Source organism: Cyanobium sp. LEGE 06113, from assembly GCF_015207615.1.
The window spans coordinates 1-52,730 of sequence record NZ_JADEWM010000005.1 but is presented as its reverse complement, the minus strand read 5'-3'; the positions used below and the strand labels follow the sequence as shown (position 1 = coordinate 52,730).

Below are 52,730 nucleotides of genomic sequence, written 5' to 3'. Positions count from 1 at the left end.
CCATGCCCCAGCAGCGCAAGCCCTAAAGCGTCGTCAGCCATGACGGCTGGGGGAGCATCAGCGTGGCTGAGTTCGAGAACCTGGAGGAGACTCAGGAGCTGTTTCGTCTTTGGAATGCGCGTTGTCACGGCATGTCGTGTCTGAACTGGATCAATGGAGCTGTCATCCAATGCCTCATGGAACCAGCTCATTCCCTGCGGATCTGATCTGAACCTTCCCCTGAATTCCCGATGACCAATTCCGCAGAGCGCGCCAGCAAGATCTGCCCCGTGTGTGGGCGACCGTTTCAATGGCGTAAGAAATGGAAGGACGTGTGGGAGGAGGTGCGGTACTGCTCGGAGCGCTGCCGGCGCCGGCGCCACACTATGAGCAGCGATTCATCGTTGCTCCTACACTCGTTCTTCTGAACCCTTCATCGATAGACAAGAAATCGAGGGAACCCCATCTCTATCCGAGGTGAGACTCGTTCAATCGGCAGCATTCCTCCGCGTCGTTGGCCTTGCACACCTCATTGCAGAGCTAACGCTGCCCCTGAGTGGCAGGCATGAAGCCTGGCGTGGGGCACCATAGAGTTGGTGGTGCCCTGTCCACTCGAGGGGTGTGTTCGAAGTGTCGCTTCTCTATAGACAACCTCCGCAGACCTTCGCATCTACTGCAGGATCCAGAGTTATCGCGGGCTGACCAAAGGAATCGTTTGCCTTCCATGGCGGCGGTAGATATGGAAGTCGTTATCGGTAGTGAGAAGCAATGGTGAGTCGTTCATCTCCGACAGTCGAATCAAAGCAGTATCAGCTAGAGATGCAGGAACATTCTCATACCGCTTGAAGAGTGAACTCACAGAGCCGATCTGCTCCTGGAGAACGAAAGGCAATTGAACGACCCCTCGCTCAATGAACTGCAACGCCAGGGAAGGATCAAAACCGGAGCGCTTCAGCAGAAAACAAGTCTCCGCAACGACAGCCTCACAGCTCAGCAACGGAGGCTGAAAACACCGAAACTGTTCAATAGCCCATCTATGGTGGGTGTCGTTGCGACTCAACACGGCAACCCAAGGGCCTGTATCCAGCAGCACCGCCATAATCAGTTTGTACCGAAGTCAGACATGTAAGCAGGGTTAGATGACAGATCTACTGGTCCATCTTCACAACAACCAACCAAATCGGCTAACAGATCAGCGGCGGATTGTGGTGCTGAGTCTTCCACACCCTGCTCTGAGGACTGGAGAAACGCTGTCAATGCTCGTCGAACCAACTCAGACTTGCTCAGCCGACGACGATGAGCCTGCTCCGTGAGCTGCGCATCAAGGGCTCCGGTCAACTTGAGTGAGATCACAGCCATGGCAAGCACCCCGCTTCTACTCCATCATCATACCAGCTGCCAAACGGTATTACGGCCATCGTTGGCGGGCTTTTCGCGGAACTGGTTGCAGGGTCTACTTATGCCAGCAGCAGCGGCCTCCTCCACGGGGCATTTCTGCTCGCTCTTACCGATCCTTCGAACGCTGTCCCTGAGTGGCAGGCAAGAAGCTATCGCAATCCATCGAGAATTGACTAAGGCCTGTCCACTCAAGGGGCTTGTTCGAAGGTGTCGCTTCTCAACAGGCAGCGATTGCAGACCGTCGCTTCGCCAGCAGAGCTCAAGCCACCTCAGCTTCACTTCTCACAGTGGCACTCAACTTAAGCCCCAAGGCCGACACGACCTTGAGGATCGTGTCAAAGCTCGGACTGCGGTCCCCCGAGAGTGCCTTATAGAGACTTTCTCTGGATAGCCCTGAATCCTTGGCCACTTTGGTCATCCCTTGGGCGCGTGCGATGTCACCAAGGGCCTTGGCAATGAAAGCCACATCTCCATCCGCCTCCTCGATGCAGGCTTCCAGATAGGCCGCCATCTCCTCTTGGGTTCGTAGATGCTTGGCAACGTCGTAGGGGCTGGTCGTGACTTTCATCAGATCTCCTCACTCAGGTTGTCTGCCAGCAGAAGCGCCTCATCAATGTCCTTGGCCTGTGAGGACTTGTCTCCTCCAGCCAACAGGATGATCAATGCGGAGCCCCTCTGCAGGTAATAGACCCTGTATCCAGGGCCATAGTTGATGCGCAGCTCAGACACGCCGGCCCCGACGGGTTTGACGTCACCAGGATTGCCGCCGATGAGGCGTTCGATCCTGGCCTGAACCTTCGCTCTGGCCCTCAGATCACGCAGACCCGCAAGCCACTGGACGAAACGCTCTGTCTGGCGGACTTCAACCATAACCCAACTGTAGCCTCTTGGCTACGGCCACGCAATGCTGCCTTGCTGGCTCCCATCAAAGACGACACATCCTTCGAACGCTTGCCATCACCTGGCCGCTGTGAGTGAGGCATAAAGGAAATGGCCTTGCGGTGGCGGCTCAGGTGAATGGCGATGTTAGGTGGTATGAGTCAGATTGTGCAAATTACTCTTTCCCAAATTGCATTTCGAGCAAAGCGTCTGCAAGTTGTCGAGTTCTGTTTCGCCACCTTTTGACCATGGAACAATATGATCTACATGGAGCTCGGTCTCAGGGTTTTTGGCAGGAGACGCACCACAAGCGCGACACTTAAATGCATCCAGCTGTAAGGTTCGAAATCTCAACCTAAGATTTATATTCCTCGGCGTTCTCTTCTTTCTATTTTCTCCTGCAGCGTCCACTTCCGTATATGGGATGACTGACTCTTCGCTTGCTACATTGTCAAGGTCGTCCTGATTCGGAGAGCTACCGTCGCTTACATATTCCAAGAATGCTACCAGCGTATTTCTCCATCCACCAAACCGACGGCTAAGCGCTTCCAAGGATATTCTTGAGATTCCTCGTTTAAGATCAGTAGTCGTAGGCTGCCTGCCAAGGACTGTCCATATTCTTTCTATCTCTGTGAATACTTCAATGTCGGAGTATTTCGCAATAAAGCCGGTTACAGAAAGACCGGCATTCTCAAGTAAGTTCTTCCAAATTCCAAACTTCTCTATTACCGTTGGGAATGCATAAGCTCCAAGGGCTTCATACTGCTTTGACGTAACAATGCATGAGTTCAGCTCAGCCGCGATACGCTTGACGTCAGAAATGATGTTATCAGGATCAACCTTCTTCATTTCGGAACGAGGCTTGACCTGCTCTAGCCCAGACACCGCTAGAACTTTTGTCCAAGATCCAAATCGTCTCCTGAACGTATGATCCCCGTAGCGACCACCGGCTTTTCTATATCGCTGATATGAAAGATACTTATTGCCAACAAGCTTTGCAATTTTCCTGACATCTTCTGTCAACTCATCTCCGGTGACTCCTTGGCGGTATTCACTGAGCTGAAATTCCATCTCGCTACACCTTGGAGAAAGACTTTTGAAACAACTATACTAATGGCGATAGCACCTAACGATTAGCTGAGCCGCACCGCCGTTCTTGACGAACGTCGTTCGGCTAGCAGGCGGTGTCGGCTCGAGCTTGCTGTTGCTTAGCCGTGCAGATATCCTAGGCACCGAGAAAAACCGTAAAAACACGGTCGAAGCAACGCTGAATGGGCGGGTCCGGTATCTACCTCAACCCACGCGCCCCTGTCAGCCTATCTCTTCTCGGTGCACTCGGCCATGGGCGCCAACTTGACTCCAGCGCATTGGTTTCTGATGGCCAGGCCAGTTGGATGAGGGGTTTTATGCGGATCCGATAACCGTATGGCACACCTGATACACAGTCAGAGTTCATCGGCAGGGCTGGTGACGCCTATTGGGCCCCGATTCAGTACATGGGTGTAGATCATCGTGGTTTTCAAATCGCTGTGCCCCAGTAGCTCCTGAATGGTGCGGATGTCCTGGCTGCGTTCCAGAAGGTGGGTGGCGAACGAATGGCGCAGGCTGTGGCAGGTGGCCGGCTTGCTGATCCCAGCTGCCAGCACCGCCTTGCGCACCGCTTTCTGGATCAGGCTGGGATCAAGGTGGTGGCGGCCCTCTTCACCGGTGGCCGGATTGAACCAGCGGCTGTGTTGTGGGAACACCCACTGCCAACACCATTCGACAGAGGCATTCGGATACTTCCGGGCGAGGGCATGGGGCAGCTGCACCCGCCCCCAGCCTGACGTGGACCCCGGAAACCGGTCCAGGGTGAATGAGAGTCTTCAGCCGGCCAAACTGGGCCGGGGACTCGACCATGAAACGCACCAGGCACACAGCCGAGCAGATCATCCGCAAGCTCAAGACGGCCGAGCAGTTGATCGCCCAGGGAAAAACCGTCGCCGACGTCTGCCGCGTCATCGAGGTGACGCAACCGACCTACCACCGCTGGAGGCAGCAGTACGGGGGCATGCAGGCCGAGGAGGCCAGACGGCTGACCCAGCTGGAGAAGGAGAACGCCCGGCTCAAGAAGCTTCTGGCAGAAGCAGAGTTGGAGAAGGCCATGCTCTAGCCGCAGGCTTCTGCGCAGCAGTGGGACCTCGCCGAGGGAAACTTCTGAGCCCGGAGCGTCGCCGCAGGGCCGTCACGGTCCTGCAGGAGCGTTACCGGGCCTCTGAACGCCTGGCCTGCCGGGTGGTGGGCCAGCACCGCAGCACCCAGCGCCATGGCGGCAAGGTCGTCTCGATCGAGGAGGCCAAGCTCCGGCTGCGTCTCCGCGAGATCGCCGCGGACCACATCCGTTGGGGCCGCCGGATGGCCTACCGCCTGCTGCGGCGGGAGGGCTGGACCGTGAATCACAAGCGGGTGCAAAGGCTCTGGCGGGAGGAGGGTCTGCAGCGCCCCACTCCCAGGAAGCGGAAGCGGGCACGGCCGGCGGACGGCTCGGTGAGGCGTCACCGGGCTGAGCATCCCCACCAGGTGTGGGCCATGGATTTCCAGTTCGACGCCACCGCCGATGGCCGCAGACTCAAGTTCCTGAACGTGATCGATGAGCACAGCCGCCTCTGCCTGGCGATCCGGGTCGCAGGCGGTGCAAGGCCAAGGATGTGGTGGCCGTGCTGGAGGAACTCACCAGCCTCTACCCAGCACCGGCGTACATCCGATCGGACAACGGGCCGGAGTTCATTGCGCAGGCTCTACGCGACTGGTGTGAGGCCAGCACCACCACCAGAACGGCCTACATCGCGCCTGGATCTCCCTGGGAGAACGGATTCGCGGAATCGTTCAATGGCCGCTTCTGGGATGAGTTCCTCAACACCGAGCTGTTCACCACCGCTCCGGAGGCGCAAATCCTGGCCGATCGTTGGCGCTGGGAGTACAACTCACGCAGGCCGCACTCGGCCCTCCAGGGGCTGACGCCCCTGGAGGCAGCTCAACAGGGAGCTGCAGCATGACTACACCCACCCACTCTCATAAGGCCTGGACCGACGAAGGGGGTCACGTCAAGCCCTTGGCCAGATCCCGTTGGTGGATCACCCGCACGTCCACCAGATGGGAGCGCAGCTGCTCCGCTACGCGAAGGGGCAGCAGGGTGCGTCGGTCCTTCCCGCCCTTTCCGTCGCGCACCGTGAGTTCCTGCCGGCCGAAGTCCAGATCATGCACTCGCAGCCGCAACGCCTCCATTAACCGCAGGCCGCTGCCGTAGAGCAGCCCCGCCACCAGCGCCTCGGCACCCACCAGCCGCTGCAGCACAGCCCGCACCTCTTGCACCGTCAGCACCACCGGCAGCCTGCGGCGCGTGCGCGCCCGCACCACACCCTCCAGCTCCAGGTCCCGTTCCAGCAGTTCGCGGTACAGGAACAGCAGCGCCGACAGTGCCTGGTTCTGGGTAGAGGGGCTCACCTGCCGATTCACGGCCAAATGGCTGAGGAAGGCATTCACCTCGCGCTGCCCATCTCTCTGGGGTGTCGCAGGTTGTGGAAGCGCAGAAACCTTCTGAGCCACTGCTCATAGGTCTTCACCGTGCGACGGGCGTAGTGGCGGGTCTGCAGTTCCTCCCGGTAGCGCTGGATCAGCCCTGCAGCTTTGGGTTGCTCTGGCATGGGGGCCTGCGCCATGGCGTTGACTCAGAGTTGCCACGGCTGCCCAGGCATCTCAGCAATCCAGTGATGTGCACCGTTCGGCGTCGCTGATGTCGCCCCGTTCCCGCTGCCACTGGCGGCGGCGCAGCTTGCCGTAGGCCTGGCAGAACTCCTCTCCGAGGGCCTGGCGCAGGCCGGTGTCGGCGTCGAAGGCATCGAGGGCCTCGCCCAGATCGGCCGGCAGCCTTGGGCAGATCTCCGGTCCCAGCGGGGCGGCGTAGTTGTCGTTGTCATGGCGAGGTCCTGGCTCGAGCCCTCGCTCGATGCCGTCCAGGCCCGCCGCCAGGATGGCGGCCTGCAGCAGATAGGGATGGGCTGAGCCATCGGGCAGCCGCAGCTCCAGGCGCTGGTCGTCGGGGATGCGCAGCAGGTGGGTGCGGTTGTTGCCGCTGTAGCTGATCCCCGCCGGACTCCAGGTGGCCCCCGAGGTGGTGGGCGGCGCCGCCAGCCGCCGGTAGCTGTTCACCGTGGGGTTGGTGAGGGCGCACAGGGCTGGTGCGTGCTCCAGCAGACCCGCCAGAAACTGATAGGCCAGGGGCGACAGGCCCAGCTCACCGGCGGGGTCATGGAAGAGATTGACGCCAGCGGCGCTGTAGCCGGGTGCACCCCAGAGTGAGAGGTGGGTGTGGCAGCCGTTGCCGGTGCGCTCGGCGAAGGGTTTGGCCATGAAGCTGGCCTTGAAGCCCTGCTGCTCCGCCAGCGTCTTCACCATCACCTTGAAGAAGGCGTGGCGGTCGGCGGTGGTGAGGGCGTCGGCGAAGGTCCAGTTCAGCTCGAACTGGCCGTTGGCATCCTCGTGATCGGCCTGGTAGGGCCCCCAGCCCAGCTGCTCCATGGCCTCCAGCAGCGGTCCGATCAGCCCGTAGCGGCGCATCAGGGCCAGCTGGTCGTAGCAGGGTTTCTCCTGGTGGTCGGCGGCATCGGCGATGCTGCTTCCATCGGCGCCCAGCAGGAAGAACTCGGCCTCCACGCCACTGCGCAGCTCGAAGCCCAGCTGCAGCGCCCGCTCCTGCTGAAGCCGCAGCAGGCGGCGCGGGCACTGGGCCATCGGCTCACCGGCCAGCACCAGCTCCGCCGCCACCCAGCCCACGCCCGGCTGCCAGGGCAGGGGGGTGAGGCTGGCGGGATCGGGGATTGCCATCACGTCCCCGTCGGCGGGGGAGAGATCCAGCCAGGCCGCGAAGCCGGCGAAGCCGGCGCCGTCCCGGCCCATCGCCTCGGCGGCGGAGGCGGGCACCAGCTTGGCCCTTTGGATGCCGAACAGGTCGGTGAAGGAGATCAGCAGGAAGGAGAGCTCGAGCTCCTGGAGCCGTTGGGCGAGGGGGGTCATCGGCTGGCGAGATGGGGGGTGGGGAGCTGCAGCAGCTCCCTGGTGATGTGGCGCAGCTGCAGCTGCTCCGCCGTGCTGCTGTGGGGATTGCCGGCGCGGTGGCCGAGTTCGGAGTGGATCGTGTGCAGGCAGGCGCCGGGGATGGCGCATGCGTCTGCGGCCAGGTCGGCGGGGGGGAAGTAGAGGTCGTGGCTGCAGGCCACCAGGGCGGTTCGGGCCGTGATGCGGCCGAGGGCAGCGGCCAGATCGCCGCCGCCCGCCACGTCATGGGCGAGCCAGGTGTCGAGCATGGCGATCAGGTCGCGGGGGTCATGGCGGCGGTAGTGGGGCAGCCACTGCTGCTCCACATGGGCCTCGATCGAGCCGTTCACCGTGCGGAAGAAGGGCTGGCTGGCGGCCCAGCTGGCGTAGATCAGGGCAAAGGTGCGCAGCCCCTGCTCGGGCATGGCATCAAAACCGCTGCCATTCCAGTGGCGGTCGGCGGTGAGGGCCTGCCGCAGGCTGAGGCAGAACAGACGGTTGTGGGGGGAAGTGCGCGCCGTGCCGGCGATGCAGCAGATCCGCTCTACCTGTTCGGGATGCTGCACCGCCCATTGGTAAGCCTGTTGAGCCCCCATCGACCAGCCGTAGATCAGGGCCGGCCGCTCCACGGCGAACACCTCGGCCAGCAGCCGGCGCTGGGCGGCGACGTTGTCGCTGTGATGCACCACCCAGCCCGTTTCGGCCAGGCCCATGGCGCCGTGGCTGGGACTGCTGGAGCCGCCGTTGCCGAACTGGCCGGCGATCACGATGCACCACTGCTCGGGGGCGAGCACCGGCCCCGCCAGCCAGGCCAGATCCTCCACCCGGGCGCCGTAGGCGCTGGGCACCAGGATCAGGTTGGAGCGGGCGCTGTTCAGCTCGCCCAGCTGCAGGTAGCTGATCCGGGCCTCGGGGATCACCCGGCCGCAGGCCAGGGGCCAGGCGCCCAGCTGGTGATGCCGGCTCGGCGGCGTCACGCTCGCCCAGGTGCGGGGATGGCCAGGGAGGGCAGGTCGGCCAGCAGTTGGCGATGCACCCGCAGGTAGCCGTGGTCGAGGTGGCGCAGCTGGGGGGCGATCAGGGCGTGGGCCTGGGGCAGAGCGTGAAAGGGCAGGGAGGGGTAGAGGTGGTGTTCGGCGTGAAACGGCATGTTCCACATCAGCCAGCGCAGCGGCGCCAGGGTCAAGGTGGTGCGGGTGTTCGCGGTGCCGTCGTCGCTGAAGCTGCAGCCGCTGTGCTCGGCCAGCAGCACAAAGCGCAGGAAGGGTTGCCCCACCGCCAGGGGCAGCAGCCAGCTCCAGAACAGAAAGCCGTTCGCGCCTACGCAGGAGACGGCCAGCACCAGGGCATAGACGAGGGCCTGCAGCCGGGCTGAACGACGCACCTGGGGGATCACCTCAGGATTCAGGTAGGGCAGGGCGCTGAGGTCGCCCCAGAGCAGACGGGCATGGCCGCGCAGCTTGCCGCTCCACCAGGTCCAGCCGCTCAGTTCCTTCAGGTAGCCGGGCCAGGAGGTGGGCGCCGGATCCTCGAGTTCCGGGTCGCGGCCGGGTTGGTGGGTAAAGCGATGGTGCCACTGGTGGTAGCGCCGGTAGAAGGTGGCGTTGTAGAAGCTCAGCACCCCTGCCAGCCAGGCCACGGCATCGTTGGTGGCCCGGCTCCGGAAGGCGGTGCGGTGGCAGCACTCGTGCAGGGGGGCAAAACAGGTGGCCAGGGCGATGCCGCTCAGCAGCAGAGCGGTGGCCCGCCAGGGCAGGGCCAGATCGGGCTGGCGCCAGAGCCATCCCGCTATCACCACGAGGAGCAGGTGGGTGCTGAGCCTCAGCCAGGCCGGCCCCCGCCGCAGGGTGTTCAGCTCACTGAGGGCCTGGCGGTCAATCAGAGCGGCGGACGGGGATGCCATAGGAGGTAGTCCAGCAGTTGGCCTACTGCCACTGCGGTAGGCAATGCGACGGCAGCGACGTCCACAGCCCTAAAGTCAGGCAAGGAAATGTCGTGGTCGTTACCGTCATGGCCAGCCCAGACCAAGCCCTCCAGTCTCAGGAACGGCGGCGTCAGACCCTCGTGGAGTCGCTGCGCCACCGCTACGCCGCTGCCCAGAGTCGGCAGGATCCGCTCGCCAAGCAGGGACTGTTCAAGGAAGCCGTTTACCTGAACATCCTTCCGGGGGAGTTCACTGACCCCGCCTGAGGCGAGGGCTCAGGCCAGGGCAGGCTCCATCCCGCGCAGACAGGTGGCCAACTCCTCCCGCAGGGCCAGGAAGGGTGGCGACACTCGCAGGTGGGCCATGTTGCCGTGGTCCAGATCCACCTGGACACTGCGCACGATCCGCCCCGGCCTGGGCGCCATGATGTGGACCCGCTGGGCCAGCAGCAGCGCTTCCTCAAGGTCGTGGGTGATCAGCAGCGCCGAGAGGCCCGTGCGTTGCCACAGCCCGTGCAGAAACTCCTGCATCGACTCCCGGATCTGCAGGTCGAGGGCGCCGAAGGGCTCATCCAGCAGCAGGATCTTGGGCTGGGCGGCCAGGGCGCGGGCGATGGCGACGCGCTGCTGCATGCCCCCCGAGATCTCCCGGGGTCGCCGCCGGGCCGCATCGGCCAGGCCCACCACCTCCAGGAAATAGCCCGTGCGCTCGCGGATCTCGGGCCTGCTGAGCCCCTGCAGTTCCATGCCGAAGGCCACGTTCTGGGCGGCCGTGAGCCAGGGGTAGAGGCTGTACTTCTGGAACACCATGCCGCGGTCGGAACCAGGGCCGCGCACGGGTTGGCCGTCCACCGTGACCACCCCAGCGCTGGGGTGGTCCAGGCCAGCCACCAGGCGCATCAGGGTGGATTTCCCGCAGCCTGAGCTGCCCACCAGGGCCACGAATTCACCGCTGTTGACGCTGAAGCTGATGTCCTCGAGCACACAACTGGCGCTGCGGCCCACCCCGAACACCTTGGACACCTGATCGACAACGAGCTGCATCGGTTCGGTGGTCAGTTGGCCCAGGAGCAGGCTCGCCGCATCGTGAAGCGGAAGCCCAGATCGATCAGCAGCCCGATCAGCCCGATCACAATCAGGCCGAGAAAGATCTGATCGGTGCGCAGAAAGCGCTGGGCCAGGCTGATGCGTTTGCCCAGGCCTTCGTTGGCGGCCACGAGTTCCGCCACGATCACCAGGTTCCAGGCGGCCGCCATGTTGATCCGGTAGGCATCCAGCACCTGGGGGGCGATGCAGGGGGTGATCACCCGCAGCAGCACCTGGGAGGGGCGGCCCCCCAGGGTGCGGGCTGTTTCGATCAGCTCGTTGGGAACGAACTTCACCGCATCCATGATCATCAGGGTGTTGAAAAAGAGGGTGCCGATGAAGATCAGCAGAATCTTGGGCAGTTCACCCAGCCCGAAGTAGATGATCAACAGGGGGATGAAGGCCGGAGCCGGCATGTAGCGGATCAGGCCCATCAGCGGCTCCAGCAGCCGGTTGATCAAGGTGCTGGTGCCCATGGCGATCCCCAGGGGCAGGGCGACCAGCGCCGACAGGCCGAAACCGGCGAACACCCGTCCCACACTGGCCAGCAGGTCGGCCCAGAGCAACCCCTCCCGGGCCTGGCTGCTGCCGGCGGCCAGCACGGCCGAGGGGCTGGGCAGAAACAGGGGATCCACCACAGCAGCCGCTGTCACGGCGCTCCAGATGGCCACCACGGCCAGGATCCCCACCAGCCCCAGCACCCAGGGGTGCAGGGCCAGTCGCCGCAGACGAGCCCGGTTCACGGGGTCTTCGCCGCTTCCACGAACTGCGCCGCGAACAGGCCATCCAGGTCGGGAGGACTGGTGGCCAGCCCCACGTCCTGCAGGAACGTGCTGATCTGCTCCGCCGCGAAGGGCAGGGAGGCCATGGTGGTGCCCGGTTGCAGCGCCTTGAGGTTGTCCTCCAGGCTGAAGATCGTGGTGCCGGCGTCGTACTCCTTGTACTCCGCCTCACTCACGCCTGCCCGGGCACTGAGGATGGCCAGGGAGGGCCCGGGGTTGGCCTTGATTTCAGCCAGGGTGGCGAACCAGGCATCCACCACCTTCTGCACCTTTTCAGGGTTGTTGGCCACAAACTCGGTGCGGCACACCAGGTGGTCGCTGATGGCGCCGGGGAAGTCGGCCGAGGAGAACAACGTGGTGCTGCCGGCGCGCTTCAGGGCCTGGGTGGTGAAGGGAGCAAACACGCCGACCGCATCCACCTGGCCGGCCACGAAGGCGGCCGCCGCCGCGCCGGTTTCCAGTGGCACGAAGGTGATGTCATCGGCGCTGAGGCCGGCCTGCTCCAGGCCCAGCAGCAGCAGGTAGTGATCCACCGTGCCCTCTTCGGCGGCCACCTTCTTGCCCTTCAGATCGGCAAGGCTGGTGATCCCTTCCGCCACGATGATCTGGTCGTTGCCGGTGGAGTTGTCGTTGGTGAGCACCACCTGCAGCTCGGCGCCGCCGGCGATCGAGCTGATCGTGTCGCCGAGGGTCTGGCTGTTGCAGTCGAGCTGGCCGGCGTTGAGGGCGTTGATCGAATCGAGGTAGCCGTCAAACCACTGCAGCGTCACCGGCAGCCCGAACAGGCCCTTTTCCTCGGTGACTTTCCAGGGGATCCAGCCGGGCCAGGCGCTGTAGCCGATCCGCACCGGCGCATCGGAGCCGCCGCCGCCCTGGCCACCGCAGGCGGTGAGGGCACCGGCGCCTAGGCCGAGCAGGAGCAGGGTGGCCAGCAACCGGGTGCGGGAGCGGCGGAAGCGGCGCGGGGGGTTGGGGGTGGTCATCGGGGTGGAAGCGGAATGGGTGCTGGAGGCGGGGCAAGGGGCCCTGGACGTTGACGAAGGCGTAGATCACCGAGGCGACGCCCTAGGTGGGGCGGGCTGGGCCCAGGACTGGGAAGTTCGGGAGCTCATGGACTCACCAGCGCCGGCACTTCGGCCATAGCCGGGGCAGCGGCCTTGGCAGCGTCTGCCCTGCGTGCCGCAGCCAGCTGTTGCCGCTGCTGCTCCAGCCAGGCGTGCCAGGCATCCAGGCCCTCTCCATTGGTGGCCGACACCCGGATCACGGCGCAGCGGGGGTTCACCTGGCGGATGTGGGCTTCGATCCGCTCCACCGACACCGGTAGGTGGGGCAGCAGGTCGGTCTTGGTGATCAGCACGCAGTCGGCCTCCCGGAACATCACCGGGTACTTGAGCGGCTTGTCCTCCCCTTCGGTGACGCTGAGCAGCGCCACCTTGCGGTGCTCGCCGATGGCGAATTCGGCGGGGCACACCAGGTTGCCCACGTTCTCCACCCAGAGCAGATCGAGGCCGGCGGGATCGAGGCGCTGGCCCAGCAGCCGGAGGCCGCCACGCACCATCGCCGCATCCAGATGGCAGGCGCGGCCGGTGGTGATCGGCACCACCGGCACCCCCACGGCCTGCAGCCGCTCGGCATCGAGCTGGGTGGTCATGTCGCCCTCCAGCACCGCCATGGCGTAGGTGCCGGCCAGCTGGGCCAGGGAGCGCTCCAGCAGGGAGGTCTTGCCGGCGCCGGGGCTGCTCATCACGTTGAGGCAGAGCAGCTGCCAGGCGTCGAAGTGCTCGCGGTTGTGGGCGGCCTGATGGTCATTGGCGGCCAGCAGGTTGAGGCCGAGGGTGTCTTCCAGGGGCATGTGCATGGCGATCAGCGGCAGGGGGCGAGGTGGGACGAGGATTGGCCAGAGAGGCTGTAATCAATCGAGCGGATCTTCAGCTCCCGGCCCTGCACGATCTCCTCCATCGGGTGCTGGCAGCAGGGGGAGCGGTAGCCCTGCTCGGAACTGGGCGCGTAGGTGCCGTTGCAGAGCACACAACGGCCCAGCAGGGGCACCGATTCGATCGCCAGCCGGGCTCCGGCCAGCCAGCTGGACTGCACGGCCACCTGCCAGGTGGTCACCAGCTGCTCGGGCTCCACGCAGGTGAAGCTGCCCACCAGCAGGTGCACGGTGGTCACCTTCGGCGTGGCCGGAGCGTGGCCCCGCTTCCACTCCTCCATCGAGAGCAGCAGGCAGCGGGTCATGTCGACTTCATGCATGACTCACCTCCACGTCTGATCGACCTGCATGTTGCAGGCCTCATGCAGCCAGGCCGGCTTCTGTTGGCGCGGCAGCTGGCCGCTCACCACCAGGTGGGCCATGGTGTCGCAGATCACCCGGGTGGCCATCAGGGAGGTCATGTCGCTGATGTCGTAGGGGGGCGACACCTCCACCAGCTCCAGGCCGCAGACCGGCACGTTGCGCACGATCAGCTCCAGCAGCTTGAGCGCTTCGCGGGGCAGCAGGCCGCCGGGTTCGGGCCAGCCGGTGCCGGGCACGAAACCGGCGTCGATGCAGTCGATGTCGAAGGAGATGTAGACGCAGTCGGTGCCATCGGTGGCGCGCTCGATCGCGTACTGGGCGGCCGCCTCCAGGCCCATGTCGCAGATATCGGTGACGGTGAGCACGTTGGTGCCCCGCTCGCGGCACACCTTCACCCCTTCGCGCGGCACCTGCCAGCCGCCGATGCCCAGCTGCACCAGGTTTTCGGCGGGGGCGTTGGCCATGTTCGTGGCGTGGAACCACGGACAGGTGTGCATGCGTTCGTCGAGGTCGATCTCCTGGGTGTCGACGTGGCGATCGAAGTGGATGATGCCCACCTTCTTGTCGCCCAGGTGGCGGCACACCCCCCGCACGGTGGGAAAGCCGATCGAGTGATCGCCGCCGAGGATGATCGGGAAGGCGCCGCTGGCGAACACGTGCGCCACGCCCTTGGAGATCTGATCGAAGCTCTTCTCGTTGTTGGCAGGAATCGTGAAGATGTCGCCCACATCGCAGAGCCGGATCGACTCACGCAGGTCGACCCCCATCTCGTAGTTGTAGGGCGTGTAGAGGGCCGAGATGCGGCGGATGCCCTGGGGGCCGAAGCGGGTGCCGGGCCGGTAGGTGGTGCCGGAATCGTGGGGCACCCCCAGGATCGCCACATCGAATTCGCCGACGCGGTTGACGTCTTCGATGTAGGGCGCCTTCATGAAGGTGTTGATGCCGGCGTAGTGGGGCAGCTCGCCGCGAGAAAAGGTGGAGATGCGCCGGTCAACGATGCTCTCAGCCGCCTCCAGCCCGTAGCGCAGGCCCTGGTCCACCTCCTGCTGCCAGCCGGTGAGCGGCAGGCGGGCTTCCTTCTCCAGGGCTTCGGCGCCCTGGCGGCCAGTAGCCGCTGTGGTGCGGCGGTCAAAGGCCCCTTCAGGGCCTGGCGATGCGGTCATGGCAGAACACGGAGGTGGGGGTTGCGGTCTCCCGGGCTTTTATCCCTCCGTGCAACCGGGTGACCCCGGTGAGCTTCTCTCGGACCAGACGTCTCTCCAGCAGGACCATGGGGCCATCGCTGAACGAGACCGGAACCCTAGAAACTGCTTCCGCCCCAATACCCTCTCCCAGGTGTTGGCTGAGCGTTGTGGTGATTGTTACCGGGGCTCGAAGCCGGCGCCAGCTCAGCCCTGCGCTGCCGATCCCAGCATCTGATTGGGCTGCACCCAGCGATCGAAGTCTTCCCCGCTCAGCTCTCCCAGCACCAGGGCCGCTTCCTTCAGGCTGAGGCCCTGCCGGTGGGCGTGGCTGGCAATGGCGCTGGCACGGTCGTAGCCGATCACGGGGGTGAGGGCCGTGACCAGCATCAGGCTCTGGTCGAGCAGGGTGGCGATGCGTGCCTCATCGGCCCGGAGGCCCTCCAGACAATGCTGGCGGAAGGCGGTGCAGCTTCCCTGCAGCAGGGCGATGCTCTCCAGCACGTTATGGGCGATCAGGGGCTTGAACACGTTCAGCTCGAAGTTGCCCTGGCTGGCGGCCATCTGCACGGCGGTGTTGTTGCCCATCACCTGCACCGCCACCATGGTGAGGCTCTCGCACTGGGTGGGATTCACCTTGCCGGGCATGATCGAGCTGCCCGGTTCGTTCTCAGGCAATACCAGCTCACCAAGGCCGCAGCGGGGTCCACTGGCCAGCCAGCGGATGTCGTTGGCGATCTTCAGCAGGGATCCGGCCAGCACGGTGAGGGCTCCGTGCAGGGCAGCCAGGGGCTCATGGCCCGCCAGCGCCTGGAACTTGTTGGGGGCACTGGTGAACGGCAGCGCCAGCCGGGCCGAGAGCCGGGCGGCCACGGCCTCACCAAAGCCCGCCGGAGCGTTGAGACCCGTGCCCACGGCGGTGGCGCCGATGGCCAGTTGCCTCACCTGGGGCAAGGTGGCGGCCAGGCTCTCAAGCCCCAGCTGCAACTGGGCCGCATAGCCGCTGAACTCCTGGCCGAGGCTGAGCGGCACCGCATCCTGGAGGTGGGTGCGGCCGATCTTGACGATGCCGCTGAAGGCTGCCGCCTTCTGTGCCAGCTCCTGCTGCAGAGCCTTCAGCACCGGGATCAGCCCCCGCTCCAGCTGCAGCGCCACCGCCACATGAAGGGCAGCCGGGAAGGTGTCGTTGCTCGACTGGCTGAGGTTCACATGGTCGTTGGGGTGTACCGGTGCCTTGCTGCCCAGCACCCCGCCACAGGCTTTGATCGCCCGGTTGGCGATCACCTCGTTGACGTTCATGTTGGTCTGGGTGCCGGAGCCGGTCTGCCACACCTTCAGGGGGAATTCGGCATCGAGCTCGCCCCGGGCCACCTGCTCGGCCGCCGCCACGATCAGGTCGGCAAGGTGAGGCGTGAGCTTGCCCTCGGCGGCGTTCACCTCGGCGCAGGCGGCCTTGAGCTGGCCGAAGGCGTGCACCACGGCCAGGGGCATGGCCTGCCCGAAGGGGAAGAAGTGGATCGAGCGCTGGGTCTGGGCGCCCCAGTAGTGCTCGGCCGGCACGGCGAGGCTGCCGAGGCTGTCGCTCTCCAGCCGCGTGGCGGGGCCATCGATGCTCATCGCCCGCTCAGCACCTCGGTGTTGAGCTCGTTGAAGCTCATGCTGCCGCTGCTCTTGAAGCTATCGGGCAGCTCCAGGCCGGTGGCAAGGCTCACCGCTGGATTGATCCGATCCAGGCCCACCTGCCCCTCCTCATCGAGCAGCACCTGGCCATCGCCATCGAGCACCACCACCTGGGGGGTGTGGCCATGCCAGTAGTAGGCCGGATCCGAAGGCCCCGTGGTGGGACGGTTCTGCAGGGGATCGGTGACCAGGGGGATCAGCTCGATGCTGGTGCCCCAGAGCCGCTGCAGCTCAGACACCACCGGCGCGAAGGCCTTGCTGGCGCTGTCGTCATCGAGGTAATAGACCACCAGGGCCGGCCTGTGCTCCTCCAGGGTCTTGGCCAGGCTGGTGCGCGGCGGCACCAGGGAACCGTTGCCGGCATAGAGGGCGTAGATGTTGCCGTCGTAGCTGTTGGTGGTGAGGGCCGCCTGGGCGGGAGCACCGCTGAGGCCAAGACCCAGCCCCAGGGCCAGGACCAGGCTCAGGGCAGGGCCCAGCAGTGTCCTGAGCAGGGAGCACCGCTCGCCGCTCAGGTGCCATGCGCCTGGCCGGGCCGCTCGCGGGCGGGCATCCCGGCCTGTGACTGTGCGTTGCATCGTTGACATCGGGGCCCCGGCGATGGGCCCATTGTGAAGGGCCGATGGTGCCGGCCTGCGCGCGGGCTAGGGGTTGCTGGGCCGCCGGCCCATCCCCTGCAGGATGCCCCTGCCGATCAGCCCGATCGCCCGGCCCACCACCTGGGTGAGCAGCACCACCACCAGGTTGCCGAGCCCCTGGATCAGCTGGCGCAGCTGAGGGGCCACGGCGTCGCGGCTTTCCAGGGCCAGCGTCACCAGTTGCTGCAGGGGACCGAGCCGGCGCAGCTCCCCGTCGCGGGGTTCCACCAGGTGGAGGGTGGCGATGCGACCGGCTTCCACGCAGAGCAGCTGGCGGCGGCTTTCGTAGATGGCGATCGGGCGCTCGAACCACTCTCTCCAGCGCTGCTGGGCATTGAGCTGGTTGCGCAGCCGCTCCAGGTTGCGGGTGGAGAGCAGCTCGGGTCTGAGTAGGTAGCGGCGCAGCTCCGGCCAGGCGCCGCAGCAGCTGAGCACCTCCGCCGCCAGCAGTTCGGCGGTACGCATCAGCCAGTTGGCCACCAGGCGTTCCAGGTGCAACAGGGCCTGGAGCTCATCGGCGGCCACCAGTTGGCCCTCCACCAGCAGCGGCTGGGCCAGCACCAGGGTGGCCAGCATCGCCTGGGCGTCCGGCAGCTCGGGGTCGCTGGCCGCCAGATCACTGGTCTGCACCAGGGCCGTGGCCACCGGTTCGAGCGTGCCCAGGCGGGGGAGCTGCACGTAGGGGCTGGCCATGCTGCGCAGGGCCTGCTCGCGCAGCTGGGGCTGCAGTTCGAGCCAGCGCTGCAGCAGCGTGTTCGCCGCGCCGGGCTCGTCGGCAAGCTGGCTGCGCAGACTCTCGAGCTGGTCCAGCAGGGCCAGGAGCAGGTCGCGGCAGCGCTGTGGACTAAGCCCCTCGATGGCCAGCAGCTGACCGCTGCGGTTGTCGAGTCCAGGGCCGATGGCCGTCTCCAGCCGCAGGCGCACGGCCTGCCAGATGCCGGCGGCGTTGCGCTGCTGCAGGGTGAGACTCGTGCCCCGGCCGGGGTTGGTGGTGGACGTGGGGGGCGGTGTCTGCTGCTCCGGCAGGCCCCAGGCCAGGCTCACCGGGCCCCAGATCAGCAGCAGCAGCTGGCGGGCACAGGCCAGTTCCCGCACTCTTCCCTCCAGGATCCAGCGCTGCAGGGGTGCCTGGGGAGGCGGATCCAGCAGCCGCAGGCAGAGGGCGCTGGCGGCATCGATCTGCTCGAGGCCGTCGAGCAGGAGGCGCTGGCCCAGGCCCGTGCCCCAGCCGCTGCCCATGGCTGCTGCACCGCCGGCGGCCTGGTTCGAGCGGGCGGGGTTGGCGGCGTCGCCCGGGAGCGTGGGGGCCTGCAGCTGCAGCACCCGGCCGCCGGCCCGCAGGGTGCGGATCGCCTCCAGCAGCTCGTCGCTGCCTGGGGCCTCCAGCAGCCCGTGGACCCCCAATTGCAGCAGTGATGAGGCGGCGATGCCATGGCCCGCAGCCAGCAGCAGCAGCAGGGGCGCAGGCCGCCATCGCTCCCGCAGCAGCAGCGACTCGCGGCTCAGGTCGGCTGCCGTGGTGGCAGCCGCGGGGCGCCAGATCACCAGCTGGGGGGCCCCCACCAGTTCGGAGGGGTTCGTGACCACCACCAGGTCATCGCCATGGTCCTGGATGAGGCGGATCAGTCCGCCGGCCACCAGGGGTTCAGCGAACAGCAGTAGCTGCGGAGTCACGCACCCAGGCCCTGGTGATGGCCCAAGGTAACGGCCTCAGCCACGGAGATCCACAGGCTGATCGGGGCTGCTGCCGCTGGGGCGACGACCGGTGAGGTTGAGGGTGTACGACTCGATGCGGTAGCCGGTGGACCGCTCGATCTGCTCCAGCAGTTCGGCGGGCAGGGCCACATCGAGATCCTCGATGGCCCCGGAATCGAGGCAGGTGATGTGGCTGTGGGGATCACTGCGGTAGCCGTAGAGGCGGCCACTGGCGCGGTCGAGGCACTCGATCACTCCTGCCGATTGCAGCGCTTCCAGATTCTGATAGACGGACGTGTGGCCGATGTTGCGGCCCAGGTCGTTGAGCTTTTCGAAGATGTCGCGGGCGCTCAGATGGCTTTTCTCGGCCCAGAGCAGATCCAGCACCATGCGCCGTTGGCGGCTCAGCCGCATGCCCAGATCCCTGCAGCGTCTGTACACCGCTTCGGCGCAGTCAGGCACGGCCTTGGTCTCAGGCTCGGCCAACGTGCCTGTCAGAGCTGTCTGGGCCGCCGTGCTCAAGCGAACCACCTGGAAGGGAGCATCTCTGTTATAGGCCAACCCACAAGTGGTCCGTGTACGCCCAGGCCAAGGCGCCATGGCTGAGTCAGCCAGGCTCAGGCGATCGACGCGCTTTCCGGTGGGGTCGTCACGTCCTGAAGCCTGCCATCGGCCACGGCGGCCATCGCCTCAGCCAGGTCGACACGGCCGTCGTAGAGGGCGCGGCCCAGGATCACCCCCTCCACCCCCAGGGGCACCAGGCTCAGCAGTGAGAGCAGGTGCTCCAGGCAGCCGACGCCCCCGGAGGCGATCACCGGAACCGCACTGGCCTCGGCCATGGCCCGCAGGGCCTCCAGATTCGGGCCGGCCAGGGTGCCGTCGGTGGCGATGTCGGTGCTGATGATCGCCGCGATGCCGATGCCGTTGAAGCGCCTGGCCAATGCTGTGGCTTCCAGACTGCTGCCATCCAGCCAGCCGCGGGTGGCCACCTTGCCGTCACGGGCATCGATTCCCACCACGATCCGCCCCGGATGACGGCGGGCCAGCTCATCCACCAGCTGCGGCTGTTCGGCGGCCACCGTGCCCAGGATCACCCGGTCGAGCCCACAGGCCAGCAGCTCCTCGGCCCGCTCCGCCGTGCGCACACCGCCCCCCAGCTGCACCGGGATCGTCAGGGCGGCGGTGATCGCCTTCACCACGGCGTCGTTGAGTGGGGTGCCGGTGCGTGCCCCATCCAGATCCACCAGATGCAGCCGCTGGGCGCCCTGGGCCTGCCAGCTCAGGGCCTGGGCCACCGGATCGCCTGAAAAGCGTGTCACCTGGTCGTAATCCCCCTGGTGCAGACGCACGCAGTGCCCGTCCAGCAGGTCGATGGCGGGAATGATCTGCATGGGGCGCCGCAGCTGTTGCCAGCCAGGCTGCCAGAGCCGCCTGTCCCGCAGCTGCTGCAGCGGCACCAGCAGCCGCAGGCTCGGATCCAGCACGGCGGCCAGCTCCACGGCGCGGCCGGCGGCCCTGCCCCGCTGGCCCACCAGGGCGAAGTGGCGATAGCCCCGGGTGTCCTGCGGCGCAGCGGGCTGGGCGGTGTAGGCCTGGCTCAGGCGCATCGGTTCCACGGCATCGGAGCGGGGGGGGGCTGGAGGGGTGAGCCTGGAGAATGGCGCTCCAGTTGCGCAGCAGTGCCATGCAGATCCTCGTCATGGGCGGAACCCGTTTTGTGGGCAAGCCCCTGGTGGAGCAGCTGCTGGCCTGCGGCCATGAGCTCACCCTGTTCACCCGTGGCCGCAACCCGGTGCCGGCCGGCCCCCGTCACCTGGTGGGGGATCGCAGCGACCCGGCGGCCCTGGAGCTGCTGGCCGGCGAGCGCTTCGATGTGATCGTGGACAGCTCCGGCCGCAGCCTGGAGGATTCCCGCGCCGTGCTGGAGCGCACCGGCCCCCCCAGCCATCGCTTCGTCTATGTGAGCTCGGCGGGGGTCTATGCCGATTCCGAGCTCTGGCCCCTTGATGAGGATGCCCCCACCGATCCGGCCAGCCGCCACGCCGGCAAGGCGGAGACCGAAACCTGGCTGCGCCAGCAGGGGATTCCCTTCACCAGCTTCCGGCCCACCTACATCGTGGGTCCGGGCAACTACAACCCTGTGGAGAGCTGGTTTTTCGATCGGATCCTGCATGGCCGGCCCCTGCCCCTGCCGGGCGACGGCAGCACCATCACCCAGCTGGGCCATGTGAAGGACCTGGCGGCCGCGATGGCGCGCTGCATCGAGGTGGAGACCGCCACCAACCGCATCTACAACTGCACCGGCAGCAAGGGCGTGACCTTCCGGGGGCTGGTGGATGCCGCAGCCCGGGCCTGCGGCCAGGATCCCGCCAGCGTGGACGTGCGCAGCTTCGATCCCGCCGGCCTCGACAAGAAGGCCCGCAAGGCCTTCCCGCTGCGGCTGGCTCACTTCCTCACCGACACCACCCGGGTGCGGCGCGAACTGGCCTGGGAGCCCGTCTTCGACCTGGAGGCCACCCTCAACGACAGCTACAGCCACGACTACGCCCTGCGGGCGCCCGGCACCCCGGACTTCTCCGCCGACGAGGCCCTGCTCAGCGGTTCAGCCGCGGCGCAGGTAGCCCCAGGCTGAGCTCAGGGCCAGCAGCAGGGAGGGCCAGAAGAGCCACCAGCCCAGCGGCACCAGCAGCGCCTGGCCCGGCCAGGGCCAGAGCAGCAGCAGCAGGCTGCTGAACTGCAGCACGGTCTTGAGCTTGCCGGCCAGGGAGGCGGGGCCGCCGCCGCCCTGGCCGGCCCGCCAGCCGGAAATCAGCAGCTCGCGGGCCAGCAACAGCCACACGGCCGCCAGGGGCAGCACCCCCTGGGCCCCGAGCCACAGCAGCGGCGCGCTGATCAGGATCTTGTCGGTGAGGGGATCGAGGCGGGCACCCCACACCGAGCCGCCGCCGGCGCGTCGGGCCAGCGCTCCATCGGCCCAGTCGCTCAGCCCCCCCAGCAGCAGCAGCAGCCAGGCCAGCACGGGCTGGCCCGCCAGCAGGGCCAGCAGCAGGGGGAGCCCCAGCACGGCCCGCAGCACGGTGAGGCCATCGGCCAGGCGTCGCATCCTGTTGCCCTTCATCCCGGCTCCCGGCCACAGGCTCAGAATGGCCGACACGCCGCTCCAGCAGCCCATGGTCCAACAGTCGGTCTCCGCCGTGATGAGTAGCCCGGTTCTGAGCGTGGCGGTGGACACGCCCCTGCAGGAGGCGGTGAAGCTGATGAGCGAGCACCACATCGGAGGGCTGCCGGTGGTGGATGGGGGCGGCGCCCTGGTGGGCGAGCTCACCGAACAGGACCTGATGGTGCGCGAGAGCGGCTTCGATGCCGGCCCCTACGTGATGCTGCTCGATGCCGTGATCTACCTGCGCAATCCCCTGCAGTGGGACAAGCAGGTGCACCAGGTGCTGGGCAGCACCGTGGGCGAAGTGATGCGCCCCAGCCCCCACACCTGCCCGGCCGAGCTGCCCCTGCCGGCGGCGGCCCGCCAGCTGCACGAGAGCAGCACCCAGCGGCTGTTTGTGGTGGATGGCGGGCACCGCCCCGTGGGCGTGCTCACCCGCGGGGATGTGGTGCGGGCCCTGGCCCAGGCCGGTGCCTGAGCGGTACGGCTTGGATCGAGGAGCTTATTGAGAGGGCATGAGAACCATTGCCGCTAAAGGCGTCAATGAAGGGCGTGGTGCCTCTCGCTAGTGCAGCCGCTAGTGGCACTGGTTCTCAACAAGGACGGCTTATTGCAGATTTCTACTCGTGGGAGTGTCACAACTGTTGACAATGCCCAGAGTTGACCTGATGACTGGGGCAGGGCAAACGGGGGTTCCCCTGATTGCAGAGAGGTAGTGCGTGACACCTGGGGCCAGCCCCAACTTTCTTCAGCGCCGCGTGGGGTGCGCCGAAGCTTGTGGACCACAGAGGTGTCTCACAGCCTGCTCAGCGCCGCATCCAGTCCCTCTGTGACGGCCGCCAGAAAGGGCAGATCCAGAGTCTCGATCGTGTCGCTCATCTGGTGGTAGTTGGGGTTGCGCATGAACGAGGTGTCGGTGACCATCACAGCGTCGTAACCCGCGTCCCAGAAGGGGCTGTGATCGCTGAGGCGTACATCAGGGATGGCACGGCCGCCATTGGGCACCGGCAGCACCTTGGTCTTCACGTGCTGGCCCATGCCCTGCGCCAGCTGGGGAAGGGTGAGGGCGGCCCCGGCGTTGCCCACCACGGCGATGAAGTCGCCCACATCGCCATAGATCCGCTGCATCGCCGGCAACGGGTAGTCCTGGCTGGGGCTGGTGTAGCCGAGCATCTCCAAGCTCACCATCAGCCGTAGTTTCTGGCCGCTCTGGTGGAGTTCTCGGGCCAGGGCCTTGCTGCCCAGCATCCCCCACTCCTCCTGATCGAAGCCCACGATCCAGACAGGCCTCCTGGGTGGATCAGCGGCCCAGCGCTGGGCAAGGACAAGCAGGGCAGCAACGCCGGTGGCGTTGTCGTCGGCGCCGATCGATTGCAGGGGCCCGTCGTAGTGGGCACCGATCAGCAGCGGATCAAGGCCGGGCTCCTGGCCAGGCAGGCGCAGGATCAGGTTGGTGCCGGCCTCGCTGCCCTCCTGGAAGCGGTGCTCCTCCACCTCCCCGATGGCAGCCAGCTGCTCGTGGATGTAGGCGCGTACGGTCATCAGCCCAAGCGGGTCCCACTTGCTGTGACGGGGCCGGGCGAGCTGATTGAGGTGAGCGCGGAGGCGCGAATGGAGAGGAGATGGCATCGTCAGCTGTGGCATTGATTCCCTCGCAGACCGAAGAAGAACACCGCCTCATCGTTCTGCTGTCTTTCGGCTGATTCAGCACCCATTGGGCAGGAGGTGCGCGCTCAGCAGCTGCTCACTGCTCGACGGCCACTGGCAGCAGGCTGAGCTGGGCGGCATCACCGAGGCGGTGGTAGTGGTGAAACAGGTTGGCGTAGCTCTGCTTGCCCACCCCGGCAATCGCCGCCAGCTGACGGAAACGCGCAGGAACAGCAGCCTCCAGCAGGGCGGTACGCACCTTGCCCTTGCAGAACGGCGGCAGCTCTCCGCTTTGGTGATCGCGCCCGTAGGCGTTGAGCATCACGGCCTCGGTGCCCTCGGCCGCTGCGGTGTCGCTGCAGAGGTAGACGGTGAGATCCACCAGCTCGCCCAGGTGGCGGTGGATCAGGGGCTCCACCTGCTGCCAGTCCAGTCCGCCCCGATCACATCCAAGGCGGGGCAGCGCCAGTGAGGTGATCGCGGGGCTGCCCTTGCGGTAGTTGGCGGCGAGATAGGCCAGGCCCTGCTCGATCCACTCCAGCCGGGAGGGAAAGCGCCAGTGCTGCTTGGTTGGGAAGTTGAGCACCCTGCTGTAGGAGCAGCCGCTGATGGCAAAGAGATAGGGCCGGCCGATCTGGACGCTGCCGGCCTTGCAGCGCAGCTGGTAATCGGCCGCCAGATCGGGGTGGCGCAGCCCAAACTCCAGCGCCAGACCCGCACCCATCACCCCGGTGCAGTTCACCGTGTTGGCGACCACCGCGGCGCTGGTGTTGAACACAGAGGCAGAGGTGTGGAGGATCATGAGAAGAACAGCTCCTGGTCGTCATCGACCTGGCAGTGGGCAAGGTCGGCCGGGTTGAGCTGCCTGGCGAGGGTTCGCAGCGCCGAGGGCTTCTGCAACCACACCTTGCGGATGTGTCGCGGTGCGAGGCTGCCGTTCACGAGCACTACGGCCATGGTGCGGCGGCGCTGATCGCGCGCGGCATCGTGCCAGGAAGAGCAGTGAATCGCCTGCCAGTCCAGGGCCTGGAATGCGGCGGGGTCATCGGCATTGAAGAGCCTGGTGTCGCTGCTGGAGGCGATGCCATCGGCCACCAGGCTGGCGTGCCACTGGGCCGGTTCACCGCTGATCTCCAGGATCGCCAGCTCACCGCTGTGCCCGTGCTCTCTGAGAGTGCAAAGAAGGCGGTAGAGCATCGGGTTGCGGGGATTGAGAAACAGCTGCACGTAGCGATGGAGGTCAACGTCCGAGGCATCCACGCGGCGGTGGGTGCGGCGTGCCTGGCAGCCAGGGTCAGAGAGATCGACATAGGGCAGTGCCTGGGCATCGATGCGCTTACGGCTGAGCAGACCGCGTCGGGCGATGCCGGGAACGTTGTCGAGGTGGGTGAGGTGAAAGAGTTTGCGGATGGTCATCGACAGGGCGGGAGACTCTGTCGACCTGTCGTTAGGGCGTGGCGGAGTTGATTCCGCAGCCCTGCTCGATCAGCTGCCGGCGCAGGCTGATGATCGCTGCGGGCGTCTTCTGCATCGGAGCAAAGAGCAGCTCGGACGCCAGGGCGCTGCGGCCCTGGAGGGCCTGGGCCTCGATGAGCTCCAGCCTTGGAGCTTGATCAGCCAGCAACTTCTCTGCCCGCTGCTGCTCGGCGGCGGCGGCAGCCTGCAACTCGACGGAGGCGAAGTCGGCTCCGGCTGCACCCTGGGGCCGCAGCCGCAGCGTGACGGTCTCGCCGGGCTGGAGTGGCGACAGAGGCCAGGGGATCGCTCCTGTGATCGGGTGGCTAGAGGAGGCGCGCCGCCCCCAGAGGATGCGCCCGTCCCGTTCCAGCCGAACCTCATTGAGGGGGCCTGCTGCCAGCAAGGCGGGGGTGGGGCTGCTGACGACGGCGGTGGCTACGCCATCAGCGCGCTGGCGGAAGCGGGGTGTGATCAGACAGAGCTGGCCCGCGCTGCCACTGCGGCTGCCGCCGACGGCCTGGCGCGGGTTGTAGCCGATCAGTTCGCGCAGCTTCTGCAGCAGGGTCGCCTGGTTCTGCGCAGGGGCCTCCGGCAATGGCAGGGGCCGCCGCATCGGTGGTGACCGGTGCTGGGACAGGTGATTGGCCCGAGCGGCTGCCGTGGTGAGGGTGAGGAGCAGGCAGAGCAGCATCCCGGTGGGACGGCCAATGGAGATGGCATGGGTAAGGCGTGGGGCGGTCATCTCAGTCACGTCTCAGCAGGGTGGTGGTGGAGAGGGCAGCGAGAGGAAGGACGATCGGGATCAGTAACCGCTGGCTGACCGCCACCTGAAGACTGATCGGAATCGTGAGTGCCGCAGTGCCGATCAACCAGAGCAGCCGCCGACGACGCTGGGGGTAGGCGGCTGCCAGCAGCACCCCCAGCCCTCCGGCCAGGGCGGTGGATGCGGGCAGGGAGAGGGGTGTGAGCCAGTGGCGCAGCGAGAGGCTCTGGGCCATCACCGCCTGCACCAGAGCCCCGGGGATGGCATCGCTGGAGCCCCCCCAGAGCGGCAGGAGATGGCGGATGGCACCGGGTGCCCCGAACAGGTCGTGCTGATCGGCATCAATCGTGCCGTCAGTTCCCACCAGCAGTGCCGCAGCCTGCAGATCCGCCAGGTCAGCGACGCTGACGATGCGGATCAGGGGGTGCCAGTCGATCGACCAATCGATCACTGAATCGGCAGGCATGCGCGGATCAGCGATCCCACTGAAGACAGCCGCGAAGTTCCGCTCGTTCACCTCCCACAGCAGCCGCAGGGGCAGTGGCTGGAGAGCGCCATTGCCTCCTGGGGTGCCGACACCCAGATCACGCGCCATGAGACCGGCCTCAAGCAGCTCGGGCTGGGGCATTGATTTCTTTCCTGCTCCACGGGCCTGTGCATCGGGGTTGAGCCAACCAGCCACCACCACCTGGCGGGACTGACGACGGAGCACATCTGCAAGCTCAGAGGCGCCAGGCGCCGGTTCATCGAGAACCACATCCAGAGCCACCATTGGCACGGCACCTACAGGAGTGCGACGCAACACCTCCGCCAGGGCGGAGCGTGCCACCCGGCCCGGTGTGGGCTGAACACCAAGGGCTGGGTAGGAGCGGCGCTCATCGAGGAGCAGCACGGCCAGGGGAGACCTTCTGGGTCCGGGCTGGCCTGTGACCTGCCGCCAGAGCCGCTGCACATACAGCCTGCGATCCAGCAGATAGGTGCTGAGCGGGTTGTCCGGCCTCAGTTCAGCGGCTGTCGCCAAACCGGCCAGCGCCAGGGCGGCAATGGCCTGGCGGGCCTGGCTTGTGGTGAGGCGCAGGCGGAACTGTCGGCGCCGGCTGAGCGGAAGGACCAGTTCGGTGGCACTCCCGGCGCACATGGCGCTGAGGAGAAGATCGCAGCCCGCAGGGCCACTGTCTGAGAGGCCCTGACGCACCCGCTCAAGGGCTGCCGAGAAGCTCAGGCCCTTCTCCATTGCCGCCAGCAGCTGAGAGAAGGCCAGCGACGCTGCACGGGTGGGCACGACCTCCCGGAAGCAGAGCGCCCAGGGGATGCCGGCATCGGTGCAGCAGCGGGCCAGATCCATGCCCGAGCAGCTGTTAAGCAGCACCAGGGCCAGCCCGTGTGCGCTGGACTGCCGCAGTTCCTGGGCAAGGGCATGGCCTCCTAGCCAGTGGCCATCACCAAGTTGCAGCCGCCCACCTCCCTGGGGATCGCCTGCGGAATGGCCAAGGAAGACGAGCACATCCCAGCCTTGCCTTCCCCCAAGAGCGGTGCGCAGACCGGCAAGCGTGGAGGCCTGGCCCCTGAGGATGTGGAGGTCAATCCTGCCCTGGCGATCAAGGCGCTCCAGCACTGTGATGTCAGGGTCCAGATCGAGTCCTTCCTCCTGTCCCACCAGCAACAGCAGCCGTGGACAGCGAACACTCCGGCGCCTGCCCACGCCGGCGGGGAGCGCTCCGGGGCCATCCAGCCGCCAGAGCGGCCGCTCCAGCTGCAGCAGCTCCCACGGCAGGCGCTCGATCAGCGGCATTGCCGGATCGCAGCGCAGCCGCAGGGGGACTCCCGGCAGGCGCTCCAGCACGCGCTGCAGGGGAATCCAGTCGCTTTGCTGTAGCCAGGCTTCCATGGCGGCACTCAGGCGGTAGCTGTAGCCGCGTACCACTGCTGACGGGACCTCCGGGCCTGCGGGGTCGTGATGGATCAGGAACCGCCGCAGCCAGGCCTGATGCAGGCCAGCCCAGGGCTGATTCAAAGTGTGTCACAGGCGGCCTGGTCGGGGCTGTCAGCATGGGTTGAGGTCAGCGGAATCGCGCTCTTCCTGTGCCCGAAACCGCTCTTCCCGCCACTGATCTCGACCTGATCAGCTTTCACGCACTTTCGCGGTTGGGCAGGTGGCGGCAGAAATATTCTATCTGGTCGGCGTAGATATTGGGCGTCGCCGCCTCGACCGTGGCCGGCAGGTTGAGGATGATCGGATGATCGGGCGTGGGCTGGAGCACCTCCATCACAGCGGCGCAGACTTCGATGCTGAAGTTCAGTTCGGCGGTGGAGAAGGTTTCAGGGCTGTACTGGAAATGCCAGTCGGTATCCGGACGCTTGCCCGCCTCGTCGCGCATCACCTTGGCCCCGGCAACGGCGATGGCCTTGACCTCGTCCTTGCTCATCCGGAACACGATGTCGCGCCACGCTGGGGACACGGCGTTGTAGAGGTGGACGATCGCCGCCCGCGCGCCATCGAGGCTTTCAAAGCTGGTGCGGATCAGGTCTTCGCGGCTTTGGGTGAGCACCTGCACGGTCACGTCGTCAGGGATATCGCCCGAGCGCACGAGGCCGGAGATGAAATCGAACTCGGTCGCGCCCGCGCTGGGGAAACCGACTTCGATTTCCTTCACGCCGACTTCGATCAACAGGTCGAAGAAGCGGCGCTTTTTCACCGCGTCCATCGGGTCGATGATCGACTGGTTGCCGTCGCGCAGATCGGTCGAGAGCCAGCGTGGGGCCTTTTCGATCAGGCGCGAAGGCCACTGGCGGTCGGGCAGGTTGATCTGGCCGAAGGGGCGATATTTTACGGAAGGATCCTTGAGCATGGACATGGAATGAGGCTCGTCGCGAAAGGGAAGGTCAGGCTGCGGCGTGTCACCCTTGGGAGCAGGGCCGCGCCAGTCTGCCGCGCGACGACCTACGCCCAAGGGCGCATAAGTCGAAGCAGTGCGAGTGCGTTCCGCGTCATGGCGATTGTCTTTGCCGATTATTGCGCGTGGTGCAAGCCGGTAATCATGCGGTGCCTAGCCGCAGCGCGCGTCGCGGATGATGTTCTGCTCGTCCAGCATCAGGCTGAGGCGCGGGTTGGTGGGATCGGGATTGACATAGCCGCCGCTGCCGAAGGCGACAAAGCGCAGGTTGTCGCTGCGGCCGAGCGCCGCGACAATCGCGGCGCGGGTGCTCTCGTCGGCGGGCTGGCCGATAAAGGGGCCCATCAGGTTCGCGCCGCAGGTCGCCGAGGCGGGATCGGTCTGCGTGCCGGGGACGAAGACACCGGGGGCAGCACCGGGCTTGGGTTCGGCCACGGTCGGCGCGACCGTGCCTTGCGCTGCGGGGGTCGCCGTGCCGTTCTGGTTGATCCTTGCGGCAAAGCTGTCGGCGCTGTTGGCGGCAGGCTCAGGCTCGCTTCCGCAGGCGGACAGCGCGAGTGCGAGGGGCAGGGCGAGGAAAGCAGGCGAAAGCTTGGTCATGGTACGGATCCGTCAGCAGGTTGAGCCTGCCTCAAGGCGCTTTTCGTTACCTGATTATGACACGGGCCTGTGTCGGAGCCTGTCGCGGGTCAGTTGATTGATCCGCGTCACCCCCATCAGCCGCATGCCCCTTTCGATCTCGTCTTTGAGAATGCCGAGCGCGCGTTCAACGCCCTCCTGCCCGGCGGCGGCCAGCGCATAGAGATAGAGCCGCCCGCCCGAAGCCGCCGTCGCGCCGCTGCACAGGGCCTTGAGCACATGGGTACCGCGCCGCACGCCGCCATCGCAGATGATCTCGATCTGCCCGCCCACCGCATCGACGATTTCGGGCAGCTGGTCGAAAGGCGCGCGGCTGCCATCCAGCTGCCGCCCGCCGTGGTTCGAAATCATGATCGCATCCGCGCCGATATCGACCGCGCGCCGCGCATCACCGGCGCTCATCACGCCCTTGAGGACGAAAGTGCCGCCCCATTGCTGCCGGATCGCTGCCGCCGTGTCCCAGTCCATCGCGGTGTCGAGCATGGTGTTGAAATATTCGGCGATGCTCACCGCCTTGTTGGTGCCTTCGCTGACATGGGTGTCGAGATTGGGCAGGCGGAATTTCTCGCGCAAGAGGTAATCCAGCGTCCAGCGCGGGCGGGTGGCATAGCTGAGCACGCTCGCCGGGGTGAAGCGCGGCGGGGTGGTGAAGCCGCTGCGCAGACAGCGTTCGCGCTTGCCCGAAACGATGGTGTCGACCGTCAGCGCCAGCGCATCGAACTTCGCGGCCTGACAGCGTTCGATCATGTGGGTGTTGAGCCCCTTGTCCTTGTGGACATAGAGCTGGAACAGCTTGGGGCCGGTTGTGAGCGCGGCGATCTCCTCGATGCTGCGCGTCGCAAGGCTGGAGATGCCGAACCACAGACCGAATTTCTCGGCGGCCTTCGCCACTGCGGTCTCGCCCTGCCAGTGGAAGGCGCGTTGGACGGCGGTGGGGGAGAGCATCAGCGGCAGCGCCGATCGCCGCCCGAGAATGGTGCAGGAGGTGTCGATCACCTCCACCCCCGCCAGCACGTCAGGCACCAGATCGACGCCCGCGAAGGCGGCGGTGTTCCGCGCTTGGTCAGCTCGTCATCCGCCGCCCCGTCGATATAGTCGAACACGGGGAAGGGCAGGCGGGCTTTTGCCAGCCGCCGGAAATCGTCGATATTGTGGCAATCGGACAGGCGCATGGGTGCAGCGCCTGCCCGATTGGACGCAGAGTGTCGAGAGCGAGTTACTGCTTCTCGAAAGCGACGCTGATGTCGAGTTCGACTTCATCGCTGACGAAGGGAATGCCGTAGTTCACGCCGAAGTCCGACCGCTTGATCTCGGTCTCGGCTTCGAAGCCCACGGTTTCCTTCTGGTTGAACGGATTGGTGCCCGCGCCGGTGAATTCGGCTTCGAAGGTGACGGGTTTGGTCACGCCGTTCAGCGTCAGGTTGCCGGTGATGGTCGCCGTGGTCTTGCTGGTCTGCTTGACGCCGGTCGAAACGAAGCGGGCCGCAGCAGGGGCGGGGCCAAAGAAATCGGGCGCCGCGCCATCCTTGCCGGGGCGCAGGAGGTGATCGGTCAGCCCCTTGCTGGCGGTGGTGACGCTGGCGACGGGGATGGTCACATCGACCTTTGCCGAGGCGATATTGGCCGGATCGAGCATCAGCGTGCCTGCAACATCGCCGAAGATGCCGTAATAATCGTTGAAGCCGAAGTGGTTGACTTCAAAGGCGATCAGCGAATGGGCAGGGTCGGCGGCATAGGTGCCGCCGGTTACCCGCGCGGGCTCCACGGCTCCGGGAATCTGGGCCGCACCTTGCGCAAACAGGGCAGGGGCGGCAGCGATGCCGCCTGCGGACAGGACAGCGGCGGCGGCAAGAGCAAGGGCAGTTCGGTTCATCGGATCAGGTCTCCATCAGGGGGCTTGCCCTGCAAATGAGCAAGCCCCCGGAGAGTTCCGACGCGTCAGTTCTTTGCCTTGTCGACCAGCTTGTTGGCGCTGATCCACGGCATCATGGCGCGCAGTTGGGCCCCGGTCTGCTCGATCGGGTGCGCCTCGGCCTGCTTGCGGGCGGCCTTCAATTCGGGCTGACCGGCGCGGTTGTCGAGCACGAAGTTCTTGACGAAGCGGCCCGACTGGATGTCGGCCAGCACGCGCTTCATTTCGGCCTTGGTTTCATCCGTGATGATGCGCGGGCCCGTGGTGATGTCGCCATATTCGGCGGTGTTCGAGATCGAATAGCGCATGTTGGCGATGCCGCCTTCATAGAGCAGATCGACGATCAGCTTGGTTTCGTGGAGGCACTCGAAATAGGCCATTTCGGGGGCGTAGCCGGCTTCGACCAGCGTCTCGAACCCGGCCTGAATGAGGTGGGTAATCCCGCCACACAGCACGGCCTGTTCGCCGAACAGGTCGGTTTCGCATTCTTCGCGGAAGTTGGTTTCGATGATGCCGCTGCGCCCGCCGCCGACGGCAGAGGCATAGGCGAGGGCGACATCATGGGCGCTGCCGGAAGCGTCCTGATGGATCGCGATGAGGCAGGGCACGCCGCCGCCCTTCACATATTCGCTGCGCACCGTGTGACCCGGCCCCTTGGGCGCAATCATGATGACGTCGATGTCGGAGGGCGCTTCGATCAGGCCGAAATGGATGTTGAGCCCGTGGGCGAAGGCGAGCGCGGAGCCGGGCTTCATGTGGCCCTTGAGGTCGTTCTCCCAGATCGCCGCCTGATGTTCATCGGGCGCGAGGATCATGATGATATCGGCCCATTGGGCGGCTTCGGTGTTGGAGAGCACCTTGAATCCCGCGGCTTCGGCCTTCTTCGCGGTGGCCGAGCCTTCGCGCAGGGCGATGGCGACTTCGGCGACGCCCGAATCGCGCAGGTTCTGGGCATGGGCATGGCCCTGCGAGCCATAGCCGACGATTGCGACCTTCTTGGGCTTGATCAGGTTGAGATCGGCGTCGGCGTCGTAATAGACTTTCATTTCTTCTTCTTTCCACGTCGTCCCAGCGAAAGCTGGGATCCAGGGCGGCTGAGTGCGGCCCTTGTTGCTTGAGGTGCCAGCTTTCGCTGGCATGACGAAAAACTGGTTAGGCCCCTTGCGCCCCGCGCATCATGCCCACGATCCCGGTGCGGCCGACCTCGACCAGCCCCAGCTCGCGCATCAGGGCGATGAAGCTGTCGACCTTGTCGGGCGGGCCGGTGATTTCGAAGATGAAGCTTTCGGTGGTGGTGTCGACGGGCCGCGCGCGGAAGATATCGGCGAGGCGCAGCGCCTCGACCCGCTTTTCGCCCGTGCCGGTGACCTTGATGAGCGCCAGTTCGCGTTCGACATGCGGCCCGGCGGTGGTGAGGTCGGTGACCTTGTGCACCGGCACCAGCCGTTCCAGCTGCGCCTCGATCTGGTCGATCACCGAAGGCGGCCCGTTGGTGACGATGGTGATGCGGCTGACCGCGTGATCCTCGGTGATGTCGGCCACGGTGAGGCTGTCGATATTGTAGCCGCGCGCGGTGAACAGGCCGGTGATCTTGGCGAGGATCCCGGGTTCGTTATCAACGGTGACAGCGAGCACATGGCGCTCGGAGGCCGCTTCGGCGATTTTCATGGGCATTGTTCGTGTCCTCAGACCAGCGCCTTGGCTTCGTCGTCCATCGTCCCGTCGACCTTGTCGCCGTAGAGGATCATATCGGTATGCGCCGCGCCGGATGGGATCATCGGCAGGCAGTTGGCATCCTGCGCGACGAGGCAATCGACCATCACCGGCCCATCATGGGCGAGCATCGCGGCGATGCCTTCGTCCAGCTCGCTTTCGTCATGGATGCGGATGCCCTTCCACCCGTACGCCTCGGCCAGCCGCACGAAATCGGGCAGGCTGTCGGAGTAGCTGTTCGAATAGCGGCTCTCATAGGTCAGTTCCTGCCACTGGCGGACCATGCCCATATATTCGTTGTTGAGGATGAACACCTTGACCGGCAGGCGGTACTGGCTCGCGGTGCCGAGTTCCTGAATGTTCATCTGGATGCTGGCTTCGCCCGCAATGTCGATCACCAGCGCATCCGGGTGGCCAAGCTGCGCACCGATCGCGGCGGGCAGGCCATAACCCATCGTGCCGAGCCCGCCGCTGGTCAGCCACTTGTTCGGATCATCAAAGCCGAAATATTGCGCCGCCCACATCTGATGCTGGCCGACTTCGGTGGAGATCACCGGCTTTTGCGCGTGGGTGAGCGCGTGCAGCCGCTCGATCGCCTTTTGCGGCATGATCATGTTCGGGTGCTTGGCCGAACGTTCGGGATAAGCAAGGCATTCGCGCGCACGCCAGCCGGCGATCCGCGCCTTCCATTCGCCCAGGTCCTTAGGCTGGCGCGCACCCCATGCTTCGACCAACTGGCCGAGCACCGCTGCGCAATCGCCGACAATGCCGAGGTCAACGGCCACGGTCTTGTTGATCGATGAGCGGTCGATATCGATGTGGATCTTTTTCGAATTGGGCGAGAAAGCATCGAGCTTGCCCGTCACCCGGTCATCGAAGCGCGCGCCGATGCACACCATCACGTCGCAGGTGTTCATCGCCATGTTGGCTTCATAGGTGCCATGCATGCCCAGCATCCCCAGCCAGTCGGGATGGGTCGAGGCAAAGGCGCCGAGGCCCATCAGGGTCGAGGTGACGGGTGCCCCGGTGATGTCCTGGAAGCGGCGCAGCAGCGCGCTTGCCTCTGGCCCGGCATTGATCACCCCGCCGCCGGTATAGAGGATCGGGCGCTCGGCAGAGGCGATCATCTCGACCGCCTCGATGATCTGCTCGGCCGGGGCTACCATCTGCGGGGCGTAGCGGTGCGATCCGGGGCGCACAAGCGCGCGGCGTTCGGAAGGCACGGCGATCTGCACGTCCTTGGGAATGTCGATCACCACCGGGCCGGGGCGGCCGGTGGTGGCAATGCGAAACGCCTCGGCAATGGTCGCGGCAAGGTCTGCCGGGTCCTTCACCAGATAATTGTGCTTGGTGCAGTGGCGGGTGATGCCGATGGTGTCGGCTTCCTGAAAGGCATCGGTGCCGATCAGGCTGGTCGGCACCTGTCCGGTGATGACCACCAGCGGGATCGAGTCCATCCACGCATCGGCAATCCCGGTGATCGCGTTGGTCGCGCCGGGGCCGGAGGTGACCAGCACCACGCCCGGCTTGCCGGTGGCGCGGGCATAGCCTTCTGCCGCGTGGGCCGCGCCCGCCTCGTGGCGGACGAGGATGTGGCGGATATGATCATTGCCGAAGAGTTCGTCATAGATCGGCAGCACCGCGCCGCCGGGATAGCCGAACACGAATTCCACGCCCTGCTCGATCAGGCACTGCACAAGGATCGCCGCACCGCTGCTGGCGGTGGGGGAAGGCTTGGCAGGATCCGGCTGAGCGGGCACGGGGAACTCCATCTTGAACGGTTGGCGCCCGTTGGTGGGCAAGGCTGCGGGCAGGCGGGGCTTAACAACAAAACCGGCCCGATGCAGGGGGGATTGCATCGGACCGAGTTCCATCGCCGCTATCGGTTACATTCTGATAGGTCAACCCCTAATTGTGAAATAATGATGCGAAATTCGCGTCAATGTCGATATTTTCATATCCGGGCCCGATGGCGATGCGCGGCCACTCAGCCGGTGGCTGACGCCGGAACCAGGTGAATTGCCGCTTGGCATAGTTGCGGGTCGCCTGCTGTCCGGACGCGATCAGCGTCGCCTCGTCGATCGTCCCGGCGATGGCGGCGGCAATTTCGGCCACGCCGATCGCGCGCATCACCGGCAGATCGGGGTCGAGTTCGCGCGCCAGCAGGGCGGCGACCTCCTCGATCGCGCCCGCCTCCAGCATCGCCGCAAAGCGCTGGTCGCAGCGTCCGTAGAGCCAGGTGCGCTCGGGCAGCAGGATCAGCGGGTGCAGCGTCACCTCCTCGCCGATGCCGCCCGCCTTGGCGATCTGCCAGTCGGCCAGCGTCACGCCGGTCGAGCGCTTGACCTCCAGCGCGCGGGCGATGCGCTGGCGGTCGCCGGGGTCGAGCTGGGCGGCGCGCAGCGGGTCTTCGACTGCGAGCAATTTATACGCTGCATCCTCATCCAGCGCGCGCACGGTGGCGCGCACATCGGGGTCGATCTCCGGGATCGGGGCGATGCCTTCAAGCAGCACCTTGATATACAGCCCGGTGCCGCCGACCAGGATCGGCACGTCGCCGCTGGCGTGAATATCGGCAATCTCGTCCTTCGCGCGCGCGGCCCAGGCGGCGGCCGAGCAGGCCTCGGCCCCGTCCCATGCGCCGAACAGGCGATGCTCGATGCCCTCCATCTCGTCCTCGGACGGGCGCGCGGAGAGCACGCGCAGATCGGCATAGACCTGCGCGCTGTCGGCATTGACGATCACCCCGCGCCGGCCGGTCTCGGCAAGCCGCTGGGCCAGCGCAATCGCAATCGCGCTCTTGCCGCTGGCGGTCGGCCCTGCAATGAGCGCAAGCGGATTTTCAGGTAGATGTTCTGGAGTAACGGACTTGCTCATTGCCCGGCTGATAGCAGACCCAGCGACAAGGGAAACACGCCTTGATGCGATGGCCGATGCGCTGAAAGGCGAAGGCGCTATGCTGGCCGCGGCGGCCCTGCTGCCGGGCGAGGACGTGCTGGAGCTGCGCTTTGCCCAAGGCGATCCGCAAGCGGTGCTGGGCGCGATCGACCGCTTCTTCGCCCCTGCCGATGCGCTGGTGAGCGAGGGCGAGATCGTTATCCCGCAAGTCTTCGTCTCTGACATGGATTCGACCATGATCGGGCAGGAATGCATCGACGAACTGGCCGATTACGCCGGGTTGAAGCCGCAGATCGCCGCGATCACCGAACGCGCGATGCAGGGCGAGCTCGATTTCGCCGAAGCCCTGTGCGAGCGGGTGGCGCTGCTCGAAGGGCTGGATGAAGGGGCGATCGGCACCTGTCTGGCAGAACGGATCACTCCGATGGCGGGCGCGCGCACGCTGGTGGCAACGCTGGCTGCGCTGGGGACGCGCACGGTGCTGGTGACCGGCGGCTTTCACCACTTCGCCGAACCGGTGGCGGGGATGCTGGGGTTTGAAAGGGTGGTCGGCAACCGGCTTGAGGTCGCAGGCGGAATGCTCACCGGCAGGCTGGTCGGCCCGATCACCGATAGCGCGGTGAAGGCGGCAGTCCTGCGCGAGGAGGCGGGGGAAGGGCAGGTCAGCCTCGCCACCGGGGACGGGGCCAATGACATTCCGATGATCGCGGCGGCGACCTATGGCTTTGCCTATCGCGCCAAGCCCAAGGCCCGCGCGGCGGCCAATGGGCGGGTTGATGCGGGCGATCTGACCGCGGTGCTCACCCTGCTGGGCGTGCCGCGCGCGCAGTGCGCGAGAGCTGATCGGAGGCGCGGGAACAGGCGGGCGAAAAGCGGGTTTTCTTCATGAAGCGAATCTGCTATTAACATTGATGTAAGCAAGTCGGGCGATAAGTCGCCCATCTTGAAGGATTAGCTATCAATGACCCGCTTCGACCGTGACGCCTATACCCGCCTCCGCGCCGCTGATGGCACCGTGCTGCTGCACCCCGATCGCCCGGCTGCACGCTATCGCCCGCTGCGCGCGGTCAAGGCGTTTCAGGCGCTGATCAAGGACAAGGAAGACACCTCGCTGGTGTTCAAGATCTTCGAATCGCTCCCGTCGAAGACCTTTCTGCCCCGCGTGCAGGACCTCGCCCTGTCCGAGCGCGGCGAAGCGCTGCGCCGCACCGAGCCGCGCCTGCCCGAAATCCTCGACGATCACGCCGCGCTGCGCCGGACGCCCAAGGGCAGCCTTGCCCATGCCTATTGCGATTTCATGGAAAGCGAAGGCCTGACCGCAGCCGGACTGGTGGCCGAGGCCGAGAGCCTTGGCCGCGCCAAGTATCCCGATCTCGTCCAGTGGTTCATGGAACGCTCGCGCGATACGCATGATCTGTTTCACGTGCTGACCGGCTATGGCCGCGATGCGCTGGGTGAACAATGCGTGTTGCTGTTCACCCATGGCCAGTCGCCCAGTCAGGGCCACTTGCTGATCGGCTATGCCGGGGCGGCGAACATTGCCAAGATGGTGCGCGGCAGCAAGGCGCCGGTGCTTGGCGCTGTGCGTCAGGCCCATCGCACCGGCAAGGGCGCGCCGCGTCTGATCGAACAATCGATCCGCGATCTGCTCGCCCGCCCGCTGGAACAGGTGCGCGCCGATCTGCGCATTCCCGAGCCGACGCAATATCGCGTATGTCACCGCATCTGGCGCACCGAGGGGATCGACCCCTACAACCTGCTCGCCAGCCCCAGCGCCCAGCAGGAACTGGCTGCGGCCTGATCTCTCGCACCCCGGAGCATCCGATAATGGCCTTTCCCGATCTCCCGCTGGTGGCCCCCGACCGCAAGACCTCGGGCTTTCGTCCGCTCAAGGTGCTGCACCATTTCGGCAAGCTGGTCGAGGACAAGGAGGACACCGAACAGGTGTTCCACATCATCGAGGCGACCAAGGGCCGCAAGACCCACGCGCAGGCGCACGCCTTCATTCGTTCGCCGGAAGGCCAGCGCTTCCTGCGCGACGGGGTGGATATTCCCGCGATGCTCGACGATCATGCGCGCTGGGCCGATTGCGGGCCCGATAGCGTCGCGGCGCATTACATCGCCTTCATGAAGCGCGAGGGGCTGTCGGCGGCCGGGCTGGTGGCGGAAAGCCACAAGTGGGCGCCGCCCGAAAGCCTGCCGCGCGATCTGACCCAGTGGTATTTCGACCGTCTGCGCGACACGCATGATCTGTTCCACGTGCTCACCGGCTATGGCCGCGATGCGCTGGGGGAGGCGAGCCTGCTGGCCTTCAGCTACGAGCAGAACCACAACAAGGGCATCCTGTTCATCGCCTATGCCGGGGCGCGCCAGATCGGCAAGGTGAGCGGCACCAAGGCGCCGCTCTACGCCGCGATTCACGAAGGTCGCAGGCTCGGCAAGGCGGCGGCGAAGATCGCGCATCAGGACATCGCCGCGCTGATGCGCGAGGATATCGGCGCGGCGCGCGCACGGCTCGGCATCGGCAAGCCGGAGGTCTACCGGCAGTGCCTCGCGATCCTCGAAAGCGAGGGCGTGGCCCGGGAACAGCTGACGCTGGGCGGGGCGGGGGCGCAGGCGGCTTAGAAAGCCACTAACGGCGGGGAGTGATTACCCCTCCATCCACTCGCTGAAGAACCGCTGATTGGCCGCGCGCAACTCGCTGAGCGGCACGCCCAGCACATGATCGCCGCCCACGGTGCCCACGCGCTGGAAGCCGATCTGGGCGGTCTCCTCGTCGCGCGTGCCCTTGGCCAGCGCTGCGTTCAATGCCGCGACATCAGGCACGGTGACCAGATAGCGCCCCTGATCCTCGCCGAACCACCATTGCGCCGGGGTGTAGGCAGGGTTGGCCGGTTCGACTTCCGCGCCGATCCCGCCCGCCAGCGCCATTTCCGCCAGCGCGACCGCGAGGCCGCCGTCGCTGAGGTCATGCACCGCGTTGACCAGCCCGTCGGCGATCAATTCGTGGATGATTTCGCCTGCCGTGCGCTCGACCACGAGATCGGTCGGCGGGGTGCGGCCCGCCTCCATCCCCTTGACCACCCGCAGCCACAGCGACTGGCGAGGTGCGAGCGGGTGGGATCGGGCTTGGCCCAGAATTCCGGCCCGACAAGGTAGATCGCATCGCCCGCCTGCTTGAAGTGCATGGTCATCATCTTGGAGAGGTCCGTGATGATGCCGACGCCGCCGATCGCCGGGGTGGGCAGGATCGCCGAGCCGCCGCCGGTCGCCTTGGACTCGTTGTAAAGGCTGACATTTCCGCTGACGATGGGGAAGTCCAAAGCGCGGCAGGCGTCACCCATGCCATCGAGCGCATGGACGATCTGCGCCATGATCTCGGGGCGCTGGGGGTTGGCGAAGTTGAGGCAGTTGGTCACCGCCAGCGGCCGCGCACCCACGGCGCAAAGATTGCGGTATGCCTCGGCAATGGCCTGCTTACCGCCCTCGTAGGGGTCGGCGAAGACATAACGCGGGGTGCAATCGGTGGTGATGGCGAGCGCCTTGCCCGTTCCGTGCACCCGCACCACGCCCGCATCGCCGCCGGTCTGGAGCGTGTCCGCACCGACCTGCGAATCATATTGCTCGGCAATCCAGCCGCGCGAGGCGAGATCGGGCGAGGCCATCAGCGTCAGCAGATCGGCGGCCACATCATCGGTGGCCGGAAGCTCGCCCAGCGGTTTGACGCCTGCCCAGGCCTTGTATTCCTCTTTCGACAGGTAGGGCCGGTCATAAAGCGGGGCTTCGTCGGCCAGCGGGGCGAGCGGAATGTCGCACACCACCTCGCCGTTGAATTCGAGCACCATATGGCCGGTATCGGTGACTTCGCCGATCACCGCAAAATCGAGCTCCCACTTGCGGAAGATCGCCTCGGCCATGGCTTCCTTGCCGGGCTGCAGCACCATGAGCATCCGCTCCTGGCTTTCGCTCAGCATCATTTCGTAAGGCGTCATGCCCTCTTCGCGGCACGGGACCTTGTTCATGTCGAGCCGGATGCCCGCTCCGCCCTTGGACGCCATTTCGACGCTCGAGGAGGTCAGACCCGCCGCGCCCATGTCTTGAATGGCGACAATCGCATCAGTCGCCATCAGTTCGAGGCAGGCCTCGATCAGCAGCTTCTCGGTGAAGGGATCGCCGACCTGCACGGTGGGGCGCTTCGCGTCCGCATCCTCGCCGAAGTCCGCCGAAGCCATGGTCGCGCCGTGGATGCCGTCGCGCCCGGTCTTGGAGCCGACATAGACGATGGGGTTCCCGAGCCCAGTGGCGGCGCTGTAGAAAATCTTGTCCTGATCGGCGACGCCCACCGTCATGGCGTTCACAAGGATATTGCCGTCATAGGCCGGGTGGAAGTTCGTCTCCCCCGCGACCGTAGGCACGCCGACGCAATTGCCGTAGCCGCCGATCCCGGCGACCACGCCCTGCACCAGATGCTTCATCTTGGGGTGTTCCGGCCGCCCGAAGCGCAGCGCATTGGCGTTCGCCATCGGCCGCGCGCCCATGGTGAAGACATCGCGCAGGATGCCGCCCACGCCCGTAGCCGCGCCCTGATAGGGTTCGATGTAGCTGGGGTGGTTGTGGCTCTCCATCTTGAAGATCGCCGCCTGCCCATCGCCAATGTCGATCACGCCCGCGTTCTCGCCCGGGCCGCAGATCACCCAGGGGGCCTCGGTCGCAGCTTCTTGAGATGCAGGCGCGAGGATTTGTAGCTGCAATGCTCCGACCACATCACCGAGAAGATGCCGAGTTCCACAAGATTGGGCTCGCGGCCGAGCGCGTGCAGGACGCGCGCATATTCCTCAGGCGAAAGGCCGTGGCTCTCGACGATTTCGGGGGTGATGGTGGTCATGCCGGGGACTCCTTGCGCCGCCCCCTAGATTACACTTCGCCGAAGGCCAAGCCGCCGCGTTTCTGGAACCAGCGATTCTCCCCCACCCATGCCGCCAGCGCGGTGAGGATGGCGAAGGCGAGCAGGGCTTGCAGATAGAGGAACGGCCCCGCCGTTTCGGGATGGGGGCCGAACCAGTTGACGGCTTGGAGCAGCAGCATCACCGCCAGCAGCACCAGCGGCGGGCCGATGGGGCCGCGCGTGCGGCGCACGTAGAAGGCAAAGGCGCCGCCCGTCAGCAGCAGTTCGAGCGGCATGGCGATCAGGGGAAAGTTCCACAGCCCCAGACCCAGCTTGGGCGGCTCGCCGTCGATGGTGAGATCGGGCACATGCACCAGCCAGTCGAGCCCCCAGTGCGACAGCACCACCAGCCCGGCCAGCAGCCCGGCAAACAGGCTGCGCTGCCAGCCGGCCACCACCGCAAGGCAGGCCAGCGCCCACAGCCCAGCGCCGATCAGGCTGTGGGTATAGGGCATGTGATAGAGATCGAGCGGCACCATCACGCTTGCCGCCGGATCGACCTTCAGCCGTTCCACCCCGATCAGCGCCAGCGCGAAGAACCCCCAGTCGACCAGCTGCGCCGCCACGAACAGCGTGCCGAGCCGCGGGCTTTTGGGGCTGACAGCGGCGGCGATGAAGGCCGGGGCGAAGTGGCCGATGAACATCAGGTGGCAGCGGGGGCGAAGCGCAACACCACCCAGGTCGCGACTGCGCTCGCCGTGCCGGTGGCAAAGGCGCCCCACAGGATGTCGAGCACGCTGACATGGGTCGCCCACACCTTGAACACGGCCTGCGAGGTGAGGTCGAAGGTGGCATAGCACAGCCCGCCCAGCAGGATCCCGTTCAGCAGCGCGGCCTGCACCGTGCCGCTTTCAATGCCAGGCTTGATTGCGAACCATGTCATGCCCGCCAGATAGATGAAGTAGAATGCCCCCGCCGCGGCGACGTTGAAATTCTCGGCCATGATCTCGCCGATCACCGGCTTGTAGAGATTGCCCGAGGCCCAGCGCAGCCACACCGCATCCAGCGCCCCGAAGGCAAGCGCGGCGGTGCCATAGGCGATGATCCATTTCGTCATATTCGTTAGTATCCCGGTTTGTCCCGCCCCGATGCGCGCCAGCCTTGACCGGGCCGAGCGGCTCCGTCAATGCTGCGGGGCATGGACGAGGGCAATACCGCCGCCGGGTCGGCACCTGAGATTTCGCAGATGAGCTTCGAGCAGGCGCTGGCCGCGCTCGAGCAGATTGTGCAGCAACTTGAACGCGGCGACGTGCCGCTCGACCAGTCGATCAGCCTCTATGAACGCGGCGAGGCGCTGCGCGCGGCGTGTCAGGCGCGGCTCGATGCGGCGCAGGCGCGGATCGAGAAAATCGTCACCGGTGCCGATGGCCGGGCGAGCGGCACCCGTCCTTTCGACGCGGAGAGCTGAGACCATGCTGGCGGGGGTAGAAACCGATATTCTGGGCGAGGGCCTGACACGCGTTCAGGGCGAAATCGATTCGCTGTTCGATGCGCTGCTGCCGGTGCCGGACGATACCAGCGCGCGCCTGATCGAGGCGATGCGCTATGCCGCGATCGGCGGGGGCAAGCGGGTGCGCCCGCTGCTGGTGGTCAGCACCGCGAGCTTGTTCGGCGTGTCGCGCGATGCGGCCCTGCGGGCAGGCGCGGCGATCGAGGCGATTCACGTCTATTCGCTGATCCATGATGATCTGCCGTGCATGGATGATGACGACCTGCGCCATGGCAAGCCCACGCTGCACAAGGTCTATGACGAGGCGACCGCGGTGCTCGCCGGGGACGCGCTGCACGCGCTCGCCTTCGAGATTCTCGCCGAGGAGGAAACCAGCAGCGATCCCTTCGTGCGCTCCGAACTGATCGCCACGCTTGGCAAGGCTTCGGGCATGCACGGCATGGCCGGGGGGCAGATAATGGACATGGTCGCCGACGAGGAAGGCGTGACCTATGACCTGCACACCATCACCCGGCTGCAACAACTGAAGACCGGCGCGCTGCTTGCCGCCAGCGTCGAAATGGGCGCGATCCTTGGCCGGGTAGCGCCGCAGGGCCGGGCGCACCTGAGAGGCTATGCCCGCGATATCGGCCTTGCCTTCCAGATCGCCGATGATCTGCTCGATGTGACGGGCGATCAGGACAAGGCGGGCAAGGCGCTGCGCAAGGACATCGAGCAGGGCAAGCAGACCTTCGTCACCCTCTTGGGGGTGGAACGGGCGCGCGAACAGGCCCGCGCGCTGGTGGATCAGGCCATCGGCCACCTTTCGACCTACGGTCCCGAGGCCGATATCCTGCGCGCGCTCGCCCGCTTCATCGTCGAACGCGACCGCTGACTTCGCGAGAGGGGACACGCCTCATGACACGCCGCATCGGGATCTATCCCGGAACCTTCGACCCGATTACGCTGGGCCATGCCGATATCATCCGGCGCGGGGCCAAGCTGGTCGATCACCTCATCATCGGGGTGACCACCAATCCCAGCAAGAACCCGATGTTCTCGACCGAGGAACGCTTTCGCATGGTCGAGCGGGAGGTGGCGAACATGGGGCTCGCCAATGTCGCGGTGGCAGGCTTCAACGCGCTGCTGGTGAAGTTTGCGCAGAAGCAGGGCGCAAGCGTCATCATCCGCGGCCTGCGGGCGGTGGCCGATTTCGAGTACGAATACCAGATGGCGGGCATGAACCAGCAGCTCGACGAGGACATTGAGACGGTGTTCCTGATGGCCGATGTCTCGCTTCAGCCGATCGCCTCGAAACTGGTCAAGGAAATCGCCATGTATGGCGGCGATATCGCCAAATTCGTCAGCCCGCCGGTGCGCGAAGAGGTGATCGCGCGGGTGCGCGAGCAGGGGCTGAAGGGCGATTACTAGGCCCGCTCTGTTGGCAAGGCGCGCTTCATTCATTGCAGTGTCAGCGTGGGCTGGCTACAGGCTGCGGGCAATCCGGATGACATGATGATCAAAGCCTCGTTCCTCTCCGCCTTTGGTGCCCTTTTTTTGCTGGCCGCAGCCCACCCGGCGCTGGCCCGTCAGCAGGACGGCGACGCGCCGCCGGCCGCAAGCGGCGACAATGCCGAAAAGATGGACGAGGACGCCGAGGAAGCGGCGGTTGCCCCGCCCAGGATGTACGCGCCGATCGATTACGACGTGACGTCCGATCCGGAGAATATCTGGGTGCTCGACCTGTCGAACGGCGAGCGGGTGAAGATCCGCCTGATGCCCGACTGGGCGCCCGGCCATGTCGAGCGGATCAAGCTGCTGACCCGCAGCGGCTTTTACAACGGCGTGATCTTCCACCGCGTGATCGACGGCTTCATGGCTCAGGGCGGCGATCCGACCGGGACGGGGCAGGGCGGCAGCGAGCTGCCCGACCTCAAGGCCGAATTCAATCCGATGCCCCACGTGCGCGGCACCGTGGCGATGGCCCGCGCGAGCGAGGAAGACAGCGCCAACAGCCAGTTCTTCATCGTCTTCTACCCGCGTTTCAGCCTCGACAAGAAATACACCAATTTCGGCCGGGTGATCGAGAACATGGACGCGGTCGACACGATCAATCGCGGCGAACCGCCGAGCGATGCGACCTATATCGTCCAGGCTTCGCTGGCGAGCGACAACCTGCCACCCCCGCCGCCGCCCGCTCCGGCCGAGGACGAGCCGATCACGCTCGACATGCTGAACGGCCCAACCAGCTAAAAGGCTTTCCTGAGCAGGGCCTGCGCATTATGCGCTGCCGGCCATGAAAGTAGACCTGTTCGATTTCGATCTCCCGCAAGAGCGGATTGCTCTTCGCCCCGTTCGCCCGCGCGATGCGGCGCGGATGCTGGTGGTGCGCGGGGGCGACGCGCCGTTCGAGGATGCCGGCGTGCGCGATCTGCCAAGCCTGCTCAATCCCGGCGATGTGCTGGTCTTCAACGATACCCGCGTGATTCCCGCCCAGCTCGAAGGCCGCCGCGCCGACGGGGAGGCGAAGATCGGCGCCACCCTGCACAAGCGGATCGACCTCAGGCGCTGGCAGGCCTTCCTCAAGAACGCCAGACGGGTGAAGATCGGCGACCAACTGGTGTTCGGCGGCGGGGTCACCGCGCTGGCCGAGGAACGCCACGCCGATGGCTCGCTGACGCTGTTCTTCGAGGGCGAAGAGCCGGTCGAGGTGCTGCTCGACCGCGCCGGCACCATGCCCTTGCCGCCCTATATCGCCTCGAAGCGCGGGGTCGATGCCCAGGATCTTGAAGACTACCAGACCATGTTCGCGCGCGAGGAAGGCGCGGTTGCCGCTCCCACCGCCTCGCTGCATTTCACGCCAAGGCTGATCGATGCGATCGACGCGGCCGGGATCGGGCGGGCGATGCTGACCCTGCATGTGGGGGCGGGCACCTTCCTGCCGGTCAAGGCCGAGGATACCGACGACCACCAGATGCACGCCGAATTCGGCCGCATCCCGGCCGAGACCGCCGCGCAGCTCAATGAAGCGCGCGCGAAGGGCGGGAAGATCATCGCGGTCGGCACCACGGTCCTGCGCCTGCTCGAAAGCGCGGTGGACGAGAATGGGATCATCCAGCCTTTCGCGGGCGATACGTCGATCTTCATCACGCCGGGCTACCGGCTCAGGGCGGTGGACGGGCTGATGACCAATTTCCACCTGCCCAAATCGACCCTGATGATGCTGGTCAGCGCATTGATGGGGCGCGAGCGGATGATGGCGGCCTATGCCCATGCCATCGCAAACGAATACCGCTTCTATTCCTACGGCGATTCCTCGCTGCTGCTGCCCTGAGGGCAGGCCCGGTCCGGTAGCTTTTCGGCACGGTCTGCGAGCGGCTTTTGTCGAGCTCCAGGCGCAGTCCATCTGACCTGAGGAGGAATTCGTCTGACTGTTAATGTCTTGGAAAGAATATAAACCTAGCGGATGGCGTTCCCGCAGCATTCCTGCGGCGGGCCATAAACAAGGATAGAAAACGCATGAGGAAAATCGCATTCACCACGCTGACGGTGATGGCCGCGATGGCACTTCCGGCGGCTGCCCAGGCGCAGTCCAATGATGACCCCGAGGTGGAGGCCTTCGTCGGTGTATCGGCCGGTATTCATGACATCGGCCTTGGCATCCCCGATGACAGTGGCGGCATCTACGGCGTCATTGCCGGGGTCGATGTGCCGCTCGGCGAGACCGTTTTCATCGGGGCCGAGGGCAATTTCCACTTCGGCGATGGTGCGATTAACAATGAATACGGCATCGCGCCCGCGCCGGCTTTCGTGTTGGCGACTCCGCCAAGCTGTTCGTGCGCGGCGGCTATCAGGAAGTGGATGTCGACCTTGCCAACATCCTCGGCGTCCCCGTGCCGCCTGGTCTCGACACCTCCGATGGCGATTACATCGTCGGGGGGGGCGTGGAGTTCGGCCTTGGTGACAGTCCGGTTCGCTTCCGGGCGGTGATCGATACCATTGCCTTCGACACCACCCGCGGGACTGTGGGCGTGCTCTACACCTTCTGAGGCCTGCGCAACCAGTAACAGGGCAGGCGCCGCTTACCTGAGCGGTGCCTGCCCTTTTTGCTGCGCGCGTGACAGCGCGGCGCGCTGCGGCTAGGGGCGCTGGCGCAATGACCACCCCGCGCTTTTCCTTCACCCTCCACGCAACCGACGGCAAGGCCCGCACCGGTACCATCGCCATGCAGCGCGGGGAAATCCGCACGCCCGCCTTCATGCCGGTCGGCACGGCGGCGACGGTCAAGGCGATGAAGCCCGAAAGCGTGCGCGCGACCGGGGCCGATATCATCCTCGGCAATACCTATCACCTGATGCTGCGCCCCGGCGCGGAGCGGGTCGCGCGGCTTGGCGGCTTGCACCGCTTCATGAACTGGCCGCGCCCGATCCTGACCGATAGCGGCGGCTATCAGGTGATGAGCCTTTCGGAACTGCGCAAGCTGACCGAACAGGGGGTCGAATTCCGCAGCCACCTCGATGGGTCGAAGCACATGCTGAGCCCCGAACGCAGCATGGAAATCCAGCGCCTGCTGGGCTCGGACATCGTCATGGCCTTCGACGAATGCCCCCGCGCCGACCGGCCGCGTGACGAAATCGCGGCCAGCATGGAATTGTCGATGCGCTGGGCAAGGCGCAGCCGCGAGGGGTTTGATGCGGACGAGGAACATGCTGCCCGCGCGGCGTTGTTCGGCATCCAGCAGGGCGCGCTGCATGAAGACCTGCGCCGCATCAGCGCCGAAAAGCTCACCGAAATCGGGTTCGATGGCTATGCCGTCGGCGGCCTCGCGGTGGGCGAGGGGCAGGAGGCGATGTTCGGCGTGCTCGACTATGCGCCCGATATGCTCCCCACCGATCGCCCGCGTTACCTGATGGGGGTGGGCAAGCCCGATGATCTGGTCGGCGCGGTTGAGCGCGGCATCGACATGTTCGATTGCGTGCTGCCGACACGGTCAGGGCGCAACGGGCAGGCCTTTACCTGGAACGGCCCGCTCAACCTGCGCAATGCCCGCTTTGCCGAGGATACCGGGCCGCTCGATGAGCGTTGCCAGTGTCCGGTCTGCACCACCTATAGCCGCGCCTATATCCACCACCTCGTCAAATCGGGCGAGATGCTGGGGGCGATGCTGGTGACGGAGCACAATCTCAGCTTCTATCAGGCCTTGATGCAGGGGATGCGGGATGCCATTGCGGAAGGGCGCTTTGCCGATTTTGCCGCCGCGTTCCGGCGCGATTACCTTGGAAGTTCCGTTTGATGCCCAAACTCCCCGAAGCCTGCACCACCATGGCCGAGGTGCGCGAAGGCGTTGATGCGCTTGACCGCGAGCTGGTGGCCCTGCTCGCGACCCGCTTCGGCTACATGCGCGCCGCCGCGGATCAAGCCGACCCGCGAAGCGGTGCGCGACGAGGAACGCAAAGCCAGCGTGATCGCCGCTGCTGTGGCCGCAGCCGAGGCGCAAGGGCTGCCGGGTGACGTGGTGGCCGACATCTGGGAACGGCTCGTCGAAGGTCGATCGCCTACGAATTCACCGAATGGGACCGGATCAGGGATTAGTCTCTTTGCCAAGGAAGGCGGCGAGCCGGGCCTGCTTTTTCTGCGGCGCTTTCTGACGGATCGAGCGCGCCATTTTCGCCACCCGCGCTTCCCACTTGGCGATGTTGCGCGGCGGGGTGTTTTCCCCCACTGGCCCCAGCGACAATGTGCGCACCGGGGCAAAGCCGCAAAAGCCGAGGATCTGCCCCTTCCAGCGCCGCACCAGCGGGTTGCCGTGATACCAGCGGATCACGAAGGGCGGGGTGTCCATCGTCGCGATCAGATCGGCCGAACGGCCCTGCATCAGCTTGTCCCACCACGGATCGCCGACATGATAGGCGAAGGTGAATTTGGGCAGGAACAGCCGGTCGATCAGGCCCTTCAGCGCCGCCGGTTCCGCGCCCCACCACATCGGGAAGGCCACCACCAGATGATCGCAGGCATCAAGCTTTTCGGCGAGCGCGACCAGGTCCGGCTCCCATTCGGTGCGCTGGCGATAGCCGTGTTTGAGCACCGGCGAGAAAGCAAGATCGCGCACCGCCACGCGGGTCACCTCGGCGCCTGCGGGCAGGGCGGCGGCATAGGTATCGAGCAGGTGCGTGGTCAGGCGACCTTCTTCCGGATGACCATCCAGCAGCAGCACGTTCATGGTGATGCGATCCCCTTGGCGATTTGGCCGGGGTGATGGCAAAGCCGCGCGCAAAAGAAAAGGGCGACCCCGCAGGGCCGCCCTCTTGTCTTCGCCTTTCGGCAAAAGCCTTTTAGCGCGAGTAGAACTCGACCACCAGGTTCGGTTCCATCGTGACCGGATAGGGCACTTCGTCGAGCTTAGGCACGCGGGTGAACTGGACCTTGTCGTTGCCGTCGGGGGCGACGTAATCGGGAATGTCACGCTCGGGCAGGGTCTGGGCTTCGATCACCAGCGCCATTTCCTTGGCCTTGCTGCCGAGGCTGATGACATCGCCCACATCGACCCGGCGCGAGGCGATGTTGCACTTCACGCCGTTCACATAGATGTGACCGTGGCTGACGATCTGGCGAGCCGAGAAGATGGTCGGCGCGAACTTGGCGCGGTAGACCACCATGTCGAGGCGACGCTCAAGCAGGCCGATCAGGTTCTGGCTGGTGTCACCCTTCATGCGCGAGGCTTCGGCGTAGGTGCGCTTGAACTGCTTTTCGGTGACGTCGCCATAATAGCCCTTGAGCTTCTGCTTGGCGCGCAGCTGAAGACCGAAGTCGCTCATCTTGCCCTTGCGGCGCTGGCCGTGCTGGCCGGGGCCGTAGGAACGCTTGTTCACCGGGGAATTGGGGCGACCCCAGATGTTTTCGCCCATCCGGCGGTCAAGCTTGTACTTGGCGCTCTTGCGCTTCGACATAAGTCGTGTCCTTCAATGTGCTGGATCAGCCCTGTGCTGACCATTCAACCCGGCATCGCTCCATCACGCACGGAGGCGGGATGCGGCCACTGCTTCACCGGGGTGCAGGGCCCATTTGCGAAGGCGCGCGCATAGCAGGATAGGGCACAAGGTCAAGCCTTGGCGGCGTGACCGGCGGCGCTCAGTCGCCCTTCTCGCGTTCGAGCGTGCTGAGAATGCCGCGCAGGGTGCGCACCTCGAGATGGTTCCAGCCCGGCTTGGTCAGCAGCCCGCGCAAGGTGCGGCGGGTGCTTTCGGCGCGCGCTTCGGGGTGGAAATAACCGCGCGGCTCCAGCAGTCGCTCCAGATGGGCGATCATCCCGTCGAGCTCCTCCTGCGGGGCGGGGGGCAGGGCCTCTTCGGCGGTGGGCTGCACCAGCACTTCGTCCGCCTCGCCCAGCTCGCGCCCGATGCGCGACCATTCATAGGCCACCAGAATCACTGCCTGCGCCAGATTGAGCGAGCCGAATTCGGGATTGATCGGAATGGTCAGGATATTGCGCGCGAGCGCTACGTCCTCGGTTTCCAGCCCCGAACGTTCGGGCCGAAGATGATCGCATGGCGGCCGGGCAGGGTGTGGACCTGCCGCCCGGCCTCGTCCGCGCCGATCACCGGCTTGGTGACGCCGCGCTTTCTCACCGTGGTGGCATGGACATGGGCGCAATCGGCGACCGCCTCGGCGGTGGTGGCATAGACCTGCGCCTGTTCCAGCACGATATCAGCCCCGGCCGCTGCCGGGCCAGCGGAAGGATTGGGCCAGCCATCGCGGGGGGAGACGAGGCGCATCTCGGTCAGCCCGAAATTGAGCATCGCGCGCGCCGCCTTGCCGATATTCTCGCCCAATTGCGGGCGCACGAGCACGATCACGGGCTTGTTGAGATCGGCCATCTTGTGATTATTCCTTCGCCGCTTGCTGGACGGTGCTGGCAAATTCCTCGAAGTCACGCGCCTCGGAGAAGTCGCGATAGACGCTGGCGAAGCGGATATAGGCAACCGAGTCGATCTGGCGCAGGCCTTCCATCACCAGCTCGCCGATATGGGCCGAGGGCACCTCGGCCTCGCCCGAGGTTTCGACCTGACGCTGGATGCCGGAAATGAGCTGGTCGAGCCGTTCCTGCTCGATCCCGCGCTTGCGCGAGGCAAGGGCGATGGATTGTTCGAGCTTCATCCGGTCGAAAGGTTCGCGGCGATCCCCGGACTTGACCACCACCACCTCGCGCAATTGCACGCGCTCGAAGGTGGTGAAGCGCGCCCCGCAGGACGAACACTGCCGCCGCCGCCGGATCGAGGTGCCATCCTCGGTCGGCCGGCTATCCTTTACCTGGCTGTCATCATGGGCGCAAAAGGGGCAGCGCATTCAGAGGGTTACTTTCTGATCCTCTGGTAGAGTGCGAAGCCCGCACCGGCGAGGCCGCCAAGGATCGGCCCGCCGATAATCAGCGCGCCCGCGAGCGCGCCGATCCCGGTTCCGATCAGGACCGGCTTGGTCGAGGGGTGACCCATCCCCTCCTTGGCCATGGCCGAAATCTCGGTCTTGGCATCTTCCACCCAATCGGGGGTCTGGCGCGGTTCCTGATCGCTCATCGGTTGATCCTCACATGCCCGGATAGACGGGGAAGGCGGCGCACAGATCGGACACCCGCGCACGCACGCTCTCTTCCACCTGCGCATCGCCTTCGGGGCCGTTTTTGGAAAGGCCTTCAACCACTTCGGCGATGAGCTTGCCAACCGTGCGGAACTCTTCCGGGCCGAAACCGCGGGTGGTCCCGGCGGGCGTGCCCAGACGGATGCCGCTGGTGACGAAGGGCGAGCGGGTGTCGTAGGGAATGCCGTTCTTGTTGCAGGTGAGGAAGGCGCGGTCGAGACCCTTTTCGGCGTCCTTGCCGGTCACGTCCTTGCTCGTCAGATCGACCAGCATCGAGTGATTGTCCGTGCCGCCCGAAACGATCCGCAGCCCGTTTTCTTCAAGGCTCGCCGCCAGCGCGCGGGCGTTTTCGACGATGCGGTGGGCGTAGGTCTTGAATTCGGGCTGCAATGCCTCGCGGAACGCCACCGCCTTGGCCGCGACGACATGCATCAGCGGGCCGCCCTGCATCCCGGGGAACACCGCCATGTTGAGCGGCTTGGTGAACTTCTCGTCATTCCACAGGATGATGCCCGAACGTGGCCCGCGCAGGCTCTTGTGCGTCGTCGAGGTGACGATGTCGCAATGCGGGAAGGGCGATGGATGTGCGCCGCCCGCAACGAGGCCGGAGATGTGGCTCATGTCGCACAGCAGCACCGCGCCCACTTCATCGGCGATGGCGCGGAAGGCGGGGAAATCCCACTGCCGCGAATAGGCCGTGCCGCCGCAGATGATGATCTTCGGCTTGTTTTCCCGCGCCTTCGCGGCGACCTCGTCCATGTCGATGGTCTCGGTCTCGCGGGTCACGCCGTAGGAGACGACGTTGAACCACTTGCCGCTCATGTTGACCGGCGAGCCATGCGTCAGGTGCCCGCCCGAATTGAGGTCGAGCCCCATGAAGGTGTCGCCCGGCTGAAGCAGGGCGAGGAACACCGCCTGGTTCATCTGCGAGCCGGAATTGGGCTGCACATTGGCAAAATTGCAGCCGAACAATTGCTTGGCGCGCTCGATCGCCAGCGTTTCGACCACGTCGCATAGTCGCAGCCGCCATAGTAACGCTTGCCCGGATAGCCTTCGGCATATTTGTTGGTGAAGACCGAACCCGTGGCCTCCAGCACCGCGCGGCTTGCGATGTTCTCGCTCGCGATCAGCTCGATCTTGTCGCGCTGGCGGGCCAGTTCCTTGGCAACCGCAGCGGCGATTTCGGGGTCGGCAGAGGCGAGGTCGTCATGCCAGAAGGCATCCATCGACTGGGCTGCGTGGCGGGAGGCAAAATCGGCGGGGGCGGTGCTCATTGATGGGTCTCGATATGGTCGGGGGAGAAGGGGGGCTTGCCGAGCTTGCCGACCCGGCGCTGGTGACGCCCGGCCGGATCGCCGGCATCGGCGAATTCGGTGTCGAGAAATGTGGCAACGCAGGACTTCGCCATTTCGATCCCTACGAGACGCGCGCCCATTGCGATGCAATTGGCATCATTATGTTCGCGGGCGAGGGCGGCGGAAAGCGGCTCGGAAACGAGCGCGCAGCGCACTTCGGGGTGGCGGTTGACCGCCATCGAAATGCCGATCCCGCTGCCGCACAGGGCAATGCCGAATTCGACCGTGCCTTCGGCGATGATCTCGGCAAGGCGGTAGCCATAGTCGGGATAATCGACGCTCTGGCCGGGTTCCGGGCCGAGATCGGCGACCTCGTGGCCTTCCTCGATGAGCCATTCGGCGAGGTCGGCCTTCAATTCGGTCGCGGCGTGGTCTGAGGCGATGGCGATGCGCATGGCTTTGCCATAGTCGCTGGGGCGGGGATTCTCCACCCCGTAGATTGCCCTTTTCGACCGCTGCCGCCGGTTTCGGCTTTACGCTGCGGAAAGAGACCTGATGCTAGACGCGTGCCGATGCACAAGCCCGCTTCCCCCCTGACCGCCGAGCAATGGCTGGCGCGCGTCTTTGCCGACGCTGCGCCCCGCCATTTCGGCACGGGCTGGATCAGCGGGGTGCTGGGGATCGTGCTGGGGCTGCTGGCGCTGTTGGCGGTGCTGTGCCTGCACTTTCCGCAATA

Annotated in this window: 64 protein-coding genes, 4 pseudogenes and 1 riboswitch; of the genes and pseudogenes, 16 read left to right on the top strand and 52 right to left on the bottom strand. The window is 65.8% G+C overall.

Features of this window, described 5'->3' with window-relative positions:
• Positions 1-230 precede the first annotated feature (230 nt).
• Complete coding sequence (locus IQ220_RS09690) at positions 231-407, top strand: DUF2256 domain-containing protein (RefSeq protein ID WP_186699390.1); 177 nt, start codon at positions 231-233, stop codon at positions 405-407.
• A gap of 260 nt (positions 408-667) precedes the next feature.
• Here IQ220_RS09690 and IQ220_RS09685 read toward each other — a convergent pair whose 3' ends face one another.
• The 6 genes from IQ220_RS09685 to IQ220_RS09660 form a co-directional block, all read right to left on the bottom strand.
• The gene (locus IQ220_RS09685) at positions 668-1,078 is read right to left on the bottom strand and encodes a type II toxin-antitoxin system VapC family toxin (RefSeq protein ID WP_186699392.1); all 411 of its coding nucleotides are present in this window, start codon (positions 1,076-1,078) and stop codon (positions 668-670) included.
• Positions 1,079-1,080: 2 nt separating this feature from the next.
• Positions 1,081-1,338 (bottom strand): ribbon-helix-helix protein, CopG family, encoded by a 258-nt coding sequence (locus IQ220_RS16560; protein ID WP_186699394.1) that lies wholly within the window; start codon positions 1,336-1,338, stop codon positions 1,081-1,083.
• Between the two features lie 298 nt (positions 1,339-1,636).
• Entirely contained in the window at positions 1,637-1,945 is a 309-nt protein-coding gene (locus IQ220_RS09675) for an addiction module antidote protein (RefSeq protein ID WP_222934202.1), read from the bottom strand.
• Positions 1,945-2,247, bottom strand: a complete 303-nt coding sequence (locus IQ220_RS09670; protein ID WP_186699396.1) for a type II toxin-antitoxin system RelE/ParE family toxin — start codon at positions 2,245-2,247, stop codon at positions 1,945-1,947. Before IQ220_RS09670 ends, IQ220_RS09675 begins: the two co-directional genes overlap by 1 nt.
• A gap of 156 nt (positions 2,248-2,403) precedes the next feature.
• Entirely contained in the window at positions 2,404-3,327 is a 924-nt protein-coding gene (locus tag IQ220_RS09665; protein WP_193914672.1) for a homing endonuclease associated repeat-containing protein, read from the bottom strand.
• 374 nt (positions 3,328-3,701) lie between these two features.
• A complete protein-coding gene (locus IQ220_RS09660) occupies positions 3,702-4,067 on the bottom strand; it encodes a tyrosine-type recombinase/integrase (RefSeq protein WP_370566414.1) in 366 nt (121 codons plus the stop codon).
• A gap of 86 nt (positions 4,068-4,153) precedes the next feature.
• Here IQ220_RS09660 and IQ220_RS09655 point away from each other — a divergent pair.
• Positions 4,154-5,291, top strand: a pseudogene (locus IQ220_RS09655) (IS3 family transposase).
• 43 nt (positions 5,292-5,334) lie between these two features.
• On the opposite strand, the gene IQ220_RS15780 reads toward IQ220_RS09655, so the two are convergent.
• From IQ220_RS15780 to IQ220_RS09635, 5 genes and pseudogenes are all read right to left on the bottom strand, one after another.
• Positions 5,335-5,556, bottom strand: a complete 222-nt coding sequence (locus IQ220_RS15780; RefSeq protein ID WP_370566431.1) for a tyrosine-type recombinase/integrase — start codon at positions 5,554-5,556, stop codon at positions 5,335-5,337.
• A 168-nt stretch (positions 5,557-5,724) separates the two neighbouring features.
• Positions 5,725-5,939, bottom strand: a pseudogene (locus IQ220_RS15775) (site-specific integrase); the annotation flags it as partial.
• A gap of 52 nt (positions 5,940-5,991) precedes the next feature.
• Positions 5,992-7,308, bottom strand: a complete 1,317-nt coding sequence (glnT, locus tag IQ220_RS09645) for a type III glutamate--ammonia ligase (RefSeq protein WP_193914670.1) — start codon at positions 7,306-7,308, stop codon at positions 5,992-5,994.
• Entirely contained in the window at positions 7,305-8,306 is a 1,002-nt protein-coding gene (locus tag IQ220_RS09640; protein ID WP_193914668.1) for an alpha/beta fold hydrolase, read from the bottom strand. The genes glnT and IQ220_RS09640 overlap by 4 nt, the downstream gene beginning before the upstream one ends.
• Complete coding sequence (locus IQ220_RS09635) at positions 8,303-9,232, bottom strand: fatty acid desaturase (RefSeq protein WP_193914666.1); 930 nt, start codon at positions 9,230-9,232, stop codon at positions 8,303-8,305. Before IQ220_RS09635 ends, IQ220_RS09640 begins: the two co-directional genes overlap by 4 nt.
• A 92-nt stretch (positions 9,233-9,324) precedes the next feature.
• Between IQ220_RS09635 and IQ220_RS09630 the strand changes: the two genes are divergently transcribed.
• Positions 9,325-9,519 (top strand): hypothetical protein, encoded by a 195-nt coding sequence (locus IQ220_RS09630; protein WP_370566413.1) that lies wholly within the window; start codon positions 9,325-9,327, stop codon positions 9,517-9,519.
• A 9-nt stretch (positions 9,520-9,528) separates the two neighbouring features.
• Here the strand turns inward: IQ220_RS09630 and IQ220_RS09625 are convergent, their stop codons facing one another.
• The 12 genes and pseudogenes from IQ220_RS09625 to IQ220_RS15770 all read right to left on the bottom strand — a co-directional run.
• The gene (locus IQ220_RS09625; protein WP_193914664.1) at positions 9,529-10,296 is read right to left on the bottom strand and encodes an ABC transporter ATP-binding protein; all 768 of its coding nucleotides are present in this window, start codon (positions 10,294-10,296) and stop codon (positions 9,529-9,531) included.
• An 11-nt stretch (positions 10,297-10,307) separates the two neighbouring features.
• Positions 10,308-11,081 carry an ABC transporter permease gene (locus IQ220_RS09620; protein WP_186699409.1) on the bottom strand — a complete coding sequence of 258 codons (774 nt, stop codon included), beginning with the start codon at positions 11,079-11,081 and terminating at the stop codon, positions 10,308-10,310.
• Positions 11,078-12,103 carry an ABC transporter substrate-binding protein gene (locus tag IQ220_RS09615; protein ID WP_186699411.1) on the bottom strand — a complete coding sequence of 342 codons (1,026 nt, stop codon included), beginning with the start codon at positions 12,101-12,103 and terminating at the stop codon, positions 11,078-11,080. Before IQ220_RS09615 ends, IQ220_RS09620 begins: the two co-directional genes overlap by 4 nt.
• A gap of 125 nt (positions 12,104-12,228) precedes the next feature.
• Positions 12,229-12,978, bottom strand: a complete 750-nt coding sequence (hypB, locus tag IQ220_RS09610) for a hydrogenase nickel incorporation protein HypB (protein WP_193914662.1) — start codon at positions 12,976-12,978, stop codon at positions 12,229-12,231.
• Positions 12,979-12,983: 5 nt separating this feature from the next.
• Positions 12,984-13,358: a hydrogenase maturation nickel metallochaperone HypA gene (locus tag IQ220_RS09605; protein WP_370566412.1), complete on the bottom strand. Its 375-nt coding sequence runs from the start codon at positions 13,356-13,358 to the stop codon at positions 12,984-12,986.
• 18 nt (positions 13,359-13,376) lie between these two features.
• Entirely contained in the window at positions 13,377-14,579 is a 1,203-nt protein-coding gene (gene speB, locus IQ220_RS09600) for an agmatinase (protein ID WP_193914658.1), read from the bottom strand.
• Positions 14,580-14,605: 26 nt separating this feature from the next.
• Positions 14,606-14,731, bottom strand: a riboswitch (guanidine-I (ykkC/yxkD leader).
• A gap of 73 nt (positions 14,732-14,804) precedes the next feature.
• A complete protein-coding gene (gene fumC / locus IQ220_RS09595; protein ID WP_193914656.1) occupies positions 14,805-16,214 on the bottom strand; it encodes a class II fumarate hydratase in 1,410 nt (469 codons plus the stop codon).
• Entirely contained in the window at positions 16,211-16,855 is a 645-nt protein-coding gene (locus IQ220_RS09590; protein ID WP_193914654.1) for a thylakoid membrane photosystem I accumulation factor, read from the bottom strand. The genes fumC and IQ220_RS09590 overlap by 4 nt, the downstream gene beginning before the upstream one ends.
• A gap of 66 nt (positions 16,856-16,921) precedes the next feature.
• Entirely contained in the window at positions 16,922-18,589 is a 1,668-nt protein-coding gene (locus IQ220_RS09585; RefSeq protein ID WP_193914652.1) for a DUF3685 domain-containing protein, read from the bottom strand.
• Positions 18,590-18,625: 36 nt separating this feature from the next.
• Entirely contained in the window at positions 18,626-19,024 is a 399-nt protein-coding gene (locus IQ220_RS09580; protein WP_193914929.1) for a transcriptional repressor, read from the bottom strand.
• Positions 19,025-19,227: 203 nt separating this feature from the next.
• Positions 19,228-20,001 carry a 1-(5-phosphoribosyl)-5-[(5-phosphoribosylamino)methylideneamino]imidazole-4-carboxamide isomerase gene (hisA, locus tag IQ220_RS09575; RefSeq protein ID WP_228009113.1) on the bottom strand — a complete coding sequence of 258 codons (774 nt, stop codon included), beginning with the start codon at positions 19,999-20,001 and terminating at the stop codon, positions 19,228-19,230.
• A gap of 27 nt (positions 20,002-20,028) precedes the next feature.
• Positions 20,029-20,217 (bottom strand): annotated as a pseudogene (locus IQ220_RS15770) (TIGR02450 family Trp-rich protein); the annotation flags it as partial.
• Positions 20,218-20,294: 77 nt separating this feature from the next.
• Between IQ220_RS15770 and IQ220_RS09570 the strand changes: the two are divergent.
• Positions 20,295-21,242: an NAD-dependent epimerase/dehydratase family protein gene (locus tag IQ220_RS09570; protein ID WP_193914924.1), complete on the top strand. Its 948-nt coding sequence runs from the start codon at positions 20,295-20,297 to the stop codon at positions 21,240-21,242.
• Here IQ220_RS09570 and IQ220_RS09565 read toward each other — a convergent pair.
• Positions 21,213-21,713, bottom strand: a complete 501-nt coding sequence (locus IQ220_RS09565) for a CDP-alcohol phosphatidyltransferase family protein (RefSeq protein ID WP_370566430.1) — start codon at positions 21,711-21,713, stop codon at positions 21,213-21,215. The genes IQ220_RS09570 and IQ220_RS09565 overlap by 30 nt on opposite strands.
• 94 nt (positions 21,714-21,807) lie before the next feature.
• Between IQ220_RS09565 and IQ220_RS09560 the strand changes: the two genes are divergently transcribed.
• The gene (locus IQ220_RS09560) at positions 21,808-22,248 is read left to right on the top strand and encodes a CBS domain-containing protein (RefSeq protein WP_186699427.1); all 441 of its coding nucleotides are present in this window, start codon (positions 21,808-21,810) and stop codon (positions 22,246-22,248) included.
• 317 nt (positions 22,249-22,565) lie between these two features.
• On the opposite strand, the gene IQ220_RS09555 is transcribed toward IQ220_RS09560, so the two are convergent.
• The 14 genes from IQ220_RS09555 to miaA all read right to left on the bottom strand — a co-directional run bounded on the left by IQ220_RS09555 (position 22,566) and on the right by miaA (position 35,673).
• Positions 22,566-23,312 (bottom strand): M28 family peptidase, encoded by a 747-nt coding sequence (locus IQ220_RS09555; protein WP_228009092.1) that lies wholly within the window; start codon positions 23,310-23,312, stop codon positions 22,566-22,568.
• A 202-nt stretch (positions 23,313-23,514) separates the two neighbouring features.
• Complete coding sequence (locus tag IQ220_RS09550; RefSeq protein ID WP_193914647.1) at positions 23,515-24,219, bottom strand: macro domain-containing protein; 705 nt, start codon at positions 24,217-24,219, stop codon at positions 23,515-23,517.
• Entirely contained in the window at positions 24,216-24,833 is a 618-nt protein-coding gene (locus IQ220_RS09545) for a DUF4433 domain-containing protein (RefSeq protein WP_193914645.1), read from the bottom strand. The genes IQ220_RS09550 and IQ220_RS09545 overlap by 4 nt, the downstream gene beginning before the upstream one ends.
• 31 nt (positions 24,834-24,864) lie before the next feature.
• Positions 24,865-25,617 (bottom strand): hypothetical protein, encoded by a 753-nt coding sequence (locus tag IQ220_RS09540; RefSeq protein WP_193914643.1) that lies wholly within the window; start codon positions 25,615-25,617, stop codon positions 24,865-24,867.
• 1 nt (position 25,618) lies between these two features.
• On the bottom strand, positions 25,619-27,562 hold the full coding sequence (locus tag IQ220_RS09535; protein ID WP_193914641.1) for a CHAT domain-containing protein: 1,944 nt from the start codon (positions 27,560-27,562) through the stop codon (positions 25,619-25,621).
• Positions 27,563-27,767: 205 nt separating this feature from the next.
• Complete coding sequence (locus IQ220_RS09530; RefSeq protein ID WP_228009091.1) at positions 27,768-28,493, bottom strand: hypothetical protein; 726 nt, start codon at positions 28,491-28,493, stop codon at positions 27,768-27,770.
• A 192-nt stretch (positions 28,494-28,685) separates the two neighbouring features.
• Positions 28,686-29,132 (bottom strand): hypothetical protein, encoded by a 447-nt coding sequence (locus tag IQ220_RS09525; RefSeq protein ID WP_193914639.1) that lies wholly within the window; start codon positions 29,130-29,132, stop codon positions 28,686-28,688.
• Positions 29,133-29,186: 54 nt separating this feature from the next.
• Positions 29,187-30,194, bottom strand: coding sequence for an alpha-hydroxy acid oxidase (locus IQ220_RS09520; protein ID WP_370566411.1), 1,008 nt, complete (start codon positions 30,192-30,194; stop codon positions 29,187-29,189).
• Positions 30,164-30,343 (bottom strand): hypothetical protein, encoded by a 180-nt coding sequence (locus tag IQ220_RS15765; protein WP_228009090.1) that lies wholly within the window; start codon positions 30,341-30,343, stop codon positions 30,164-30,166. Before IQ220_RS15765 ends, IQ220_RS09520 begins: the two co-directional genes overlap by 31 nt.
• Before the next feature lie 44 nt (positions 30,344-30,387).
• Positions 30,388-31,044, bottom strand: a complete 657-nt coding sequence (locus tag IQ220_RS09515) for a YceI family protein (protein WP_193914635.1) — start codon at positions 31,042-31,044, stop codon at positions 30,388-30,390.
• A 65-nt stretch (positions 31,045-31,109) separates the two neighbouring features.
• Positions 31,110-32,129, bottom strand: a complete 1,020-nt coding sequence (gene ilvC, locus IQ220_RS09510; protein WP_193914633.1) for a ketol-acid reductoisomerase — start codon at positions 32,127-32,129, stop codon at positions 31,110-31,112.
• A gap of 106 nt (positions 32,130-32,235) precedes the next feature.
• Positions 32,236-32,751: an acetolactate synthase small subunit gene (ilvN, locus tag IQ220_RS09505; RefSeq protein WP_073975495.1), complete on the bottom strand. Its 516-nt coding sequence runs from the start codon at positions 32,749-32,751 to the stop codon at positions 32,236-32,238.
• A 17-nt stretch (positions 32,752-32,768) separates the two neighbouring features.
• Complete coding sequence (gene ilvB, locus IQ220_RS09500) at positions 32,769-34,655, bottom strand: biosynthetic-type acetolactate synthase large subunit (protein ID WP_228009089.1); 1,887 nt, start codon at positions 34,653-34,655, stop codon at positions 32,769-32,771.
• 49 nt (positions 34,656-34,704) lie between these two features.
• Positions 34,705-35,673, bottom strand: a complete 969-nt coding sequence (gene miaA / locus IQ220_RS09495; RefSeq protein ID WP_193914631.1) for a tRNA (adenosine(37)-N6)-dimethylallyltransferase MiaA — start codon at positions 35,671-35,673, stop codon at positions 34,705-34,707.
• Positions 35,674-35,722: 49 nt separating this feature from the next.
• On the opposite strand from miaA, the gene serB reads away from it, so the two are divergent.
• From serB to IQ220_RS09480, 3 genes are all read left to right on the top strand, one after another.
• Positions 35,723-36,583 (top strand): phosphoserine phosphatase SerB, encoded by an 861-nt coding sequence (gene serB, locus IQ220_RS09490; protein ID WP_228009088.1) that lies wholly within the window; start codon positions 35,723-35,725, stop codon positions 36,581-36,583.
• Between the two features lie 72 nt (positions 36,584-36,655).
• Positions 36,656-37,495, top strand: a complete 840-nt coding sequence (locus tag IQ220_RS09485; RefSeq protein WP_193914627.1) for a Coq4 family protein — start codon at positions 36,656-36,658, stop codon at positions 37,493-37,495.
• 26 nt (positions 37,496-37,521) lie between these two features.
• Positions 37,522-38,319, top strand: coding sequence for a Coq4 family protein (locus tag IQ220_RS09480; RefSeq protein ID WP_193914625.1), 798 nt, complete (start codon positions 37,522-37,524; stop codon positions 38,317-38,319).
• A 24-nt stretch (positions 38,320-38,343) separates the two neighbouring features.
• On the opposite strand, the gene IQ220_RS15760 is transcribed toward IQ220_RS09480, so the two are convergent.
• From IQ220_RS15760 to IQ220_RS09465, 5 genes are read right to left on the bottom strand one after another with little or no spacing between them, the layout of a single operon-like run.
• Complete coding sequence (locus IQ220_RS15760) at positions 38,344-38,733, bottom strand: AIR synthase-related protein (protein WP_370566410.1); 390 nt, start codon at positions 38,731-38,733, stop codon at positions 38,344-38,346.
• Positions 38,694-40,388, bottom strand: a complete 1,695-nt coding sequence (purL, locus tag IQ220_RS09475; RefSeq protein ID WP_370566409.1) for a phosphoribosylformylglycinamidine synthase subunit PurL — start codon at positions 40,386-40,388, stop codon at positions 38,694-38,696. The genes IQ220_RS15760 and purL overlap by 40 nt, the downstream gene beginning before the upstream one ends.
• Entirely contained in the window at positions 40,385-40,579 is a 195-nt protein-coding gene (locus tag IQ220_RS15755; protein ID WP_228009085.1) for a hypothetical protein, read from the bottom strand. Before IQ220_RS15755 ends, purL begins: the two co-directional genes overlap by 4 nt.
• Before the next feature lie 29 nt (positions 40,580-40,608).
• Positions 40,609-41,283, bottom strand: coding sequence for a hypothetical protein (locus tag IQ220_RS09470; RefSeq protein ID WP_193914623.1), 675 nt, complete (start codon positions 41,281-41,283; stop codon positions 40,609-40,611).
• Positions 41,283-41,696, bottom strand: coding sequence for a DUF2177 family protein (locus IQ220_RS09465; RefSeq protein ID WP_193914621.1), 414 nt, complete (start codon positions 41,694-41,696; stop codon positions 41,283-41,285). Before IQ220_RS09465 ends, IQ220_RS09470 begins: the two co-directional genes overlap by 1 nt.
• A gap of 81 nt (positions 41,697-41,777) precedes the next feature.
• Here IQ220_RS09465 and IQ220_RS09460 point away from each other — a divergent pair, with 81 nt between their 5' ends.
• From IQ220_RS09460 to queA, 5 genes are read left to right on the top strand one after another with little or no spacing between them, the layout of a single operon-like run.
• Positions 41,778-42,047: an exodeoxyribonuclease VII small subunit gene (locus IQ220_RS09460; protein ID WP_193914619.1), complete on the top strand. Its 270-nt coding sequence runs from the start codon at positions 41,778-41,780 to the stop codon at positions 42,045-42,047.
• Positions 42,048-42,051: 4 nt separating this feature from the next.
• A complete protein-coding gene (locus tag IQ220_RS09455) occupies positions 42,052-42,963 on the top strand; it encodes a polyprenyl synthetase family protein (RefSeq protein ID WP_193914617.1) in 912 nt (303 codons plus the stop codon).
• 23 nt (positions 42,964-42,986) lie between these two features.
• Positions 42,987-43,499: a pantetheine-phosphate adenylyltransferase gene (gene coaD, locus IQ220_RS09450; protein ID WP_193914614.1), complete on the top strand. Its 513-nt coding sequence runs from the start codon at positions 42,987-42,989 to the stop codon at positions 43,497-43,499.
• Between the two features lie 45 nt (positions 43,500-43,544).
• Positions 43,545-44,321, top strand: a complete 777-nt coding sequence (locus IQ220_RS09445; protein ID WP_370566408.1) for a peptidylprolyl isomerase — start codon at positions 43,545-43,547, stop codon at positions 44,319-44,321.
• Positions 44,322-44,364: 43 nt separating this feature from the next.
• A complete protein-coding gene (gene queA / locus IQ220_RS09440) occupies positions 44,365-45,402 on the top strand; it encodes a tRNA preQ1(34) S-adenosylmethionine ribosyltransferase-isomerase QueA (protein WP_193914612.1) in 1,038 nt (345 codons plus the stop codon).
• Between the two features lie 125 nt (positions 45,403-45,527).
• On the opposite strand, the gene IQ220_RS09435 is transcribed toward queA, so the two are convergent.
• Complete coding sequence (locus IQ220_RS09435) at positions 45,528-45,824, bottom strand: hypothetical protein (protein WP_193914610.1); 297 nt, start codon at positions 45,822-45,824, stop codon at positions 45,528-45,530.
• Positions 45,825-45,925: 101 nt separating this feature from the next.
• Between IQ220_RS09435 and IQ220_RS09430 the strand changes: the two genes are divergently transcribed.
• The 3 genes from IQ220_RS09430 (at position 45,926) to IQ220_RS09420 (ending at position 47,579) form a co-directional block, all read left to right on the top strand.
• The gene (locus tag IQ220_RS09430) at positions 45,926-46,117 is read left to right on the top strand and encodes a hypothetical protein (RefSeq protein WP_193914608.1); all 192 of its coding nucleotides are present in this window, start codon (positions 45,926-45,928) and stop codon (positions 46,115-46,117) included.
• A gap of 107 nt (positions 46,118-46,224) precedes the next feature.
• Entirely contained in the window at positions 46,225-47,361 is a 1,137-nt protein-coding gene (gene tgt, locus IQ220_RS09425) for a tRNA guanosine(34) transglycosylase Tgt (RefSeq protein ID WP_193914606.1), read from the top strand.
• Complete coding sequence (locus IQ220_RS09420; protein WP_228009084.1) at positions 47,361-47,579, top strand: hypothetical protein; 219 nt, start codon at positions 47,361-47,363, stop codon at positions 47,577-47,579. Before tgt ends, IQ220_RS09420 begins: the two co-directional genes overlap by 1 nt.
• Before the next feature lie 70 nt (positions 47,580-47,649).
• On the opposite strand, the gene IQ220_RS09415 is transcribed toward IQ220_RS09420, so the two are convergent.
• From IQ220_RS09415 to IQ220_RS09385, 8 genes and pseudogenes are all read right to left on the bottom strand, one after another.
• On the bottom strand, positions 47,650-48,288 hold the full coding sequence (locus IQ220_RS09415; protein WP_193914604.1) for an NAD(P)H-dependent oxidoreductase: 639 nt from the start codon (positions 48,286-48,288) through the stop codon (positions 47,650-47,652).
• 112 nt (positions 48,289-48,400) lie between these two features.
• On the bottom strand, positions 48,401-49,015 hold the full coding sequence (gene rpsD, locus IQ220_RS09410; protein WP_193914602.1) for a 30S ribosomal protein S4: 615 nt from the start codon (positions 49,013-49,015) through the stop codon (positions 48,401-48,403).
• Positions 49,016-49,196: 181 nt separating this feature from the next.
• Positions 49,197-49,496: a hypothetical protein gene (locus IQ220_RS16085; RefSeq protein ID WP_255510912.1), complete on the bottom strand. Its 300-nt coding sequence runs from the start codon at positions 49,494-49,496 to the stop codon at positions 49,197-49,199.
• 68 nt (positions 49,497-49,564) lie between these two features.
• Positions 49,565-49,942 carry a TrmH family RNA methyltransferase gene (locus IQ220_RS16080; RefSeq protein ID WP_255510911.1) on the bottom strand — a complete coding sequence of 126 codons (378 nt, stop codon included), beginning with the start codon at positions 49,940-49,942 and terminating at the stop codon, positions 49,565-49,567.
• A gap of 7 nt (positions 49,943-49,949) precedes the next feature.
• Positions 49,950-50,411, bottom strand: a complete 462-nt coding sequence (gene nrdR / locus IQ220_RS09400) for a transcriptional regulator NrdR (RefSeq protein WP_193914592.1) — start codon at positions 50,409-50,411, stop codon at positions 49,950-49,952.
• 8 nt (positions 50,412-50,419) lie between these two features.
• On the bottom strand, positions 50,420-50,638 hold the full coding sequence (locus tag IQ220_RS09395; protein WP_193914590.1) for a hypothetical protein: 219 nt from the start codon (positions 50,636-50,638) through the stop codon (positions 50,420-50,422).
• Between the two features lie 10 nt (positions 50,639-50,648).
• Positions 50,649-51,925: pseudogene (gene glyA, locus IQ220_RS09390) on the bottom strand (serine hydroxymethyltransferase).
• A gap of 44 nt (positions 51,926-51,969) precedes the next feature.
• Positions 51,970-52,449 carry an RpiB/LacA/LacB family sugar-phosphate isomerase gene (locus tag IQ220_RS09385; RefSeq protein ID WP_193914589.1) on the bottom strand — a complete coding sequence of 160 codons (480 nt, stop codon included), beginning with the start codon at positions 52,447-52,449 and terminating at the stop codon, positions 51,970-51,972.
• Between the last annotated feature and the right edge of the window lie 281 nt (positions 52,450-52,730).

Excerpts from the sequence above, each read along its gene's own strand:
- IQ220_RS09455 (WP_193914617.1), top strand. The coding sequence starts at position 42,052 with ATGCTGGCGGGGGTAGAAACCGATATTCTGGGCGAGGGCCTGACACGC.
- IQ220_RS15765 (WP_228009090.1), bottom strand. The coding sequence starts at position 30,343 with ATGCGCCTGTCCGATTGCCACAATATCGACGATTTCCGGCGGCTGGCA.
- IQ220_RS09470 (WP_193914623.1), bottom strand. The coding sequence starts at position 41,283 with ATGTTCATCGGCCACTTCGCCCCGGCCTTCATCGCCGCCGCTGTCAGC.
- IQ220_RS09555 (WP_228009092.1), bottom strand. The coding sequence starts at position 23,312 with ATGACCGTACGCGCCTACATCCACGAGCAGCTGGCTGCCATCGGGGAG.
- IQ220_RS09415 (WP_193914604.1), bottom strand. The coding sequence starts at position 48,288 with ATGAACGTGCTGCTGCTGGATGGTCATCCGGAAGAAGGTCGCCTGACC.
- IQ220_RS16080 (WP_255510911.1), bottom strand. The coding sequence starts at position 49,942 with ATGGCCGATCTCAACAAGCCCGTGATCGTGCTCGTGCGCCCGCAATTG.
- IQ220_RS09395 (WP_193914590.1), bottom strand. The coding sequence starts at position 50,638 with ATGAGCGATCAGGAACCGCGCCAGACCCCCGATTGGGTGGAAGATGCC.
- speB (WP_193914658.1), bottom strand. The coding sequence starts at position 14,579 with ATGACCGCATCGCCAGGCCCTGAAGGGGCCTTTGACCGCCGCACCACA.
- IQ220_RS09635 (WP_193914666.1), bottom strand. The coding sequence starts at position 9,232 with ATGGCATCCCCGTCCGCCGCTCTGATTGACCGCCAGGCCCTCAGTGAG.
- queA (WP_193914612.1), top strand. The coding sequence starts at position 44,365 with ATGAAAGTAGACCTGTTCGATTTCGATCTCCCGCAAGAGCGGATTGCT.
- IQ220_RS09675 (WP_222934202.1), bottom strand. The coding sequence starts at position 1,945 with ATGAAAGTCACGACCAGCCCCTACGACGTTGCCAAGCATCTACGAACC.
- hisA (WP_228009113.1), bottom strand. The coding sequence starts at position 20,001 with ATGCAGATCATTCCCGCCATCGACCTGCTGGACGGGCACTGCGTGCGT.
- serB (WP_228009088.1), top strand. The coding sequence starts at position 35,723 with ATGGCCGATGCGCTGAAAGGCGAAGGCGCTATGCTGGCCGCGGCGGCC.
- IQ220_RS09465 (WP_193914621.1), bottom strand. The coding sequence starts at position 41,696 with ATGACGAAATGGATCATCGCCTATGGCACCGCCGCGCTTGCCTTCGGG.
- IQ220_RS09690 (WP_186699390.1), top strand. The coding sequence starts at position 231 with ATGACCAATTCCGCAGAGCGCGCCAGCAAGATCTGCCCCGTGTGTGGG.
- ilvC (WP_193914633.1), bottom strand. The coding sequence starts at position 32,129 with ATGAAAGTCTATTACGACGCCGACGCCGATCTCAACCTGATCAAGCCC.
- IQ220_RS09385 (WP_193914589.1), bottom strand. The coding sequence starts at position 52,449 with ATGCGCATCGCCATCGCCTCAGACCACGCCGCGACCGAATTGAAGGCC.
- hypB (WP_193914662.1), bottom strand. The coding sequence starts at position 12,978 with ATGCACATGCCCCTGGAAGACACCCTCGGCCTCAACCTGCTGGCCGCC.
- IQ220_RS09480 (WP_193914625.1), top strand. The coding sequence starts at position 37,522 with ATGGCCTTTCCCGATCTCCCGCTGGTGGCCCCCGACCGCAAGACCTCG.
- tgt (WP_193914606.1), top strand. The coding sequence starts at position 46,225 with ATGACCACCCCGCGCTTTTCCTTCACCCTCCACGCAACCGACGGCAAG.
- rpsD (WP_193914602.1), bottom strand. The coding sequence starts at position 49,015 with ATGTCGAAGCGCAAGAGCGCCAAGTACAAGCTTGACCGCCGGATGGGC.
- IQ220_RS09540 (WP_193914643.1), bottom strand. The coding sequence starts at position 25,617 with ATGACCGCCCCACGCCTTACCCATGCCATCTCCATTGGCCGTCCCACC.
- IQ220_RS09485 (WP_193914627.1), top strand. The coding sequence starts at position 36,656 with ATGACCCGCTTCGACCGTGACGCCTATACCCGCCTCCGCGCCGCTGAT.
- IQ220_RS09615 (WP_186699411.1), bottom strand. The coding sequence starts at position 12,103 with ATGACCACCCCCAACCCCCCGCGCCGCTTCCGCCGCTCCCGCACCCGG.
- ilvN (WP_073975495.1), bottom strand. The coding sequence starts at position 32,751 with ATGAAAATCGCCGAAGCGGCCTCCGAGCGCCATGTGCTCGCTGTCACC.
- IQ220_RS09565 (WP_370566430.1), bottom strand. The coding sequence starts at position 21,713 with ATGCGACGCCTGGCCGATGGCCTCACCGTGCTGCGGGCCGTGCTGGGG.
- IQ220_RS16560 (WP_186699394.1), bottom strand. The coding sequence starts at position 1,338 with ATGGCTGTGATCTCACTCAAGTTGACCGGAGCCCTTGATGCGCAGCTC.
- IQ220_RS09525 (WP_193914639.1), bottom strand. The coding sequence starts at position 29,132 with ATGACCAAGCTTTCGCCTGCTTTCCTCGCCCTGCCCCTCGCACTCGCG.
- IQ220_RS09570 (WP_193914924.1), top strand. The coding sequence starts at position 20,295 with ATGCAGATCCTCGTCATGGGCGGAACCCGTTTTGTGGGCAAGCCCCTG.
- IQ220_RS09670 (WP_186699396.1), bottom strand. The coding sequence starts at position 2,247 with ATGGTTGAAGTCCGCCAGACAGAGCGTTTCGTCCAGTGGCTTGCGGGT.
- IQ220_RS09685 (WP_186699392.1), bottom strand. The coding sequence starts at position 1,078 with ATGGCGGTGCTGCTGGATACAGGCCCTTGGGTTGCCGTGTTGAGTCGC.
- coaD (WP_193914614.1), top strand. The coding sequence starts at position 42,987 with ATGACACGCCGCATCGGGATCTATCCCGGAACCTTCGACCCGATTACG.
- IQ220_RS09550 (WP_193914647.1), bottom strand. The coding sequence starts at position 24,219 with ATGATCCTCCACACCTCTGCCTCTGTGTTCAACACCAGCGCCGCGGTG.
- fumC (WP_193914656.1), bottom strand. The coding sequence starts at position 16,214 with ATGAGCATCGATGGCCCCGCCACGCGGCTGGAGAGCGACAGCCTCGGC.
- IQ220_RS15755 (WP_228009085.1), bottom strand. The coding sequence starts at position 40,579 with ATGACCACCATCACCCCCGAAATCGTCGAGAGCCACGGCCTTTCGCCT.
- IQ220_RS09515 (WP_193914635.1), bottom strand. The coding sequence starts at position 31,044 with ATGAACCGAACTGCCCTTGCTCTTGCCGCCGCCGCTGTCCTGTCCGCA.
- IQ220_RS09590 (WP_193914654.1), bottom strand. The coding sequence starts at position 16,855 with ATGCAACGCACAGTCACAGGCCGGGATGCCCGCCCGCGAGCGGCCCGG.
- IQ220_RS09665 (WP_193914672.1), bottom strand. The coding sequence starts at position 3,327 with ATGGAATTTCAGCTCAGTGAATACCGCCAAGGAGTCACCGGAGATGAG.
- ilvB (WP_228009089.1), bottom strand. The coding sequence starts at position 34,655 with ATGCAATCCCCCCTGCATCGGGCCGGTTTTGTTGTTAAGCCCCGCCTG.
- IQ220_RS09545 (WP_193914645.1), bottom strand. The coding sequence starts at position 24,833 with ATGACCATCCGCAAACTCTTTCACCTCACCCACCTCGACAACGTTCCC.
- nrdR (WP_193914592.1), bottom strand. The coding sequence starts at position 50,411 with ATGCGCTGCCCCTTTTGCGCCCATGATGACAGCCAGGTAAAGGATAGC.
- IQ220_RS09530 (WP_228009091.1), bottom strand. The coding sequence starts at position 28,493 with ATGTCCATGCTCAAGGATCCTTCCGTAAAATATCGCCCCTTCGGCCAG.
- miaA (WP_193914631.1), bottom strand. The coding sequence starts at position 35,673 with ATGAGCAAGTCCGTTACTCCAGAACATCTACCTGAAAATCCGCTTGCG.
- glnT (WP_193914670.1), bottom strand. The coding sequence starts at position 7,308 with ATGACCCCCCTCGCCCAACGGCTCCAGGAGCTCGAGCTCTCCTTCCTG.
- IQ220_RS09605 (WP_370566412.1), bottom strand. The coding sequence starts at position 13,358 with ATGACCCGCTGCCTGCTGCTCTCGATGGAGGAGTGGAAGCGGGGCCAC.
- IQ220_RS09625 (WP_193914664.1), bottom strand. The coding sequence starts at position 10,296 with ATGCAGCTCGTTGTCGATCAGGTGTCCAAGGTGTTCGGGGTGGGCCGC.
- IQ220_RS09460 (WP_193914619.1), top strand. The coding sequence starts at position 41,778 with ATGGACGAGGGCAATACCGCCGCCGGGTCGGCACCTGAGATTTCGCAG.
- IQ220_RS09420 (WP_228009084.1), top strand. The coding sequence starts at position 47,361 with ATGCCCAAACTCCCCGAAGCCTGCACCACCATGGCCGAGGTGCGCGAA.
- IQ220_RS09560 (WP_186699427.1), top strand. The coding sequence starts at position 21,808 with ATGAGTAGCCCGGTTCTGAGCGTGGCGGTGGACACGCCCCTGCAGGAG.
- IQ220_RS09580 (WP_193914929.1), bottom strand. The coding sequence starts at position 19,024 with ATGCGGCTGAGCCGCCAACGGCGCATGGTGCTGGATCTGCTCTGGGCC.